Genomic DNA, 57,671 nt, shown 5'->3' on the forward strand with positions numbered 1-57,671 from the left:
TTAAAAAAACCGTTTTCGTTCTCTTATTTCTCCAAATCAAACGCATTTCATTTTTAATAAATGGTGCTAAATCACCTAATCCATCTATAAAAGATAAATCTGAAGTAGTAGCCTCTTTTGCTTTTACCTGTACTACATCATCTAAATACAACTGGCTTTTTAGTTTTTTATAATTCAAAAAGTAAAAAACAAATACTAAAGCTAATGGTATAAGAACAAATAACCAATTATTATAAAAACCGCTAAAAACAGCAATACTAACTCCTGTAAAATCATATAAACCAAATTGCTGCAATGCTATAACACTACCTAAAACAACTACTAAAACCCCAAATGCTGTATTACTCTTATTTGTAATAAAGTTTAAGTAATTCGCTGAAAAAACAAGTAAAATTAATGCTGTTAACCAACTTAATACATTTTCAGCTGGATACCCTTCTTTAATTAAAACTAGCGCAAATGGGATGTAAAAAAACATTCCAAAAAAATTAAAAAAAGAAAAAGCAGATTTTGCTAATGTGTAGTTTACAAGTTTACTTTTTTTAATATTTAAAACAAGCATTGGTTTAATATTCATTACTGGTAATTTTTGCATTAAATACCTGAATATTAAATCTCCAATAATATAGAATAATAGTATACCATTTACAATTTGTAACGGATCTTGATTAGGAAATTGCTTCTTTAAAACATAGAACCCTCCTAATCCAACTCCCAAAAAAATAGCAATAAAATACAACGCAAAAATTCCTAGTAAAATGTTTACAGCAATTCCTTTTTGCCAAAACATAGAACGAAAGAATTGTTTCCATTCAAAGTTTATAAAACGTGCAATCATGTAATTTGAATTAATAGTTACTCGATTAGTATTTGAAGCTTTTATTTTGTTACATAAAAAAAGATCCAAAATTTTTAAAAATTAAAAATTTTCGAAAACGATTGCTATGTTAATTGATAAAAAAACATCTAAAAAGATTAGAATATTTTATTTTAATAAAAAAGGATTTACAAATGAAAATCACAAGAAAATACTATTATTTTTTTACCTAAAATTTTAACTAAAAAACTTTTTTAAATGCATTTTTTTGATACATTTGCCCACTTTACCACAATATTTTGTGATAAAAGCTATGGGAATTTAAATTTTCCACAAAACTCAAATTACTAATTATTAACCCCCGAAACAATGAAACACAATTGTATCAAAAGTGTGTTTTTTGCCTCGTTCCTATGCTTTGGATCCTTGTCCATTTATGCACAACACGGAAAAGGCTTAAAACAAATCAAACTTCAAAAAAAGTCTAAAACTTCCTTACAAAAAGCTCCCGAAATTCTGAAAAAAGAATTACGTCTGTCTCCAAATGAGAGCTTAAAAAAAGTAAAACAAGAAGTAGACGACTTAGGAATTACTCATGAAAAATTCCAACAACGTTTTAAAGGCATAAAAGTAGAATTTGCTACCTATACAGCACATGGTAAATCTGGTGTATTAAGTGGTTTAAATGGTAGATTCTACGATGTTGGAAAAACAAATGTTGAGCCTAAATTATCTAAAGAAGAGGCTTTTCAAATTGCGCTACAGCACACAAATGCAGAAGAATACATGTGGGAATACCCAGATGCTGCAAAAGAAATGAATAATTACCAAAAGCCAGAAGGTGAATTGGTAATTATACCGGAAGAAGTTATCAAAACTAATACTGCTAGACTAGCTTATAAGTTTGATATTTTCGCTAAAAAACCTGTTAGTAGAGGATATCTTTATGTAGATGCTCATAACGGTAAAGTTTTATTATTCAACCCTATTATTAAACATGCTGATAACTTTGGACATGCTGGTCACACAGATCATGCTGGAGAATTAACTCCTCATGTAAATAAGTTAGCAAGTAAAAAAAGCGGAATTGCGTTTTTACAAGGTTTAGCTGAAACACGTTACAGCGGAACTAGAAACATCGACGCTAGAAAAGATGCGGATGATGAGTATACTTTAAATGACGAATCAAGAAAAGTATATACAAGAAATGCGAACAACCAAGGTACTTCTGGATATCCTTATGTTGTAAACTACACTGAGTTTACAGACAATGACAATAACTGGACAACTGCTGAGCACAGTGCAAATAAAGACAATGCTGCTTTAGATGCACACTGGGGAGCAATGATGACTTATGACTATTTCTTAGACAAACACAACAGAAATAGTTTTGATGACAATGGAGCTTCAATTAGAAGTTACGTTCACGTTAGCACAAACTACGACAATGCTTTCTGGAATGGAGCTGTAATGTCTTATGGAGATGGTTCTTCAAATGGAGACGAAGGAAATGGCGGATTTGACGCTTTAACTAGTATTGATGTTGCTGCACACGAAATAGGACATGCCGTTTGTACAAACACTGCTGATTTATTATACCAAAGAGAATCTGGAGCTATGAACGAAGGGTTTTCTGATATTTGGGGAGCTGCTGTAGAGCACTTTGCTAAAGGAAACGGAAACGATATGGCACCAGACGTAACTGTTTGGTTAATCGGTGACGAAATTGATAGAAGAACAGGATCAGCTGCATTACGTTCTATGAACGATCCTAAATCTTTAAGACAACCTGATACGTATGGTGGACAATATTGGATCGATCCAAACTGTGCTTTCCCTAGTTATTTTAACGACTACTGTGGTGTACACACAAATTCAGGAGTATTAAACTACTGGTTTTATTTATTAACTGCTGGTGGTTCTGGAACTAACGATATTGGTAGTAATTATAATGTCGCAGGTATTGGTATGACTAAAGCTGCAAAAATTGCGTATCGTTTAGAAGCTAATTATTTATCTCAAACTTCAACTTTTGAAGATGCTAGAGCTGGGTCTATTGCTGCTGCTACAGATTTATTTGGTGCAGATAGTCCAGAAATTTACTCTGTAATGACTGCATGGTATGCAGTAGGTGTTGGAGACCTTTGTTTCTTAGATGCTCCAAGTAATATTGAAGCAACAAATCTTGCTGACAACGGATTTACATTAACGTGGAATGCAATTCCTGAAGCTGCATCTTATACTATTGAAACTGTTGCTTCTGTAGATGGTATATTTACGCCTGCTGCAGTTACAGTAACTACAAACAGTATAACATTCGATACTTTAGAGCCAGGTAGCGAATATACTTGTACTATTACCGCAAATTGTTCAGAAGGTGGTGATGGAGAATCAGAGTCAATTACAGTAACAACTACTGGAACAGCTCCAATTAGATACTGTCCTTCTAAAGGAAATAATGTATCTGACGAGTACATTGGAAGAGTACAATTAGGCGATATTGACAATAGCTCTGACGGAGGAGATGGATATTCTAACTTTACAGACATCTCTACAGATTTAGCTAAAGAAACTCCAAATACAATTACAATTACTCCAGTATGGACTGGAACTGTATTTAGCGAAGGTTATGGAGTTTGGATTGATTATAACCATGATGGTGATTTTGATGACCCTAACGAAACAGTTTGGACAAAAGCTCCTTCGAGAGACACTCCAGTAGGAACAACTTTTTCAGTACCAGAAGATGCCGTTTTAGGAGCAACAAGAATGCGTGTTATTTTACGTTTCTTTGATACACCAAATCCATGTGACGCTACATTCAGTTACGGTGAAGTAGAAGACTATACTGTAGTTATTAAACCAGCTCCTGACACAGAAGCTCCATCAACTCCATCTAACTTAATAGTTAGCAACATAACTCAAAATGCTGCTAAATTAACTTGGACTGCTGCAACAGATAATGTTGAAGTAACTGGTTATGATGTATTTTTAGATGGTAATTTAGTAGGAAGCACTGCAGATACTTCATATAATTTTGCAGATTTAGATGCAAGAACAACTTACAGATGTTCAGTAAAAGCAAAAGATGCAGCAGGAAATATTTCTGAAGAATCAAAAGAAGCTTCTTTCAAAACTTTACCTGATGCTGGTGATTACTGTGAATCAAAATGTACTAGCACTAAATTAGGATGGATAGATTATGTTGGATTAGGTAATATGTCTAAATCATCTGGAAATGATGGTGGTTATGCTAATTACACAAATCATGTAGCAACAATAGGAAAAGATAGATCAATGTTGTTATCTGTAAGTGCAGGATTCCCTAACGGTGGAAATCAAATGTTCTTTGGAGTTTGGATTGATTTCAACCATAATGGTGTATTCGACAAGCATGAGAAAGTAATGTCTAACGCATCAAGAGAAAGTGGTATCAGATCAACGAGTATCGCAGTACCTGCTAACGCTAAATTAGGTAAAACAATAATGCGTGTTATTATGAGATATAACGCAGAGCCTAAAGTAGGATGTGGAACTTTCAACTATGGTGAAGTAGAAGATTACATGGTAAATATTGTAAACAAAACTACAAACAACACTATAGGCTTAACTGCAACTAACGAAAAACTTTCAGATATCTCAGTATACCCTAACCCAGTATCGAACATTTTAAACCTTAGATTAAAGGCTTCAAACAACAATGCTAAGACATTCAAAGTAATCAATGTTTTAGGTAAGGTTGTTAAATCTGGAACGTTAAAGTCAACTCAATTAAATATAAACAATCTTAACAGTGGTCTTTATATTTTAGAAGTTACTGATGGCTTGAAAGTATTTAAACAAAAGTTTATAAAAAAATAACAAAAAGTAATTGTTATTACATAAAGAAACCCAGCTTAATGCTGGGTTTTTTGTTTTTTAGACCTCTTCTTACACTTTTCTATAACTTAAATAAATCTTGTTTTTTTAATAAGTTTGGTACACAAATGATAAAATTTTAACACCATAAACCACTTTTTTTATCATTCACAAATAAATCATTTTTTTAAAAACCCTCGAAAACTATGAAACACACACGTTTTAAAAATGTGTTGTTAGCTTCATTCTTATGCGCTGGTTTACTATCCGTAACAGCACAAGAAGGCAGAAGCTTAAAACACATTACAGTTGAAAAAACACAACAAACTTCATTACAACAAGCCCCAGAATTACTTCGTAAAAAGCTTAAAATGTCTCAAAACGAAACATTACAGAGAGTGAAACAAGAAGTAGACGATTTAGGGTTCACCCACGAAAAGTTCCAACAACGATTTAAAGGATTAAAAGTTGAGTTTGCTACTTATAGCGCGCATGCCAAAGGTGGAATGCTTAGAACAATGAACGGTCAATTTTATGACGTTAATAATGTAAGCATACAACCAAAAATATCAAATGAGCAAGCTTTTCAAAAAGCATTAAACCACACAAAAGCAGAAAAATATTTATGGGATTATCCAGAGGCAGCAAGAGCAATGGATAATTACAAAAAACCTGAAGGAGAATTAGTCATTTTACCAAAAGAAGTTTTGCGTACCCAAAAAGCCAAACTAGCTTATAAGTTTGATATTTACGCAACTAAACCACTAAGCAGAGGCTATCTATATATTGATGCTCATACTGGTGAAGCCCTATTTTACAATGCTATTATTAAGCATGCAGATAAAATTGGAGAATTAGGAGAAATAAAGAGTCTCTCTAAAATCGACAAGAAAAAAATACTTGAATCTCTTTTTGCTACTGGTAATGCAAGAACACGTTATAGTGGCATTAGAAACATTCAAACAAGAAAAGATGGCAATGTATACACCTTGAATGACGAAACAAGAAAAGTATACACTCGAAATGCTAAAAATCAAGATGTTAACGGTTTTCCATATATAACAAACTATGATGAGTTTGAAGACAATGATAATAATTGGACAAGAGCAGAACATAGCGCTAATAAAGACGATGCTGCATTAGATGCACATTGGGGAACCATGAAAACTTACGATTATTTTTTACACAAACACAATAGAAATAGTTTTGATGACAATGGTGCTCCTATTCGCAGTTATGTACATGTGAGAAGTAATTACGATAATGCCTTTTGGAATGGTACTGTTATGTCTTATGGAGATGGTTCTTCTAACGGACAAGAAGGAAATGGAAGATTTGATGCATTAACCAGTATCGATATTGCTGCTCATGAAATAGGACATGCTGTTTGTACAAATACAGCAGCTCTTGTATACCAAAGAGAATCTGGAGCAATGAACGAAGGCTTTTCTGATATTTGGGGAGCTGCAGTTGAACATTTTGCTAAAGGAAATGGTAACGATAGAAGACCCGCTGCTTCCGTTTGGTTAATAGGTGATGAAGTAGATAGAAGAAGTGGGGTTTCTGCTTTACGTTCTATGAGCAATCCAAATGAACGAAATCAACCAGACACCTATGGAGGTACTTATTGGAAAGATCCAAATTGTGTTCTTCCATTTGCGCTTAATGACTATTGTGGTGTACACACAAACTCTGGTGTATTAAACTACTGGTTTTATTTACTTACCGTTGGAGGAAGTGGTACCAACGATATAGGAAATAATTATAGTGTTAGTGGTATTGGTATGACAAAAGCCGCTAAGATTGCATACAGGTTGGAAGCAAATTATTTATCACCAACATCAAAATTTGAAGATGCAAGAGAAGGAGCAATTATTGCTGCATCAGATTTATATGGAGATGGAAGTCAAGAAGTAAGAGCAGTTATAAATGCTTGGTATGCAGTTGGGGTTGGAGAATTATGCTATTTAAGAGCTCCTCAAGAGTTTAGAGTTTCTAATGTTGGTCCTAGAGAATTCACATTAGATTGGGCTAGAGTATCTGGTGCAAAAAACTACAAACTAGAAGTTACAGCTGTAGTTGACGGAATAAAATCTCCTGGTGAAATTAAAGTTATTGGAAAGTCTAAAATTATTTTAGGTTTACAACCTGGTACTGAATACAGATGTAAGATACAAGGTAATTGTACAAATGGCTCAGGAAGTCCAGCTATTATCAATGTAGTTACTACAGGAACACCTCCAATACGTTATTGCCCATCTAAAGGAAGATTCCCTGATGAATATATAGATAGATTTCAATTGGGTGACATAGATAATACGTCTGGAAGTAGTACTGGGTACACATACTTCTCTAACCTTTCTACTGAATTAACACAAGGAAGTACTAATACGTTAACAATAACTCCAGGGTTTTTAGACAAACAATATGAAGAAGGGAATGGTTATGCTGTTTGGATTGATTACAACCAAGATGGTGATTTCTCTGATGCTAATGAAACAATTTGGACTAAAGCTCCTTCAACTGAATCGCCAGTAAGTACAACTTTTGTAATACCTAGTGATGCCAAACCAGGACCGACAAGAATGAGAGTTTCTATGGAATACAATAGAATCCCAGGAGCTTGTGAAGCAGATTTAGGTTATGGTGAAGCTGAAGATTATAAAGTTATTATTAAATCGGCTAATGGCGATAATCAGAAACCAAGTAGACCTAAAAACTTAAAAGCATCAGACATTACCATGTCTACAGCTACCTTAAGCTGGACAGCCTCTACGGACAATGTTGGAGTAGTTGGTTACGATATATACCAAGGAACTTCATTATTAACAACTACCACAAATACAACAATTAATGTTACAGGTTTATCAGAACAAAGCCCTTATACATATTCTGTAAGAGCCAAAGATGCAAGTAACAATGTTTCTAATGTAGCAAATGTAGTATTCACAACATTAAGTAATGAAAACAGACCTTCTGCTCCTGTAAATTTAAGAGCTTCAAACATTACTCAAAATACCATTACACTCGCTTGGAAAGCATCTACAGATAAAAATGGTGGAGTAATTACTTATGAAGTATTTAAGTCTAGAACAAAAATTGGAACAACAACAAATACATCCTTTGAAGTAACTGGATTACAAGCTAACAAAAACTACTCTTTCTTTGTGAAAGCAATCGACCCTGAAGGAAATGTTTCTAACGAGAGTAATGATCTAAAAGTAAACACTTCAAACTATTGTGAATCTAAATCTAAATCTTCTGACGAAGAATGGATTAGTTATGTTGGTTTAGCGAATTTAAAATTCAGAACTGGGTCTGGTTTCGGCTATGGTTATGGAGGGTATACACATAAATCTGCAACTGTAAGAAAAGGAAGTAATTATACTCTTACTGTGGGAATTAAATATAAGAATATCCGATACAGAAACAGAATAGTTGTTTGGATTGACTATAATAATAATGGTGTTTTTGAAGCAAATGAAAAAGTAATGTCAAAAGTAGTTTCTAACACAGCAAATTATAATCAATCTATAAGAATTCCTTCTAATGCCAAACTAGGTAAGACAAGAATGAGAGTATCTGCAAAACGATATATAAATGAACAAGGACCTTGTGGAACTTTCTTTAGAGGAGAAGTAGAAGATTATTTAGTTAATATTACAGGTAATAATAATTTTACAGGTATCACAGCTGAGGAAGAAACTAGTTCGGATGCAATAACTATTTACCCAAATCCTGTATCGAACTTTTTGAATATTAAACTAAATTCTAATAATACAGCTTCAACATATAGAATTGTAAATATTTTAGGTAAAGTTGTTCAGTCTGGAGAATTAAATACTTCACAATTAAATATAGCTAATTTAAATAGTGGGCTTTACATTTTAGAGATCATGAACGATATGAAAATATTTAAACAAAAGTTTATAAAAAAATAACAAAAACATAAAATAACTATTTAAAAAGAACCCAGTTAAATGCTGGGTTTTTTTGTTTCTCATAAAATTTTCTTATCAAAATCAATTTTTAAATAAGTTTATTTTTTTAATACTTTTATAAGACAAACAATAATATTTTAACAAAAATCCTAGGTGTTTTTATTGTTTGCAAAACAGAAAACCATTAATCAACCCCCCAAAAAAACCATGAAACACATTAATCTTAGAAATGTGTTTTTGACTTCGTTCTTGTGTGCTGGACTATTTTCAGTAACTGCACAGGAGGGCAAAAGTTTGAAACACATTAAACTTGAAAAAACTCAAAAAACCTCTCTACAAAAAGTTCCCAGTATTCTTAGACAGAAACTAAAAATGTCATCAAACGAAAGTCTACAAAAAGTAAAACATGAAGTAGACGATTTAGGCTTTACTCACGAAAAATTCCAACAACAATTTAAAGGCATAAAAGTAGAATTCTCTTCATATATCGCACATGCCAAAGGTGGTGTATTAAGAACAATGAATGGTCAATTTTACGATGTTGGTAGAGTAAATACAACACCACGATTATCCAATCAACAAGCTTTTCAAAAAGCTTTAGATCATACAGGAGCCGAAAGTTATTTATGGGAATATCCAGATGCAGCAAAAGCAATGGATAACTATAAAAAACCTGAAGGTGAACTGGTAATTTTACCAAAAGAATTTTTAAAAACTGATGATGCTAAACTAGCATACAAATTCGACATTTACGCAACAAAACCTGTAAGTAGAGGACACCTCTATATTGATGCTCATACAGGAAAAACATTATTCTTTAATCCGATTATCAAACATGTCGATAATTTTGGTCATGAAGGTGAATTACATGAGCATCATGCACACACATCACACAATACATCAGAAATTGATGCAAGAAAAACATTAGAAACTCTTTTTGTTTCTGGTACAGCTCAAACAAGATACAGTGGTACCAGAACCATAGAAACTAGAAAAGACGGTAATGTATATACATTGAATGACGAATCTAGAAAAGTATATACTAGAGATGCTAAAAACCAACCTGCTTCTGGCTATCCATATATCAACAATTTTGATGAATTTTCAGATAATGATAACAATTGGACTACCGCAGAACATAGTGCAGGAAAAGACGATGCAGCATTAGACGCTCATTGGGGAGCTATGATGACTTATGATTACTTTTTAGACAAACATAGCCGAAACAGCTTTGACAACAATGGAGCTGCTATTCGTAGTTATGTTCATGTAGGAACAAATTACGACAACGCCTTTTGGAACGGTACTGTAATGTCTTATGGAGACGGATCTTCGAATGGAAACGAAGGTAATGGAAGGTTTGATGCTTTAACTAGTATTGATGTTGCTGCTCATGAAATTGGGCATGCTGTATGTACAAATACAGCGGATCTTGCCTACCAAAGAGAATCTGGAGCCATGAATGAAGGTTTCTCAGATATTTGGGGAGCAGCTGTAGAACACTTTGCAAAAGGAAATGGTAGTGATACAGCTCCATCACCAGAAATTTGGTTAATTGGAGATGAAATAGACAGAAGAGCAGGTGTTTCTGCCTTACGCTCTATGAGCAATCCTAACGAAAGAGGGCAACCAGATACCTACGGTGGCTTACATTGGAAAGATCCAAACTGTGCTTTCCCAAGTTCTTTTAACGATTATTGCGGTGTACACACTAATTCTGGAGTTTTAAATTACTGGTTCTACTTATTAACTGTTGGTGGAACTGGAACTAACGACAAAGGTAATAGTTATAACGTACCTAGCATTGGTATGACAAAAGCAGCTAAAATAGCATATCGTTTAGAAGCTAATTACTTATCTGAAAATTCAACTTTTGAAGACGCTAGAGCCGCTTCTATTATTGCTACAACAGATTTATATGGTGATAAAAGCCCTGAAGTATTAGCAGTTATGAATGCTTGGTATGCGGTAGGAGTTGGAGAACTTTGTTTCTTAGATGGTCCTACTAATTTTGCAACATCAAATATTAGCGACAATCAATTTACTTTATCATGGGATGCAGTACCAGGAGCTGCATCGTATACATTAGAAATTACAACAAATGCTACTGGTGCTACTATGCCAGGAAAAATTAATGTTTCTGGAACTTCAAAAACAATTACTGGCTTAGATCCAGGTACTGAATACAATTGTTCAATTATAGCTAAATGTTCAAATGGAGGAAGCGGTACTCCATCGTTAATTACAGCACAAACTACCGGTATTGCCCCATTAAGATATTGTTTTTCTAGAGGTAACAGTGTATCAGGTGAATATATTGGTAGAGTACAATTAGGTACTATTGACAATTCAACTCCAAGAGGAGAAGGATATTCAGATCATACTGATATTTCTACTGATTTAAGGTCAGGATCTGCTAATACAATTACTGTTACACCAGTATGGAGATCTACACAGTATCCAGAAGGATATGGTGCATGGATTGACTTTAATCAGGATGGAGATTTTTCTGATCCAGGAGAGCATATCTGGTCAAAAGCTCCATCTAATGAAAGTCCTGTAAATGGTATATTTGTCGTTCCTTCTGACGCTACATTAGGAGCTACTAGAATGCGTGTTATTTTAAAATACAACGCAACGCCATCTCCTTGTGAAGAAGTCTTTTCTTATGGTGAAGTAGAAGATTATACTGTAGTTATTACCTCTGCAACAAGTGATGACACTGAGGCTCCTACCACACCTAGTAACCTAACAGCTTCTAACGTAAGTTATACTTCAGCTACGTTAAACTGGGATGCTTCTACAGATAATATTGGAGTAGCAAGTTATGATATTTACAATGGAATATATCTTATTGGAACCTCATCTACAACTTCTTTTGATGTATCTGGTTTAGATGTAAGCACAACCTATACACTTACAGTTAAGGCTAGAGACGCTGGAAATAATTTATCTGAAGGTGCAGATGTAACTTTTACTACATTACATGACGCTAACCCAACAGGTCCTTCTAATTTAACTGTTTCAAATATAGATTACACTACTGCAAATCTTACTTGGGGAGCTCCAAACGGAAATATAGTAGTAGGTTTTTATGAAATTTCATTAAATGGTGATTTTATTGATATCGTAGATGATCCTAATTTCACTCTGACAGGATTAACCGAGGAAACAGAATACACAGCAACAATAACTGTTTTTGGACCTACCGAAGAGCAATATGGCTCTGCTAGTATTACCTTTACAACTTTATCAGATTCAGGAGATACCGAAGCTCCTACTACACCAACAAATTTAGTTGCTTCTAATATTTCCTTTACCTCAGCAACGTTAACTTGGGACGCTGCTACCGATAATATTGGTGTTGTAGGTTATGATATATATCAAGGAACAACATTAGTAGACACAACAACTACTACTTCTTTCGATATTACTGGTTTAACATTAAATACATCGTATACATATTCAGTAAAAGCAAAAGATGCGGCAGGAAATATTTCTGATGCTGTAACTACGACTTTTACAACATTAAACGATGCTGAAGCTCCAACTGCACCAACAAATTTAGTTGCTTCAAATATTTCTTTTACTTCGGCAACTTTAACTTGGAACGCAGCTACCGATAATATTGGTGTTGTAGGTTATGACATTTATCAAGGAACAACATTAGTAAACACAACAGCAACTACTTCTTTCGATATTAGTAGTTTAACATTAAACACAGCGTATACATATTCAGTAAAAGCAAAAGATGCTGCTGGTAACATTTCTAATGCTGCAACTGTTACTTTTACAACATTAAACGACACAGAAGCACCAACCACTCCAGCAAATTTAGTAGCCACTAATATTGGATTAACTTCAGCTACTTTAACTTGGAATGCTTCTTCTGATAATTTTGGTATTGCTGGTTATGATGTGTATAAAGGGTCAACATTAGTAGGTACAACAGCAACAACTTCTTTTAATATTACCGGCTTAACTCTAGGCACATCGTATGGTTATTCTGTTATAGCAAAAGATGCGGCAGGAAACACTTCTAATGCAGCAGAAGTAACTTTTATGACATTAAACGACACTACAGCTCCAAATAGACCAACAAATGTAAGAGCTACAAATATTACTAAAGTTTCAGCAACTTTACGTTGGAATGCAGCTACTGACAATGTTGGCGTTGTAGGTTACGATATTTTTAGAGGAAGTTCTTTTATAGGTTCTACAACCAGTACTTCTAAGTCATTATCTGGATTAAGTGCTGGAACTAGTTATACATATTCAGTAAAAGCTAAAGATGCGGCAGGAAATATTTCTAGCGCTGCAAGTATAACATTCAAAACTGCTTCTAACGGCCCTACATATTGTCAAGCAAAAGGAAACAGTACAAGTATTGCTTGGATAGATTATGTTGCATTAGGTGGAATGTCTAAAGCCTCTGGTTCTAACGGTGGTTATGCTAACTTTACTAATAAAACTGCTACTGTTAGAAAAGGAAGAAGCTATCTTTTAACTGTTAGTGCAGGATATGCAAGTGGTGGAAATAGACCTAATATGTTTTTTGCAGTATGGATAGACTTTAACCAAAACGGAAGGTTCGATAATAACGAAAGAGTTATGACAACAGCTTCTAATCAAGACGGAAATAGATCTACTAGTATTTCAATTCCTGGTAATGCAAAATCAGGAAAAACTAGAATGCGTGTAGCAATGAGAAATAACCGAGAACCTTCACCATGCGGAACATTCTCAAGTGGAGAAGTAGAAGATTATACAGTGAATATTTCGAATAGTGGATTCTTTAATGGAGTTACAGGTATAGACTCTCAAGAAAACACTTCTGAGTTATTCATATATCCTAACCCAGCAAAGAACACATTGAAAGTTCAATTAACTACTACAGTAAAAGATAACGTATATAGAATTATCAATATAAACGGACAAGTTGTTCAGTCTGGAAAATTAGACACTTCTGATTTAGATATTTCTAATTTAAATAGTGGAATATATATTTTAGAGGTAAATAATGGCGTTAAAACATTTAAGCAAAAGCTTATAAAAAAGTAACAAAATCTAAAATCGTTATTTAAAAAGAACCCAGTTAAACACTGGGTTCTTTGCGTTTTTACAAGTGTTTTTCCTGAGCAAACCTAATTAATGTAAGTTCATTTTTTTAATATATTTATAATACAAATAATAAAATTTTAACAAAACCCGGGTTGTTTTATTACTTGTGAATTTAAAAACTTTAACTCCCCCCGAAAATCATGAAAAACACAAGTCTCAGAAATGTGTTTTTAACTTCGTTTTTATGTGTAGGATTACTTTCAATAACTGCCCAAGAAACCAGAAGTTCAAAACAGATTACTACTCAAAAAACCCAGAAAACAACCAAAGTAAAACAAGCTAATCAACAAGCTTTTACTAAAACGATTGATTCAAAATCAATAAAAAACGCTTATTCACAAGAACGTTGTTCTTTAAATGCTCCTAGTAATTTTGCAGCATCTAACATAAACGAAAATGACTTCTCTCTATCTTGGGATCCCGTCCCTGGAGCTGTATTTTATACATTAGAAATTACTGCTACTACAGACGGTGTTTATGCTCCTGGAAAAATTAATGTTGGTGGCTCACCACATATTATCTTCGGATTAGCCCCTGGAAACGAATACGAATGTAGTGTTGTAGCAAATTGTGCTAATGGACAAAGTGGGTCTTCTACTATTATTACGGTAACAACTGGAGGTTCTACTGCTTCACCTTATTGCAAATCTGAAGGTAAAAGTGTTAGAGACGAATATATTGGTAGAGTACAATTAGGGGCTATAGATAATGCAACTCAAAAAGACAAAGGGTATTCAGATCATACAAATCTTTCCACTGAATTAAGCATTAATTCTTCTAATTCCATTACAATTACGCCTACTTGGAGCGGATCACCTTATCAAGAAGGCTATGGAATTTGGATTGATTACAATAATGATGGAGATTTTTCTGATAATGGCGAAACTGTTTGGACAACTCCTCCAACAAGAGACGCTTCAGTAAGTACTACATTTACTGTTCCTTCTCATGCCACATTAGGAGCTACTCGAATGAGAATTGTATTAAGATATTCTGATTCTAATGAAATTCCGACTGCCTGTGAAACATCTTTTGAATACGGTGAAGTAGAAGATTATACCGTTGTAATTACTCCAGACACTACAGATTATGAAGCACCAAGTGTACCGGGTAATTTAACTGCAACTGATATTTCATTTACCTCAGCTTCCTTAACATGGGATCCATCTACAGATAATGTTGGAGTTGTTGGCTATGATATATATAAAGGAAATTCTCTTGTACAATCAACTACAAATACATCTTTCAACCTTACAGGTTTAGCTATAAATACTTCACATACTTATTCTGTGAAAGCAAAAGATGAACAAGGCAATACTTCAGACCCAGCAACTGTTACTTTTAGAACATTAAAAGATAATGAAGCTCCTAGTACTCCTTTAAATTTAGCTATTTCTAACCTTACTTGTACTTCAGCAAAATTGAGCTGGGGTTCATGTAACGATAATGTAGGTGTAGCTGGTTATGATGTATATTTAAATGGAACGTTGGTAGGTACAACATCTAATACATCTTTTAACTTTACTGGCTTAAGTGTTAACGCTTCATATACTTGTGCTGTACGATGTAAAGATTCCTCTGGAAATACTTCTACTTCTGCCAGTACCTCTTTTAAAACACCAAAAGATGTAGATGCACCTACGAAACCATTTAACCTAAGAGTATCTAATTTAACTTGTTTATCTGCTAAGTTAAGCTGGGGAGCCTGTAATGACAATGTGGGCGTAGCTGGTTATGATGTATATAAAAATGGAGCTTTGATAGCTTCTACATCAAGTACTTCATTAAATCTTACAGGATTATCTGTAAACACTCAATATAACTGCTCTGTAAGATGTAAAGATGCAGCTGGAAATGTTTCTGCAGCAGCTTCTGTTACTTTTAGAACACCTAAAGATGTAGATGCACCTACAAAGCCATTTAATTTAAGAGTATCTAATGTTACAAAAACTTCTGCAAAATTAACTTGGGGAGCTTGTAACGATAATGTAGGTGTTGCAGGATACGATTTGTATAAAAATGGAGCTTTAATAGCCACTACTTCTAACACAAATTATACATTAACTGGGTTAACTCCAGGTACAACCTATACTTGTAAAGTTAGATGTAAAGATGCGGCAGGAAATGTTTCTGCAGCAGCTTCTGTAACCTTTACAACTATTCCTAATTCTAATTTTTGTGTAGCTACTTGTAACAGTACAGCAGCAGGTTGGGTAGATTATGTAAACTTTGGAGGAATGACTTGTAGAAGTGGAGCTAGTAGTGGTTACGCAAATTATACGAATAAAGTTGCACGAGTTTCAAGAGGTGGTTCTCAACTTTTAACTGTAAGCGCTGGAACTGTGAACAGTCAAAATGTTTTATTCTTCGGAGTTTGGATTGACTACGATAAAGATGGTCAGTTTGAAGATGATGAAAAAGTGATGTCGAATGCTTCTACAGATGGTGGTTATAGATCTACAAGCGTTTCTGTTCCTGCTTTTGCTAAATTAGGTTTAACAAGAATGCGTGTTATTATTAAACTTGGAACTGAACCAGATCCATGCGGAGTATGTGATTATGGTGAAGTAGAAGATTATACTGTTAATATTACGAATACCGCTAATAAAGCTAAAGGTCTTTCTGAATTATCAACATATCCTAATCCAGTTACAAATAGTATTCAAGTAAAATCGCTATCTAATTCTAAAAATAAAGTTTATAGAATTCTTACTACTACTGGACAAGTTCTGGCTTCTGATAAGTTAAAAACTTCTACACTTAATATTACCCATTTGCAAAGTGGTGTATATATTTTAGAAGTAAACGATGGTCAGAAATCATATACAACTAAATTTATCAAGAAATAAAGGGGAAAGATTTAGTTGAATGTTGAAACCCGAGCATTTGCTCGGGTTTTATTATTTTAATATGTTATGAATACTTTCTACTCTTTAATGAATTTTTTATGTTTTGTTTTGCCGTGTTTATCTTTATAAATAAAGAAATAAACTCCTGGTTTGTATTTAGAAATGTCTATTTGAAAAGAGTTACTTCGTTCTAATGTTTGCTGTTCTAAATGAGTTCCTGCTGTATTGGTAATTACAAACTCCTGAATTATTTCATCACTAAATATTGAAATTTTATCTGTAGACGGGTTCGGTAGTAATAATACGTTTTGCGAATCTTCATTTTTATTTGTACAACTTGGAGCATTGCTAGAACTACTAAACAAAATTGCAAAATCTCCATCTACTTGCACCAAAACAAAAGCACTTCCATACCAGTTTGCATAATATGTATTATCTAAGCCTGCAAATCCTGAGTTTGAAATTGTAATTTCTGGTTCGTTTTGCTGTAATGAATGCTGAATTTTACCTAAAAGATTTACATACCAACTAGGAACCCCATTATTTGTGTGTAATGCAAATTGATACAAACCATTATTGACTTCATCCCAATTAAAAGACAATTTTGTAACGTTATCTAATGTAAAATCTCCATCTAACACATGAATATTATTAAATTCTGTTGTTTGACTAGTGGATGGTAGCGAAGAGTTTCTTGGTACATTAAACAAATCCAACCAACACGATTGTCCACCATCATCTGCTGTTGCTTTAATCGTTATACCTATAGTATCTGTTAAACCTTCATCATCTGAAACTTCAAGCGTAACTGTGTATTCACCAACTTCAGTAAACACTGTAGTAAATTCATTTGAAGTGCTTGTACTTCCATCTGGTAATGTCCATGTATAACTTAAATTATCACCATCAGGGTCAAATGATTCATTTGCCGACAATTCAACTTCTAATGGAATTTTACCTGACTTTTTAGATGTTTTTATTTTTGCAACAGGTTTGTTATTCGCTCCTTTAGGTGGTTCATTTCCAAAAAATAACGTCCCGTTGACATATACAGGAATATTTGCTGTTTTCTGCTGATCTGCAGGTGTGATACCTTGCCTGCTAAAGTCATTTGCTCCATTCCAATGACTTGTCCAATTAGCATCTTGAGCTGCAATTAATGCAAACTGAATTTCCCTTGAACCATAAAAATAGTTTTCAGCCCAATCAAATTCTACGTAGTAAATACCATTTGCAATATCCCAAGGCAAAATAGCACTTACTTTAGTTGGTTTACCTTCAAAATCACTTTGATCGTAATAAACTTCTATAGAAACATCATTTATTGTTTGTCCAGCAGCTAATAATTCTGAAATATTAAAGAAATAACGCGCTTTTACATCTTCATTCATTCGTGGCGGATGAATAGATACATTTTGCGTTGCTATGGTAACTTGCGTACGTTCATTATTTTCTTGTTCAATCTGTGCCTTCACATAATATTCGTCCGTTTCTGGCTCTTTTGGAGGAAAATTATCTAATGGAGTATCTCCATCACCATAATACGTGTAATGTCCTGCTATAGCCCCTACAAATCCCGCATTATAATCAATTGCAACTTCATTATAAATATAATCGGTTGTATCATCTACATGATTATCGGTAACGTCTGGTCCTCCAACCAAAGCTCCCCATAAAGTATGTTTGTGCTCTACTGGATCTACCATGCTATTTGTTGAAGATCCATGCGCTGCTCGATGATGTGGATACATAGCATGATTATTTGAGTATCCTACTAAATAGGATCTGTTTAAAGGGTTGCTTCCTAAAATATAATCCATTTGTGTTTTAGCCCAATCTGCAAAATCAGTTCTATCTGTATATTTTCTATACACAAGTGCTTGAAATTGAGCTGCGGCATTATAACGAGCACTTCCCCATCCGTTCAGAAAAGAAAAACCAGCTGGGCTTTTTTCTAAATATGCATTATCACTAGTATCTACATGTGGAATTCCAGACCAATATTCTAAATTCCAACGAAAAATATACCAATCTCTATCTGTATTTGTAATAGGTGCCAATTTTGCAAACATTCCTCCCCATTTAGTATCCCAAGAATGTACCCATATATTTTGCCAATCGTCTTGTACAGAACCAATAATTTTACTTAACCAACCTGTATATTTTCCAGTAGCGTCTACTCGTGTAATATCGTCTATATAACTTTGATTTGAAGTAGCAGTATGCAACCAAACAGCAGCCCAAGCAAGTTCATCTTCGTCAAAAGACGAGTTATAAAAACCACCATCGTACCCTAAACCTCTATGTTCAACTGCGAAATCGTACAAAGCAATTGCGGTTTCTAAACATTTTTGCGCATACGGCAAATCGGTATCTTTAAAATTCAGATAGGTAATTGCTAAAGAAGCTGCAGCTCCTGCTGCTTGATCGCTAGCAGGCGTATCTGCTGTAGCAAAATATGCAGGACGAGGATAGGTTTCTACCGATTGTAATTCTGGTGGTCCCCAATAGTTATGATCTATACTTCCTTCTCCAACTTGGTAGCAAAATGCAAGTATTTTACCATCTGGAGTTTTAAATGTACTACGTAAATAATAATCGGAAAACCAACGCAAAATATCTTCTATGTGATCTTGTGCTCCAATAGCGTGAAACGCACTTCTAAATTCGTAATATGCCCATTCTAAGGTTGATGAAGAATAACTTTGTGGCAAGCCAAATTTTACATGGTCACCTGCATCGTGAAAACCTCCGCTTACATCTACTGTTCCATTACCATCTGGATCTAAAATATTACTGTATTGTGCAATAAAACTAGCAGAGAGGTTTGTTGATGTTTCATTTAAGGGAATTTTTGCATCTTCAACTTCAGAATCGCCTCGCCATTCTAAACGACCGCCCGTAATTCCTATTCCGGATTTTTCTGCATCATAGAAATACAAGGATTTTTGAAGAGCTTCTGCATAATTGTGATCTTGTGAGGATACTTTCCATCCTAATAGCATTAGGACAGTTAAAAAAACATGTTTGAGATTTTTCATAATTTATCTGGGTTTTTAAGTTTCAATGTTAAAATGAGTTTAGAATAGAGCTAACAAACGAGCGTTTTATACACTCCCTTCTCTTAAGAAATTTTTCTATCACCCATCATTGAACCCTAAAAAAGCAACTAGTTGTTATTCTTTAAAACCTCTAGATTTTTTATGAATTTAGGATTTATATGTATTGTTCCTACTGTAAAATTAGGCACAAATAGATCGTATTCAGAAATGCTTTTTTATCATTTTTTTGACTATTTCATTTAAATATACATTTACTAATCATTCTTAAAATAATCACATAAAAAAAGCATCAAATATTTGATGCTTTTGTGTTTTTATAATATAATTCAATTTTTACTTTCTCAGTAAAATGTTTTAAAACCATTGGCAAATAATTCCTCCCATAATGGCAAGTGTTACAATCCAATATCCTGCATTTATGGCTATGTATTTAAAACTTTTTCTTTCAAACATTGCTTGTATTGCTAAAATTGGCATTGCTATAAAAAAGCCTACAAGTCCACCATGTAAAGCTCCGTGTTTAAACGTTCTGAAACGATCTCCGTAATTTTCCATAAAAGAAGAAAACATTTCATAGGCTTCTCCTGTTTGTTCATTAAAACCTGGCTCAGCTACCAAAACAGAATATGTTCCCATTTGATGAATTACGGCTGGCATTAATCCTAAAGAAATAATAAAACCTAATACATAGCTCAAACCAAATATTAGTGCCATGTTAGCTCCTTTCATGCTTTCTTCTGTAAAATTCATCTCCTTCATCCAAGCATTTTTAAACAATGGTCCGTACCAAATAAAACCAGTTATCAGAGGAATTAATGCTGAAACCATCAATATTAAATAATTGAATTCCATAATGTTATATTGTTTTAAAGTTGATTAAATCAAATATAAAAAAAAGCAGCAAATATTTTTGCTGCTTTCATTTTTAGATATATAAACAAACGTTATTTAATCTTCATAGACTTTCCAATAGCTTCTAGTTCAAATAAAAAGTCTCTTTTGTTTACCGAAGGCGCATAAGTAAACCCTTCAAAAACAATTAACCTATTATGCTTTTTATCCACTATCGTATAATTTAAAAATGGCCCAGCCATAAAATCATTTTTCACTTCCCATTTCCCTCTGGTTTCAAAAGCTTCTTTATGATCTATTGTTGTTTTATACGTAAATGGTGTGTATGCTTGTTCTGTAATCATATACATTCCTTCTCTAGCTCCAGGAATATATCGTTCTCCAATACTATCTCTTACTCTTGTTATATTGTCTGCTATGGTAGTTTCATCATTTAATGGCACTGAGTAAATCAAAATATTATTTGTTCCATCACCTCTAGCTATACCGCTTTGTAAATGCTGACGTAACCATAAAAACTCTCCTGTATCGTCAACTGTTCTATACCTCTCTGGAATATCAATTGTAATTCCTAAATTTTGTAATGTTTTAAACTTTGCAGGATCTAATCGTTCTTTTTTAAAAATTTCTTGAACAAACTTAATATCTTCTTTTTGGAAAATTTTAATTATTTCTTTTCCTCTATTTCTAATAAGATCGATCATATCTTCCTCATCTGCTGCAGTTGCTACAACAATTACTTGAGGTGTTGCGTATTTATTATGTGTAATTGAAATTCCAGTAGTATCTGACTTCTGAAACATTAAAACAGCTTTATTTTTTCTTATAAACCCACCGAAACCTGAAGGATCTATTTGGGTTACTGATAATAATGTTTCTGGTTGCGGTAAACCTACTTGATGTTCTCCAAAAATTTTTCGCAACTCATCCCCCGGTCTGTTTAACCAATCGTAACCTTTCATTACTACTAATACTCTATTGGTATTTCCTGTAGAAGTAGGCAGTATAAAGTCGTTATTCTTTTTCCCATCTTCTTTACAGCTTACAAAGCTTATAATTGCGATTAGAAGTATTACTAATTTTTTCATGTTAGTTTGTTTGATATGATCTTTATGTTGTCAAAAATTGTTCCATTTACATTCTTCGTGGATAAATATACAGTCTTTGACCTATTCTTAAGTTCGTAGAGCGCATATTATTCCATCTTTTAATGTCTTTTACTTTTACTCCAAATCTTCTTGCAATTTTACCTAAAAAGTCTCCAGACCTAACTCTGTATCGGATTCTTTTATCCATTTCAAAGTATTTAGGTAATGGTTTTTCTCGTTTTGCATCTTCTTCCGCTGCAAGTGCATAAATCTCAACTTCTTTGTCTAGAAAATCTATTACTTTGTCTCTAGGCAATCTAACTTCAAATTTTTTCTTCTTTACGAAAGGTATAACATCTATTTTATATTTCGGATTTAAAAACGATAATACTTCTGTTTCTATCCCTGTTTTTTCTGAAATTTGATCGAATGATACCGTTCTTTTAACCTGAACAGTATCTGTTTGGAAATTAAATATTTTAGGTGATTCTGGATAAATTCCAAGTTCTGAAGCATATTTAAAAATATACATCGTAGCATAAAAAGCAGGAACATATCCTGCTGTTTCCATTGGTAAAAAAGGACGTATATTCCAATAGTTTTTATAACCACCCGAACGTTTAATTGCTTTTAATACATTTCCTGGTCCTGAATTATATGCCGCTAGTGCTAAATCCCAATCATTAAAAATACCGAATAAATAGCTCAAGTATTCACAAGCGGCTATGGTTGCTTTTACGGGATCTTGTCTTTCGTCTACATAAGAATTTACGGCTAGTTTATACTGCTTTCCTGTTCCATACATAAATTGCCATAATCCTGTAGCACCTACTCTAGACTTTGCTTTTGGACGTAATGCAGATTCTACAATCGCCAAATATTTCATTTCTAATGGAATATCATATTGATCTAAATACTGCTCAAACATAGGGAAGTAGTATTTAGCTCTTGCCATTAATGCAGGATAATACTTTTTCCTGTATTTTAAATAACTATTTACAACTCTTTCTAAAGCTGGATTAAATTCTAAGTGAAAAGGAGTTGTTGCGTTGATTTCTGAAAGTCGTGCTTTTAATAATTCTGGTGTAACAATTTGCGGAATTGTTCCAACAATATCTTTATCATTAAGCACATAAGCAGTACTATCAAATAATGGTGAGTTGAATTTTGCTTCAACTAACAAACTATCTATTCTTTTAAGGTCGTCGGTATTATAACGTGCCCGAAGTCCTTTTCTCACAGAAATTGAATCTACAACTGATTTTAGCGTTGTATTAGTTTTTATAATAGTGTCTTGTGGTTGTTGTGCAAAAATTGAGACAACACAAAACAATGCGATAAAAGTATACTTTTTCATATATAGATAACTATCTAATGCTTTTAGAGCTTGAAAAGTTCAAAATTAACAAGTTTAGAGGTTGATTTTTATTACGCCATAGAAATCCTATCCTCAAAAACACTAAAGTTACTGAGGTTTATCATTTTAACCTTCATAATTTATAGGTTATAACATTTTTCTAACAGCTTTTAACAGTTTTAAGAATGAAAACAATTAAAATTCAAACTCAACTGCTACTGGACAATGATCTGAGTGTTTGGCTTCTGGTAAAATATAAGCTCTTGAAATCTTATCTTTAAGTAGTTCTGATACCATACAATAATCTAAACGCCATCCTTTGTTATTTGCTCTTGCATTGGCTCTATAACTCCACCAAGAATATTCTTGACGTTCTGGATTTAGATATCTAAAACTATCTGTAAAACCACTATCTATAAACTTACTTAACCATTCTCTCTCTTCTGGTAAAAAACCAGAAACACCTTTCATTTTAGGGTTGTGAATATCTATAGCTTCATGACATATATTATAGTCTCCACAGATTACTAAGTTAGGAATGGTTTTTCTTAATTCTGTAGCATATTCTAGGATTTCATCCATGTATTTGAATTTATAATCCAATCGAGCATCGTTTGTTCCAGATGGCAAATACATACTCATTATTGAAACTTCATCAAAATCTACACGAAGGTTTCTCCCTTCAAAATCCATAGATTCGATTCCTGTTCCGTATTCAACATGTTTTGGTTCTTTTTTACAGAAAATTGCTACTGAAGAATAACCTTTTTTTTCTGCTGAAAACCAATAATGATATGGATATCCTGCTTTTTCAAATTCGCTTACGTCTAATTGTTCTTTATGTGCTTTGGTTTCTTGAATACAAATTACATCTGGACTTGCCGCTTGTAACCATTCTATAAAACCTTTTTTTAAGGCTGCACGTATACCGTTTACGTTATATGAGATTACTTTCATAAAATACTTATCTCTAATAAAATTAAATATTTCTATTTTTTAATATTTTCAATCCTAACTTTTTTGAAATAGGCCAAAGATGAATTTCATATGAATCTTCCCCTTCCAACCCATCATCACTTATTTTATCTAAGTCTTTGTAATATATTCTAGCCCTAAATAATCCTTTACCAATCTTTACACGATGTGCATCAGGAAAATAATCAGTACATCCAGCGACAACCATATTCTCAGATTCCATAATAAAATCACACTCATTTATTTGATGTATAGAAATACTTTCAGCTAATATATCTGGTTCTTCATCGTATATTCTAAAAGTTGTCAAAACATCCATATTTCTAACCGTTCCAACTCCAATCACACCATGATTTAATGCTAATAATCGTTCTACAGCAATATCAGTCCATGCTTCAGTTAAATCTCCTGAAACACTTTCATCTTGAATATAAAATTGAAAATAATCTGCAAATAACTCGAGTGATATTTCTTTAATTAGCATTATTTCGCCTTTTGCTAAATAGTCTTATATACTCATCTCAGGAATTTCTCCATTTACAATTAACGTTCCTTCTGTAGCTTGTTGAATTTCTTCTACGCTAACTCCAGGCGCTCTTTCTACTAAATGAAATTGATTGTCTTTTACTTCTAGTACTGCAAGATTGGTTACAATCTTAGTTACACAACCTACCCCAGTTAATGGTAAAGAACATTTTTTAAGTAGTTTTGATTCTCCTCTTTTATTGGTATGCATCATTGCAACAATAATGTTTTCTGCAGAAGCTACTAAATCCATCGCTCCTCCCATACCTTTTACCATTTTCCCTGGAATCTTCCAGTTCGCAATATCTCCATTTTCTGCTACTTCCATAGCTCCTAATATTGTCAAGTCTACATGTTGTCCTCTAATCATAGAAAAACTCGTTGCAGAGTCGAAAAAACTAGCTCCTGGCAATGTTGTTATAGTTTGTTTTCCTGCGTTAATGATATCTGCATCTTCTTCTCCTTCGAAAGGAAAAGGTCCCATTCCTAACACTCCATTTTCGCTTTGAAACTCTACTTCTATATCCTGACGAACAAAATTGGCTACTAGTGTTGGAATTCCAATTCCTAGGTTTACATAAAATCCGTCTTTTACTTCTTGTGCGATTCTTTTCGCTATTCCGTTTTTATCTAAAGCCATAACTAGTTCTTTTGTCTTACAGTTCGTTGTTCTATTCTCTTTTCATACTTTTCTCCTTGAAAAATACGTTGTACAAATATTCCTGGAATGTGAATTTGATTTGGGTCTAATTCTCCAACTGGAACTAACTCTTCCACTTCTACTACTGTAATTTTAGCCGCTCCACACATATTCGGATTAAAGTTACGTGCTGTTCCTTTAAAAATTAAGTTACCTGCTTCATCTCCTTTCCATGCTTTTACGAAACCAAAATCGGCTTTAAATGCTTCTTCTAACACATACATTTTACCGTTAAATTCTCTTGTTTCTTTACCTTCTGCTACTTCTGTACCGTAACCAGCCGGTGTATAGAAAGCAGGAAAACCAGCTTGTGCCGCTCTACATTTTTCTGCTAAAGTTCCTTGAGGTGTTAATTCTACTTCTAATTCTCCAGAAAGCATTTGACGTTCAAATTCGTCATTTTCTCCTACATACGAAGAAATCATCTTTTTTATTTGGCGGTTTTGTAGTAATAATCCTAAACCAAAATCGTCTACTCCTGCATTATTAGAAATACATGTTAATTCATTTACACCTAATTTTACTAGCTCTGCAATTGAGTTTTCGGGTATACCACATAACCCAAATCCGCCAAGCATCAATGTCATTCCACTAGAAACTCCAGCTAATGCTTCTTGAACGTTTGTAACTTTTTTGTTTATCATTATTTAGTTGTTTGTTGTAGTTTAAGGAAGATGTTTTATAAACACATATTAAAAATCATCCTCGTCTTTTTGCTCATCTTTTTGCTCCCCTTCTTTACTTTCATCTTTCTTATCGTCGTGCTTTTCACAATCTATATTGATAGAAAGTTCTGAAGGTTTTTCAAAAGCCTCTTTGCTTATATGTAACGTTTCATCTTCATAACACTTGCGCATAAAAATAGCCCAAGTTGGTAATGACATTGCCGCACCTTGTCCTTTTCCAATTCCTGCAAAGTGTATAGAACGATCTTCTCCACCTGTCCAAACTCCAGTTGCTAAATTTGGTACAATTCCCATAAACCAACCATCTGTATGGTTTTGTGTAGTTCCTGTTTTTCCTGCAATTGGATTTGTAAATCCGTATGGATATCCTGTAACATATTTAGGTCTGTTATACGTTGTTCTTAATCGAAGTCCAGAACCGTTTTGTGTTACTCCTTCTAATAAATTTAAAACTACATAAGCAGATTCTTCACTTAATACCTCCTTAGTTTCTGGTACAAATGTTTCTAATACAGTTCCGTTTTTGTCTTCTATTTGCGTAATAAACATTGGTGCTACTCGCATTCCTTTATTCGCAAATGTTGAATAAGCACTTACCATTTCTAACAAGGTTAAATCTATAGCTCCTAAAGCAATAGATGGGTTTGCTTGAAACTCTGTTTCTATACCAGCAGATTTAGCTAATCTAGCAACATTTATAGGTGAAACCTCATCTATTAATCGTGCCGTAATTACATTAATTGAATTCGCTAATGCTTCTTTTAATGTTAATTCTCCTCCGTATTTTTCTCCTTCGTTTTTAGGAGTCCAATCGTCTTGCATTCCATACTTTTCTTTTGGAATCGTATATGGTGTGTTTGGTAACTTGTCGCAAGGAGACATTTTTAACTGATTAATTGCTGTTGCGTATACAAATGGTTTAAATGTAGATCCTACTTGACGCTTTTGCTGTCTTACAGCATCGTATTTAAAGTGTTTATTGTTAATTCCTCCAGCCCAAACTTTAATATGTCCTGTTTGTGGTTCAATAGAAACTAACCCAGAACGTAAATAATGTTTATAATGACGAATAGAATCGTATGGTGTCATAATCGTATCTCTATCTCCTTTCCAGGTAAAGACACGCATATCTACTTTTGTATTGAAGGCTTTTTCTATTTCTTTATCAGACTTTCCAGCAGCTTTCATTCTCTTATATCTATCAGAGTTTTTCTTAGCTCTGTTCATAATCTTTCTGATATTTTCTCTATCAATATCATAGAAAGGCGCTGTTTTGTTTCTCTTTTGTTCCTCTGAAAAATACTTTTGAAGGTTTGACATATGCTCTGTCATTGCTTCTTCTGCATATTTCTGCATTCTAGAATCTATTGTTACATAGATTTTAAGACCATCTTTATAAATATCGTATAACTCACCATCTGGTTTCGGATTATTTTTTGCCCATCGCTTCATGAATTGTTTTAAATATTCTCTAAAGTATGTAGCTAAACCATCGCTATGACTCTCTGGTGTAAAATTGATTTTTAATGGTAATTTTTGAAGTGAGTCTTTTTGTTGTTCAGTAATAAATCCACTCTTTTCCATTTGAGAGAAAACCACATTTCGTCTAGACAATGATTTCTTTCTAGAAACTTTTCTGTGCGGATTGTATTGACGTGGGTTTTTAAGCATTGCTACTATAATAGCAGACTCTTGTAAGTCTAAATCTTTCGGTTCTTTTCCAAAATAAATTCTAGCTGCAGAACGAATACCTGTTGCATTGAATAAAAAACCTTGCGTATTTAAATACATGGTAATAATTTCCTGCTTAGTATATTGACGTTCTAATTTGACTGCTACTACCCACTCTTTAATCTTCTGAATAATTCTTTTAATCTTATTCTGAGATGCTCTTTTGGTAAATAAGTTTTTAGCTAATTGCTGCGTAATAGTACTAGCTCCACCTCCAGCTCCAAGTTTAGCAACTGCTCTAGCTAAACCTCTAAAATCGATACCAGAATGCTCATAAAAACGCTCGTCTTCTGTTGCTACTAATGCTTTTACTAGATTATCTGGTAAATCTTTATAATGAATTGGAGTTCTATTCGCTTTTAAATAGTATTTTCCTAGTGTTTTACCATCAGCAGAAATAATCTCTGTAGCTAAATCATTTTTAGGATTTTCTAATTCTTCAAACGTTGGAAGCGTTCCAAAAGCTCCCCAAGACGCTAGTAAAAAAATAAAGCAGATTAGAAAAAGTCCTCCTAAGACAATTCCCCAAAACCACTTAATGTATTTTGTAAAGTTTGTTGTTGCTTTCTTTGTCATTTTATTTTGTTTTTTCTATTCTAAACCCTACATCTGTTACTCCATCTAGTACTGTAACACCATCTATTTCTCCGTTTTTTCGCATTGCTTGAGAAATTTCTAATTGATAGGTTCCAGTAACTGGAAATAGGATTTGTTCTTTATAAAACAGTTTATTTTCTTTTAATTCTGAATAGCCTTTACCTAGAAACTTTCCAGTTTCATCGGCCATATCATATTCTAATGTGTCTATTACACTTTGCCCATCTGGGAATTTCATTTTCGTTATAAGAAACAAGTTACTGTATGGATATTCGTTATTGTTTCTAATATTGATAAACAGATTTCTTTTTGCTAAAGTATCTGTTACCTCGAATTGATACGTTATAGGATTGTTAATTCCCCATTTTCCTCCTTTGATAGATGTGTACTCATCATAAACTCTTTTAGAGTCGCAAGAGCTTACCACGACAAGCATTATTAGGATTCCTAAGAAACTATTTTTTTGGATTGTTTTTAGCATTCTTATTTCCCGAGTTATTGTTTCGACGTTTATTTCTTCTCTGCTGATTATTCTTATTTGTTGGCTTATTGTTATTAGACGGAGAAGTATTTGACTTATCGTTTTGCTTATTTTGTTGTTTATTGTTCTGCTTATTATTCGTTTTTCTCCTCTTATTTTGATTCCCTGTTTTTGTGTTTTTAGGTTGGGATTCTTTCTTTTTAGGAGTAGTATTTTTTTGCCCTTCTGTTTTTTGCTTATTTGCAGGCGTATTATTTCCTCCTCCTTTTTGGTTTGAGTTTCTTCGTCTTTTATTACGGTTTCTTCTCGGTTTCTTTGGAGTATCGAAACGTGTTAAGCTATCTTGGCCTACTACATTTTCAAAATCAACAGCTGTTTCTTCTGTAATTTCTGCTTCGTAGTCTTCTAAAGGCGATCCTAATTCGTCTCCTTCATTCAATTCTATAATTTCTGTAACTTGCTCTAATGATAATTTATACCATTTGAACTTTTCTTCTTTGTATGTATACCAAAGGAGTTTTTTAAAGATGTCCATTTTCACAAAAATGGCTTCTCCTTTTTCTGTTTTTAAAACAACATCTTGCTTTGGAAACGATTCTAACGCATCTAAGTAAGAATCTAATTCAAAGTTTAGACAACATTTTAGTTTCCCACATTGTCCGGCAAGTTTTAACGGATTTAAAGATAGTTGTTGGTAACGCGCTGCTGCGGTATTTACCTTTCTAAAGTCTGTAAGCCAAGTAGAACAACACAATTCTCTTCCGCAAGAACCAACTCCTCCTAATCTAGCTGCTTCTTGTCGCATTCCTACTTGTTTCATTTCTACTCTAATAGAAAAAGCACTTGCTAAATCTCGGATTAATTGACGGAAATCTACACGATCGTCTGCAGTATAGTAAAACGTCGCTTTGTTTCCATCTCCCTGAAATTCAACATCAGAAAGCTTCATTTTCAATCCTAATTTGTTGATAATTTCTCTACCTCTTCGTTGTGTTTCTAACTCTCTATCTCTAGCAGTGTTCCAAACATCAATATCTTTTTGTGTTGCTTTTCGGTAGATTTTCTTAACATCGTCACTATCTAAAGCGACTTTTCTTTTTTTCATTTGCACTTTTACCAGCTCTCCAGCCAATGAAACTACTCCAATATCGTGACCAGGATTCCCTTCAACAGCCACAACATCTCCCATAGAAATTGGGAGTTTCTTGTCTGTTTTTTTATAAAAATGCTTTCTTCCGTTTTTAAAACGTACTTCGTATATATTAAATGGAGCTTCACCTGTTGGTAAAGTCATATTCGATAACCAATCAAAAACAGCTAATTTATTTCCGCTTCCGCAGGTTCCAGTAGCACAATTCCCATTACTTTTACACCCTCTTGGAACACCGTTTTTGTTAGTTGAGCAACTGCTACAACTCATAAATAAAATATATTTTTAAACAGTTTTTTAAACCTGAGTGATTTTCAGCATCAAAAAACCATTTTATTTGTTTGATTTTTAATTAGATAGAAACACATCCCCTGTTTCTAATTAGTAAGTAAAGATACCAATTCTATTGGAATCTAAAAATGCAATTTAAGATTCGTCTTTTTCCGTTTCTTAAAACGTAATCAACAACTGCTTTACTTATTGACTTTCAATCACAAAATAGCTTCTATCTCTAAGCCTATTTAACTTCAAAAACAATACCTAACTATGGTCTCTAGTTTATGTACTAATTTATTGTCAGTTTTATTAAAGAATTTATGACGAATTGTCTGAATACAAAACAATTATTCACTAAATATTCTTTTGAAAGGCTTTCTAAAAAACTCATACAAACTATAGTAAGATTTTGTATTAAATATGAAATAACGAATGGCATAAAATGAAACGTAGTAGCATACTTTTAATAAGCAATATATTATTCTGACTTTAATAGAGAACTATCGAAAAACTGATTGCTTCGCTTTCCTTGAGCATACTCAGGAAACGCTCGCAATGACGTAAAGAGTTTATAAAAATATTTTTAAACAGTCTAGATTTTTGCTTTCACTTCGATGTACTCAGAAAACACTTACTATTATCTAAAAAATAGAGAACTACTGTTATTTATTCTGATAGAAAATCAACACAATAAGTAACAACCTCCTCTAAAGCCAAAGGCATTGTTTTTTCTTCCCAAGGATGTTTTGCCTCGAATACGTGATTTGCATTTTTAATGATTTTTAATTCACTGTTTTTATTCCACGAATGCAAGTCATATGCTTCTTGTATTAAAACCGAAGTATCTGCATCTCCATGGATAATACTAAAAGGTTTTTGTAAATTTTCTACGGCTCTTTTAATTGTTAATCTTTCTTCATGTGCTATAAAATCTTCATAGAACTGGTAAAAATGTGGCATTTGTTGCTTGGTTCTTCCGTTCAGCACATATTTTACTCCAGTTTTTTTCCAGTTTTCTAAATCTCCTGTAGTTGCAGTCCTTCTCTTAAAATCTGAAACTCCTGCTAATGAAATTACTTTTGTTACTCTGTTATCTTCTTCGGCTTTAATGCATACAATTCCACCTCCACGACTATGTCCTATTAAAGAAATATCTTCAAGATTAACCTCTTCTTTATAATCTTCTTGTATTGCACACCAATCAATAACCGTAGCTAAATCATCTAGTTCTTTCGTATAATTATTATTTCCAAAAGCCTCTAAATCTGGAAAATCTATAGGTTGTGCTACTGTTCCTCCGTTATGTGAAAAATTGAATTTTATAAAAAAGAATCCTTGTTTAGCAAAAGCTTTAGCCATTAAATCCCATGCTCCCCAATCTTTAAAACCTTTATAACCGTGACAAAAAATTACGATTGGTTTGGGGTGGCCATTTTTATTATAAAACACGTCCAACAAAATAGGTTTTCCGTGTTTTCCTTCTAAAACTGTATTTTTTATAATCTCCATAGTGTATAATACCATTTACAAATTGTAAATTACTGGTATAAAAATAAAAAAGCTCATCAGTTACTGATGAGCTTTTTGTGTAATTTATTGCAATTCTTAAATAATTCCTTGCGCTAACATTGCATCTGCAACTTTTACAAATCCTGCTATGTTTGCTCCTTTTACGTAGTCTACATAACCAGACTCATCTGTTCCATACTCAACACAAGCTTCGTGAATATTTTTCATGATTGATTTTAATCTTTCATCTACTTCTTCACGTGTCCAGCTTAAACGTAATGAGTTTTGACTCATTTCTAAACCTGAAGTTGCAACTCCTCCTGCATTTGATGCTTTTCCTGGAGCGAATAAGATTTTGTGCTCGTGGAATGCAGCAATTGCTTCTGGAGTAGAAGGCATATTTGCTCCTTCACTTACACAAACACATCCGTTATTGATTAATGTTTTTGCTTCTTCTCCGTTTAATTCGTTTTGGGTTGCACATGGTAAAGCGATTTCACACTTTACAGACCAAGGACGCTCTCCTTTAAAGAATTTTGCTGATGGATATTTTTCAACATACTCGTGAATACGTCCACGTTTTACGTTCTTTAATTCCATTACAAATGCTAATTTCTCAGCATCAATACCAGCTTCATCGTAAATATATCCAGAAGAATCTGAAAGCGTTACTACTTTAGCTCCTAATTCTGTTGCTTTTTCACAAGCGTATTGTGCTACATTACCAGAACCTGAAATTGCTATTGTTTTTCCTTCGAAAGTATCACCTTTAGTTTCTAACATGTTTTGAGCAAAATATACAGCTCCATAACCTGTTGCTTCTGGTCTAATTAAAGATCCACCCCAAGTTGCTCCTTTTCCTGTTAAAACTCCTGTAAACTCATTTCTAAGTTTTTTATACATTCCAAACATGAATCCAATTTCACGTCCTCCAACACCGATATCTCCAGCAGGTACATCTGTATTTGGGCCAATGTGTCTAAATAATTCACTCATGAAGGCATGGCAGAAACGCATGATTTCGTTATCTGATTTTCCTTTAGGATCGAAATCAGAACCTCCTTTTCCTCCACCCATTGGTAAAGTAGTTAATGAGTTTTTGAATACTTGTTCGAAAGCTAAGAATTTTAAGATACTTGCGTTTACTGTTGGGTGAAAACGAAGTCCTCCTTTGTATGGTCCGATAGCAGAATTCATTTGAACTCTATATCCTCTGTTTACTTGAATTTCTCCTTTATCATCTACCCAAGACACTCTGAACGAGATTAAACGCTCAGGCTCTACCATTCTTAATAATATATTTTTTCCGTTGTAAATCTCTTTACTAGCAATATAAGGGATTACTGTTTCAGCAACTTCTTGCACAGCTTGCAAAAACTCTGGTTCGTGGCCATTACGTTCCTTAACCAGGTCCATAAAAGCATTTATTTTAGATTCCATAATTTAGTTATTCGAAAAATGTTTATTTAATAAAAATAATGTACAAATATAGTTAAATAACTAATCTGGTGCTTCAAAAGGACGGTTTTTTTGCGAAAACGAAAACGATGTAGTTAAGACTGGAAATAAAACGTTTTTTTTCGCAAAAAAGCGTAAATTTGCGATTCAATTTTTTTGAAGGATTATGTTAGATAAAGTAAAAGAGCTAATTGGTGATGTTCAAACATTTAAAGCGACTACTAAAGATGAAGTGGAAGCTTTCAGAATTAAATATTTAGGTAGTAAAGGTTTGCTTAAAGGTTTATTTGCTGAGTTTAAAAATGTTGATGCAGAATTACGCAAGGATTTTGGACAGGCTTTAAATAATTTAAAAAAGTCGGCAGAGTCTAAGGTTGCTGAATTAAATGAAGCTCTAGAAAACGCAGTTGAGGAAAAAGGAAGGTATGGTGATTTAACAAGACCTTCTGAGCCTATTGAATTAGGTTCTCGTCATCCTATTTCTATTGTTAAAAATCAGATTATTGAGGTTTTTAATCGAATTGGTTTTACAGTTTCTGAAGGACCAGAAATTGAAGACGATTGGCATAATTTTACTGCTTTAAATTTACCAGAATACCATCCAGCTAGAGATATGCAGGACACTTTCTTTATTGAAAAAAATCCTGATACTTTATTAAGAACGCATACTTCATCTGTACAGGTGCGTTATATGGAGCAAAATGAGCCTCCAATTAGAACTATTTCTCCTGGACGTGTTTTTAGAAATGAGGATATTTCTGCTAGAGCGCATTGTATCTTCCATCAAGTAGAAGGTTTGTATATAGATACTGATGTTTCTTTTGCTGATTTAAAACAAACGCTTTTATATTTTACAAAGGAGATGTTTGGAAAGTCTAAAATTCGTTTACGTCCTTCGTATTTCCCTTTTACAGAGCCTAGTGCTGAAGTTGATATTTATTGGGGATTAGAAACTGAAACAGATTACAGAATTACCAAGGGTACTGGTTGGTTAGAGATTATGGGATGTGGAATGGTAGATCCGAATGTATTAAAGAACTGTAATATAGATCCTACGAAATATTCTGGATATGCTTTTGGTATGGGAATAGAACGTATTGCGATGTTATTATATCAAATTCCAGATATTAGAATGTTTTATGAGAATGATGTACGTTTCTTAGAACAATTTAAATCTGTTATCTAAAAAATAAACTAAGATTATATAAATAGAAGTTGTAAAGTTTGATTTAAATTTTACAACTTTTTTAATGATCATAATTAAAAATAATCATGAAGAAAGATATTATTATTCCTGAGGTTACTGGATTACAAATGGCTGCTGTGTTAGAGTATAATGAAGTAGATGATACGAATGATTGGTATGTATATTTGATAAACAATAAAGAAATTGATCTAGAAATGGTTATGATTGTTTCTCAAGGTTTTTCGGAAACTAAAACTACAACTGTATTCCGAAAGAAGATAACTAAATTGCCTGCTCATTCATACGCTAAGGTAGAAATGATTCATCCAAATGTTTTTGCGTTAAAAAATAGATTTCAGGTTTCTTTTTTTGAAGGAAATCAGATTTTTGAAAAGACATTTACTTTTAATGAAAATACGATTACAGAAGAAGCGCTTACGATGATTCCTTTGCTAAATAAAAAAGGAGTATCTAGTTCCTAATTTTCGCTTTTTCTTACTTTTAAAACATAAAAAATCCTTTTACTCGCCTCCCAAACTGTAAAAGGATTTTTATATTAACCAAATAAATCTAAACCTTGTCTTAAATAATGAAAATTTTACTAGAGGATTATTATTTCTAAACCTGTTTTTCTATTACTTACACTTCAAAGATACTAGCTATTCCTCCTTCTAAGTCTTATTTTTCGTTAGTTGATTTCTATTTGTAGATTAATGGTTTATAGCTTTCGATAAATTGTTTTCAGCGATTATTATTCGTTGGTGAACCTCTTAATTCCTTGTGTTTTTCTAATTCTTATATTTCATTTTTTCAAACTTCACAATGAGGCATAAAAAAACCCTTCTACATTTTGAGTTTGCAAAAGGGCTTATTATTAATCAACCAAATAAATCTAAATCTTGTCTTAAAAAATAAAGTGAAAACTTTAATTAGGGATTTTATTTTTTTAAAACTACTTTACTACTATTTACACTTCAAAAGTACAATGCTATTGCTTTTTAAATTTCCGTTTTTCGATCTGTGATTCTCTTCTATAGACTAATGGTTTATTTCTAACGATAATATGATTTCACCATTTATAAATACAATTTATTATAAATACTATAGCACTGTTTTTTAGTGTACAACTAAAAAAAACCCTTTTACATATAAACATGTAAAAGGGTCAAATTACCAACTAAGAGGCTTGTGTTTTAAAAAGTAATATGTGGGATTCAATTTTAAAACTACTTAATTATTACCTATTTTAAAATACTTACTATTTACACTTTCTTCTTTCGTTTTTCGATATAGTTTCTATTTCTTTAGATTAATCGCTTCCTTAAAACGATTGTTCTATACATTTTACACCTACAACACCTGTTATTACCATGAAATAAGCACCGATTTAAACATAAAAAAACCCTTTTGCATTTAGGTCTACAAAAGGGTTAAACTATTAACCAAATAATCTAAATCTTATCTTAAAAACGAAAACTTTAATTCAGGATTTATATCTTTTTAAAAACTACTTTTCTTATTACTTACACTCCAAAAGTACCATCTATTTACCTTCGTATTTCCTATTTTTCGATCTATGTTTTTCTTCTGTAGATTAACGGGTTCAATAAAACGTCTATTAGACATTATTTATTCTTTTTAAAAACACTTCCGCTACATAAGTTAGATGAGTTCAATAATTACACATAAAAAAACCCTTCTACATTTGGGGCTTGTAAAAGGGTTAGAATATTAATCAACCAAATAAATTTAAGTCTTAAAAATAAAAAGCGAATACTTTTCTAGGGGATTATGAGATTTTTAAAACTATGTTTTTGTACTTATTTGCGGCGCGAAATTACGATAGGTTTCCTTTTTCTTATTTCATTTTTCGTTCTGTCTTTTTACATGTATAGCCTAACTACAAAAAAGTATCGATAAACTGAACTAAAACACAAATAAAACAATGATTTACAGAACAAAACAACATTAAACCTCAAACTTTAGAGCATAAAAAAACCCTTTTACATTTGGGGCTTGTAAAAGGGTAAGATTATTAACTAAATAAATTTCGTTTTAAAAAAAGGAAAGTATAAACTTTACTTAGGGATTAAGTTTTCTTTAAAACTATTCATTACTTATAAGCGGCGCAAAATTACAAACGTTTCGTAAACAATTATTTACAAATTCGATGTTTGTAGTTTATCTGTAGATCAATTGACTTTTTGAATCGACCAATTGCACCAAAAACATAACACACTGACTATCAAACTAAATAGACTCATACGTATCTACCGTAATATCAGCAATTACATCTCCTGTATGTTTGGTTGAAAGTGGTTCGAATAATAAAAGATGAACTTCTTCTTTTGCTATTGGTTTATGTAATACTCCCTTAGGAACTATATAGAATTCTCCTTCATTTATAATTACTGAAGAATCTTCTAAATCCATTTGTAGCTGCCCTTTCATCACCATAAATAATTCATCTTCATTATCATGTTTATGAAAAACAAACTCTCCCTGAATCTTTGCTAATAAGATTTGTTGTCCATTTAATTCTGCTATTTTCTTTGGTGACCATTGGTCTGTAAACAGATTAAATTTTTCTTTAATGTTAATTACTGATGACATAAGCTTGTTTTTATGGAGTTGCTAAGTTTATAATATTTTCTGTTTTGATTTTTGACACTTCTTTTAATGCTCCTTTCTCAAATAACGCAGGTAAATCTGCTAATGGAGTCCCAACTTCTGCCTTATGATTTATATAATCCTGAAAGATAATTCCATCAACTACCCTTCTATTATACGCACTTCTAAATCGAACTCCTCCATTATTTACACTATAGTTATAGGCTAAATAATCTATTGCATGTGTTTTTGTGTTGATCCAATAGTAATATTCATCATCAAAGTCTTTTCCTCCTCCGTCTTTATTGAACGTTATTTCTACCACATCATATTCTTCTCCTTTTATGGTTGTTTTGCCCTTATATTCCTTATTTACGGCCTTATCTTTTAATTTATGAGGTAACGTAGCAAAATAAATTACAGAATTTAAAGATTCTTTATATCTTCCTTTATCTCTATCTGAGAGTTCAGTTGTTTCACCATTTACTGTTCTAGATATTGCTCCATTATCTAATACATCTACAATTTCTTGATTGTCTTTATTTCTCTTTACAGTGTATTTGTATTTGTCTTCGTTATTTGTAAAAGTATATTCCTTATCTCTAAACGTGAATTTATATGATGCTGAATCATATTTATTTCCTCCGTGTGCAGTAATCGCTAAATTAATTATGGAATCTCCTTTACTTATTGGTTTTTCTTCAACTACCTCTACTGTTTCTTGTTCTTTTACTACTGGTTTCTTTTCTGTTTTACAAGAAACAACAGCAATGAATGATACAACGAGTATTGCAGCTCTAAATATAATTTTCATTTGTATTTGGTTTTGGTCTTAAAAGTTATGTCTAGTTTTTAGATATAACTTACAGATCTAGTTGTTTGAATGACTAATTTAACACAGATCGCTGTAATACATTTAAATTTTAAGGATTCTAACATAATTTTAAGACTCCTTTTTACTCTTATAAACAGTCTAAATCTCACTTCAAAAGATTACAAAAAAAGCCCGAGCAGTTTGCTCGGGCTTACCTGTAGTTATTATGTTTTTTGAGATTACCTCTTAATAAACTTCTTAGTTACAGTACTGTCTCCATCATTTATTTCAAGTAAATAAATACCAGCTTTTAAAGTAGCAACATTAACTTCCTCCTTTAAATCGCCATTTTGAACAGTTTGTCCTAAAGTATTTAGTACTCTAAATGTTGCTTTATTAATTCCTAAAGCTTTTACAAATAACGTATTTCCTTCAACTGGGTTTGGATATACAGCTACTTCTAATAAACCATTCGTTCCTGAAAGATCTTCTCTTGTACTCGATGATGATGTATAGCTAGCAGCCCATCCTGCTCTTGTTACCGAAGTATCTGATGTAAATCTTACTAACATTACTCCACCTGTAGAAGTTACAGCACTTGGTCTAGATGTTCCAGAAAAACGTCCAATTTGTCTTGCACTTGTAGTTGCACCGTCGTAAACAGTTACGAAGTCATAACCACTTTCTGTATTGAAACTGCTAAAGTTTAATGTTACTCTTCCTCCATTTGAAGGTCTGATTAACCATGTACAATCTCTATTATTTTCATAGTTGCTGTTTCCACTACCGTCTACAAATGAACCACTATTTGCTGTTAATGTAGCTCCTCCATTGCAAGGGTCAGAAGATGATGCTACATTAGATGTATAACTAGCAGACCACCCTGCTGCATTTACAGAACCATCTGAAGTAAATCTTACAAATAATGCATTACCTGTAGAAGTCACTGCGCTTGGTCTAGATGTTCCTGAAAAACGTCCTAATTGAGTTGCATTTGCATTAGCTCCATCATATACTGTTACGAAATCATAACCACTTTCTGTATTAAAACTATCGAAATTTAATGTTACAGTTCCTCCGTTAGAAGGTCTGATTAACCATGAACAATTTCTATTATCTGCATAGTTACTACTTCCACTACCATCTGCAAACGAACCTGTATTTGCTGTTAAAGTTGCACCTCCATTACAAGCATCTGATACTGGTGGAGTAGTTGTTGCAGTTCTAAATGTAACTGACCCTGCTGCTGATTCGTTTCCTGCTGCATCTTTCGCTCTAATAGAGAATGTATAACTTGTATTAGCTGTTAATCCTGTAAGGTTAACTGAAGTACTTGTTCTAGATCCTAAGTTATTACTACCTTGGTAAATATCATACTCTGTAACTCCAACATTATCTGTAGAAGCTGTCCAGCTAAGTGTTGCTGTTGTTTGTGTAACATTTGAAGCACTAACATTTGTTGGTCTAGATGGTGCTTGTGTATCTGCAGTATTTGTTGCTGATGTATAACTAGCTGCCCATCCTGCTGCATTTACAGAACCATCTGAAGTAAATTTAACATACATTGCACTTCCTGTAGAAGTTACAGCAGCTGGTCTAGAAGTCCCAGAAAAACGTCCTAATTGAGTTGCGCTATCATTTGCTCCGTCGTAAACAGTTACAAAATCGTAATTGTTTTCTGTATTAAAGCTAGTAAAGTTTAATGTTACTCTTCCTCCGTTTTCTGGTCTAATTAACCAAGTACAGTTTCTATTATCTGCATAGTTACTATTTCCACTACCATCTGCGAAAGAACCTGTATTTGCAGTTAATGTTACACCTCCATTACAAGGATCTGCTGCAGGTGGGTTTCCACCGCCACCATTTCCAGTTTTGTCAGATAATGCTAATGCACGTCTAGAACCTCCAGCTTGTAAATAGGTACGCATTTTATTACGTTGTCCTGTTGTAAATAAGTTTAAACAATTATCATTTGAATAATCCATATAATTCTCCGTCATATCTGGTGAACCACATGTTTCTTTTCCAACTCCACAACCACTAGTTGCTTGATTAGATCTAGGAGTATCGTCGATACCATCATCGTCAGCACAATTACTGCTATCACCCCAAATATGACGTAATCCTAAGTAGTGTCCTACTTCGTGTGTAGTTGTTCTACCTCCATCAAATGGTGCTTGTGCAGTACCTGTGTTTCCAAAGTATTGATCTGCCATTACAACTCCATCATGCACTCTATCGTTATCCCAAGGGAATTGTGCATATCCTAAAATTGTACGACCTCCAAAACTCATATTGTCTACAACCCACATATTTAAATATTCCGTTGTATCCCAAGCATCGACTCCTCCTGTAGCAGAACGCTTCATGATTTCTCTTTGTGTCCAAGTAGATGTGTTTACTCGAGTTCTTGTTATCCCTGTAGTTGGATTACCATTAGGATCTACTTGTGCTAAATAAAATTCTATTTCTGAGTCTGCCGCTTGTGGCCATCTATTTGTTCTATCTGCATTTGTTCTACGGAAATCTGCATTTAAAACATCTAATTGACTTTGAATTTGAGCGTCACTAATATTATTCGTACTGTTTGTATATAATATATGTACTACTACTGGAATTTGGTAAACGTTACCTTCGATTCTACGATGTGTGTTTGCCATTTCCAGCATTTTTTTCTTGGTCTCTTCCTCCATTTTATGCATGCGCTCTTTTAAAGCTGGGTTGCTTGCCATTTTTTGTTCTAAAATGTCATGCGCTGCACAATCTCGTTTTACGGTTTCGACCTTATGTTGTGCATAACCAACGGTTCCTGCAAACAAAAGCCCCAGAAGGGATAGGGTAATTTTTTTCATTTTGTTAAGGGTTTGACTTTTTTAATTTGTTTGATTTTTTCAACTTCACGATTTTACGAAAAAATCATAATAACTACTTTAGGTTTATTAAAATGGTCGCCAAAAATATATTTATTACACATTAAATGCAAACAAAATGTTAATTTTATGTTATTTTTACTTTAAATATCACTTCAGAAATAATTGTTGTTCTAAACAATTAACCTCTCAATTTTATCATTAACCATAACTAAATAAAGTGCTGTAAAAGCAATGAGTATTTTGTAAATTGAAGTAGTGTTTTTAGTAATTTTAAAATATAAAAATTATAAAAAAGCCCGAGCAAAATGCCCGAGCTTATTAGTAGTTATTGTGTAATTGGGATTACTTCTTAATAAACTTTTTTGTTAAAGTTTTCTCTCCGTTATTTACTTCAAGTACATAAATACCAGATTCTAAAATAGAAACATTTATTTCTTCTTTTAAATCTCCTTTTTGAACTGCTTGTCCTAAAGTATTTAGTACTCTATAAGTTGCTTTATCAATTCCTAAAGCTCTTACAAATAACGTATTTCCTTCAACTGGGTTTGGATATACTGTTACGTTTTCAAATAATTCGTTACTAGCAGATGTATTAAACTCAGAATTTGATGCTGCTGTTGTATAACTTGCTGCCCATCCTGTACTTGTTACAGATCTATCTGATGTAAATCTTACGAACATCGCTCCACCTGTAGAAGTTATCGCTGCTGGTACTGAAGCTCCTGAAAAACTTCCTAATTCTCTTGCATTGGCATCTGTTCCATCGAAAACTGTTACAACATCGTAACGATTTTCTGTATTGAAACGACTAAAGTTTAAAGTTACTCTGTTTCCGCTTGTTGGTCTAATTAACCAAGTACAGTTTCTGTTATTAGTATAGTTACTGCTAGTTGCACTACCATCTGTAAAAGAACCATTATTTGCCGTTAATGTTACTCCTCCATCACAAGGATCACCTGCTGCTACTTCATTTGACACATAACTTGCTGACCATCCTGCTGCATTAACAGAACCATCTGATGTAAACTTAACAAATAATGTATTTCCTGTAGAAGTTACTGCAGCTGGTATTGAAGTTCCTGAAAAACTTCCTAATTCTCTTGCATTAGCATTTGCTCCATCATATACTGTTACTTCATCATAATTTCTTTCTGTATTAAAGCTATCAAAACTTAAAGTAACTGTTCCTCCGTTTGAAGGTCTAATTAACCATGAACAATTTCTATTATCTGCATAGTTGCTATTTCCACTACCATCTGTAAATGAACCACTATCTGCTGTTAAAGTTGCTCCTCCATCACAAGGATCTGATGCTGGTGGTGTAACTGCTAGAGTCCTAAATGTTACAGAACCTCCTGCTGATTCATTTCCAGCTGCATCTTTTGCTCTAATTGAGAATGTATAACTTCTATCTGCAACCAATCCTGTAAGATCAACTGTAGTACCTTCTCTAGAGCCTAGATTACTTGTTCCTCGGTAAATATCATAACCAGTAACTCCAACATTATCTGTAGAAGCTGTCCAACTAAGTGTTGCTGTGGTTTGCGTTATTTCAGTAGCCGTAACATTAGTAGGTACTGAAGGCGCTTGCGTATCTACATTTGCTACTGTAGATGTATAACTTGCAGACCATCCTGCTGCGTTTATAGAACCGTCAGATGTAAACTTAACATACATTGCATTACCCGTAGATGTTACAGCTGCTGGTCTAGATGTACCAGAAAACTCTCCTAATTCAGTTGCGCTATCATTCGCTCCGTCGTAAACTCTTACAAAATCGTAACCACTTTCAGTATTAAAACTGTCAAAGTTTAACGTTACTGTACCTCCATTTTCTGGTCTAATTAACCAAGTACAGTTTCTATTATCTGCGTAGTTACTATTTCCACTTCCATCTGCAAAAGAACCATTATTTGCAGTTAAAGTTGCTCCTCCATCGCAAGGATTAGCAGCAACCGGTGCTCCTCCTGCTAAACCAGTAACTATTAATGAGAAATTTTGACTTCCGCCAGTTAAATTTCCTTTGTGTGTTACTGTAATTGTATATCTTCCTGATGCATTTGAAATATCAACTCTTTCATATGGATCTACATTATTATCTCGTCTTGCACTAGTTGTAGGGCTAGTTAATTCATAAGGCATGTATGTATTTCCATCTTTTGTAATTCTTATATCTAAATCATTTACTAATACAGCATTTGCAGCATTTGCAGCTGTAGCTTCTGTAATAGCTGTACCAGGTCTATCTGTCCATGAAATTGAAGCTAAAAGTGGACTAGTTCCATCTGAATCAACTTCAATTGAGTAAGAATCTCCTCCATTTAATGTTAACTCTTCAATTCTAGATTGAGTTCCTCTATTAGTAATAGTTTGAGCTGCTTTTTTAGCATTTAACAGTCCCCAACCAAAAACAGCATCCGGACCAGCAGCACCTGCATCATCTGCAGTATGTAACGCTAAACCTTTTAGTGTAGCTGCTCTCATAAAAGCATTATGAGTATTATTATTATGTTGTTGTAATAATAATAACGAACCAGCTACATTAGGTGAAGCCATAGAAGTACCTGTAATAGTTGCATAAGCAGTATTACTATTTTGGTAAGTAGAATATACATTAGTTCCGTTACCCGTAATATCTGGTTTGATACGCATATCATCTGTTGGCCCCTCACTACTACTTGAGTTAATTACTACGGCAATTAAATTACCATTAGCATCAACATTAGCATCTTGAGCATTTGCTACCACTAAGTTATTTTTAGAAGTTGAATGTCCTGTTAATTTGTCCCATCCTCTTCCTCCTGTAGGATTAGCATTTGCAGCATCGTCTCTACCATCGTTACCCGCTGCAACTACCATTAAGTAATTAGGAGCATTAAACATTATTTCATCCCAAGCACGAGATTCTTCTATGTATCCTCCAAAAAAGTATTGAGGTAACCATACTTGACCTGTGTCTGGATTTCTAAAAGAGAATCCATAAGAGTGATTTGAAACTAACATTCCATTTCCTGTTGCTGCTGTAGCCTCTGCTTTATCGCTAGTCCAATCATAACCTACAGCTCTTGCATAAGGAGCCATTCCTTTTGCTCTTGCTTCTACACCTGATGAAATGATAGTACCTGTAACGTGCGCAGCATGCGAATCTAAAGAATTACTATTATCTCCTACAGAAAAACGATTTCTTCCTCCCGCTCCATCGTATTCTTGATGAGAGGCTCTAGCAATTCCTCCATCCCATACGTGTGCAGTCATACCTTGTCCGTTTAGATCTAATCCTAATGATCCACCAGAATTTAAATGATTTGTTCTTGTAGACCTAGCAGCATCTGCATTAAAAGTTGTATAATAAATAGGCTTTCCATTTACTACTTTTTGCAACTCTAATAAACGACCGTCTTTAGTGGTAATTTTTGTCTTCCATCCTTTTCTATTTGCTAATGCAAATGCTTCTTTTTTATCGGAGGTTGATTTTGTTAATAATTCTTTTTCTAATGTTTGAAGCTTTGACAAATTGTATTTATTACGAATTTGTTCTACTTGTTTCTTTGTTTGTGCTGTTGCATTTAGGGAAAAAAGCACAAACGCTACTGGAAGAAAGAGTCTTCCATAGTAACTGTTTTTCATTTTTTAAAGGGTTTAAATTTGGTTGATTTCTTCGACTTCATATTTTTTCGAAAAAACCACAATAACTACTATACTTTTATTAAATAGGGCGCCAAAAGTATATTTTCAATGAAGTATATGCAAACATTCTGTTAATTTAGCATTACTTTAACACTGGTAAATTTTTAACAGACTACCGCTTAGTTTATAACCATTATTCATAGCAATAAACATTAAAAAAGTTAAATAAAATTATTAAATCACTAGTTTCAAGACTACTATCTACACATCAACTTTAACACTAGTAAAAAAACACAGTATTTTATCGATTAAAACACTACAATTTAACGTAATTCTATGACAGTTCGTCGAACAAAAAACACATTTGAACGACAGCTATCTACTCAAATCAGACTTTACAATTATCTTGCTGATATAATCCCTAATTTCTAAAGGCGTCTTAATTTCATTATCCCTGTGTAATTTTAGTTAAGATGTTTTTTTATGCTCTTTTTTAAATATCAGAATACTATCTATGCTATTTAAATTACTTTACTTGTAAAAAACAAACTTCATTTAACTTGTTCTAGCTTCTGTATTTCATATTTTTGAGTATGATATTTTTAAACCTACATGATGCGGTGGCACAATTTTCCTCTTGGATTTGGGGAATTCCTTTATTAATCTTATTAATTGGTGGCGGCTTTTTTCTTTTTGTTTATTCTGGACTTGTTCCTTTTCGATATTTAGGGCATGCTGTAAATATTTTAAGAGGAAAATACGACAAACACAATTCTCCAGGAGATTTATCGCATTATGAAGCTTTATCATCTGCAATTGCTGCAACCGTAGGAATGGGAAATATTAGTGGTGTTGCTATTGCAATTGCTACTGGAGGTCCAGGCGCTATTTTTTGGATGTGGATGAGTGCTTTTGTAGGTATGGCAACAAAGTTTTTTACTTGTAGTTTGGCTATTATGTATAGAGGTAAAGATGAAGAAGGTAATATTAAAGGAGGTCCTATGTATGTAATTACTGAAGGTTTAGGAAAACAATGGAAACCTTTGGCTATTTTCTTTGCAGCTGCAGGATTGATTGGTACGTTACCTGCTTTTCAAGCAAATCAACTTACCCAAACATTAATTGATGTTTTTCAAGTAAAAGAAAGTAATGTTTTAACTTCTAAATTTCTTTTAGGAATTACAATTGCAATTATTACTTCACTCGTTATTTTTGGTGGTATTAAAAGAATTGGAAAAGTAGCTGCTAAGATGGTTCCAATGATGGTTGTTATTTACCTTGTTACTGTATTAACCATCTTATTTTTAAAGTTTGATCAAATCCCTACTATTTTTTCTTTAATTTTTGATGATGCTTCTTCGGGACGTGCTGTTTTAGGTGGCGCACTAGGAACGGTAATTATTACAGGAATCAAAAGAGCTGCTTTTTCTAATGAAGCTGGTATTGGTACCGCTCCAATGATGCATGGAACTGCAAAAACAAACGAGCCTATTCGTGAAGGTTTGGTGGCCATGTTAGGACCTGCTATTGATACGTTATTAGTTTGCACATTAACGGCATTAGCTATACTTGCATCTGGAGTGTGGCAAAATTTCGAAGGTAATGGAATTTCACTAACTCTTTCTTCTTTTGACAATGTTTTACCTTATGGATTAGGAAGCGTTATTTTAACTATTTGTGTGTTGATTTTTGCATTTTCTACATTGTTTACATATTCTTTTTATGGATATTCTTGCTTAAGTTTTTTAACCAATACTAAAACTGGAAAATATTACAACTACATATACATTATAACCATTGTAATTGCTTCAGTAATTAAACTTGATTTTGTCATTAATTTAATAGATAGCGGCTATGCTTTAATGGCTATTCCTACAGTTATATCTACCTTAATTTTAGCTCCTAAAGTTAAGAAAGCTGCAAATGATTATTTTTTAAAATTAAAAAACAACAAGCTATAGCTACTTTCATCTTTTAAAATAAAAACGAATACTTTTCCATAGCATAAAAGCACTAATTAATAAAATAAAAGTTCCCCACATCCAATAGGTTCCAAAACTGTTTTCTGCGATTGCCTGTGTATCTGAAATATGAATGGTTCCATTTCTTTCAAATTGTTTCGTAAACAAGTAATCTATTTGTAAATAAGTACTCAAAATAGACTGAAGTCCGAGGAATAAAACTGTAATTACCTCTACTTTTTTATTTTTTAGAAACGTAACTCCTATAAAGAAAATAGCAAATGCTCCTAAAACAATTATTCCCCAAAAAGAGCGAATCCAAAGTAATAAGGATATTATAATAACTGCCGTGAGTATTCTTAATAATATTGCAGCATATTTTGTAGATTTTGCTGAAATAATTAGTGTTGCACCTGCTATTGCTGGACCTAATAATCCTCCTGCAGCAGCTAATGCTTTACCTGATGGAATAGATATAAATTTGTTTGTAAGTGTAAAATAAGCCACACCACCTCCATTTTCATAAATTTCTAAATACTTAAAATCTCCACCAATAAACAAAGCCGTTAATCCATGACCCATTTCATGAAACCAAGTTCCCAATAATCGAAAAGGATATTGTATTTGTCCAAAATGGGGTAATTGTAATAACAGAAAAATGAGTACTGCTATTATTAATACGGTATAATCAAGTTTTTTAGAAATCAATTATTTAATTCTTTTTTTCATTTCAAATGCCAACTTTGTATTTCCTCGCTGCTCTAATTGAGTAATTACATTTGCATAACTTTCTTTATCTAGTCCTTGACTTAATTTGAAAACGGTATCTAATTTATCTGCTTTAATTTCTATTCCCACAATATGCGGCATCCATTTTTCTGTATAGTCGTTAGATAAATTATCGTAAATCGTAGGTGAGTTTGTATTTCCTTCTTCATGAATTAATGTAAAACGTTTCATAAAAGTAACTAATTTTTCCCCTTCAAAGAAATGTACTTTTCCTTTAATATGTACACTCATATAATTCCAAGTAGATCCTTTGTGCGGATTTGCGCACCAAGAAGCACTTACATACCCTTGTGGACCAGAAAACACTATTAAAACATCTGGATTTTCTTTAAATGCTTTACAATGATCTGTATTTTTCATCACATGTCCAACTACATATAAACCATCGTCTCTATCTTCTACCAAAAATGGAATTTGAGTAGCCACTGGTCTTCCATCTGAACCTACTCCAGTAATGAAAGCAAAAGGATACTCTTTTAAAAAGTCGAATATAACTTGTTGATCAGTTTCTTTGTATATCGGAACGTTGTACATATTTCGTATATCAATTACTTTTTAATAAGCGCTTCTTTTTCAAAAGACAATCCTTCAAATCCTGTTTTTATAAAATTACGAATATTTTGATGATCATTTCCTTCTGGGTTTTCTAATACATCTTTAAAATAATATTGCCCAAAACAAGCCAAGGTTTCCTCTTTTGTCAAACCTTCTTTTATAGCAAATGAAAACACTTTACAAGAACCTTGATTTTGACCTACTTCGTTCTTTATATCTCCATTTACAAACGCAGAAGGTGTGAATTCATATAATACTTCTATTACTTTCATTGTTTCTGAAAAATCAATATTTGTAGGATTGTTTTGTAATTTATCTTTGAATTTTTGTAATATCATTTTGTATCTGTTTATCTATACAAAGTAATTGATTTACCCCCTTAAAAACTAACTTACAGTAATTTTTCACAAACTAACAATTATAGTTAAATTTGCCATCTAAAAATTATCAAAAAATGTACAGATCGCATTCTTGCGGTGAGTTAAGAGCATCGCATATAAATACTGAGGTTACCCTAGCTGGTTGGGTTCAAAAATCAAGAGATAAAGGTTTTATGATTTGGGTTGATTTACGAGACCGTTATGGAATTACTCAGTTAATTTTTGATGAGGAGCGTACACCAAAAGAGATTATTGAAAAAGCAAAAACGTTAGGTAGAGAGTTTGTAGTTCAGATAAAAGGAACTGTGATCGAACGTCAATCTAAAAACCCAAATATTCCTACAGGAGATATTGAAGTTTTGGTTTCTGAATTAACCATTTTAAACGAAGCTAAATTACCACCGTTTACTATTGAAAATGAAACTGATGGAGGAGAGGATATTCGAATGAAATATCGTTATTTAGATATTCGTCGTAATCCTGTAAAAGACAGTTTATTATTCCGTCACAAAGTATCGATGGAAGTTCGTAAATATTTATCAGACAAAGGGTTTATTGATGTAGAAACTCCATATTTAATTAAATCTACTCCAGAAGGTGCACGTGATTTCTTAGTACCTTCTCGTATGAATGCTGGACAGTTTTATGCATTACCACAATCGCCTCAAACTTTTAAACAGTTATTAATGGTAGGAGGAATTGATAAATACTTCCAAATTGTAAAATGTTTTAGAGACGAAGATTTACGTGCCGATCGTCAGCCTGAGTTTACACAAATAGACTGCGAAATGTCTTTTGTAGAGCAAGAAGATATTTTAGAAGTATTTGAAGGAATGACCCGTCATTTATTAAAAGAAATTAATGGTGTTGACGTAGCTAAATTCCCAAGAATGCAATACGACGATGCTATGCGTTTATATGGAAACGACAAACCTGATATTCGTTTTGGAATGGAGTTTGGTGAGTTAAACGAAGTAGCACAACACAAAGATTTTAAAGTATTTAACAGTGCTGAGTTAGTAGTTGGAATTGCGGTTCCAGGTGCAGCTTCTTACACTAGAAAAGAAATAGATAAGTTAATAGACTGGGTAAAGCGTCCGCAAGTAGGAGCTTTAGGAATGGTATATGTAAAGTGTAATGAAGACGGAAGTTTTAAATCATCTGTAGATAAATTCTACGATCAAGAAGATTTAGCTAAATGGGCTGAAGTTACTGGCGCAAAACCAGGAGATTTAATTTGTGTATTATCTGGAAACACCAATAAAGTACGTGCACAATTAAGTGCCTTACGTATGGAAATGGCAGAGCGTTTAGGTTTACGTAAACCAGATGAATTTGCTCCATTATGGGTTGTAGATTTCCCATTATTAGAGCTTGATGAGGAAACAGGACATTACCATGCAATGCACCATCCATTTACATCACCAAAGCCTGGTCAAATTGAATTATTAGATACAGATCCAGGAGCTGTAAAAGCAAATGCATACGATTTGGTTTTAAACGGAAACGAAATTGGAGGTGGATCTATTCGTATTCACGATAAGGAAACACAAGCTATTATGTTTAAGCATTTAGGGTTTACTGAAGAAGAAGCAAGAGCTCAGTTTGGTTTCTTAATGGATGCTTTTGAATATGGAGCACCACCACATGGAGGTTTAGCTTTTGGTTTAGATAGATTAGTAGCAATTTTAGGTGGACAAGAAACGATTCGTGATTTTATTGCTTTCCCTAAAAATAATTCTGGTAGAGATGTAATGATTGATGCACCTGCTACGATTGATAATGCACAATTACAAGAATTGAGTATTCAATTAGATATTCAAGAACAAGAAGCATAGTCTTCTTCAACATATAATATTCAAAATCCCATTTTTATTTAGAAATGGGATTTTTTTATACTTCATTTTAAAATGAAGTATTCCTCAAAACGCATCTCTAGTTTTGCTAAAAACCTAGATAATGAAAGCGACAGAAATAGTTTTATTAAATTTTAAAGAAACTAGACGAAGAAGTGTTAACTTATGGAAAGGAATTCCTTCTGAATTTTTACATTGGAAGCCCGATCTAGATGCTATGAGTTGTATTGAAATGGTGAGACATGTACTAGAAGCAGAACATTTATTTCATACAATTATTAAAAATAGAGGTAATTTAGGTTCGTATGTTTCTCCATGGAATGATTTACCTTTTACCAATATTAATGATGAGATTTTATTTTCAAAACCATATCAATTAGCCTTTTACAATATGATTGCATCTTTAAAAAATATAGATTTACAGAATATTATTATCCGAAGAAGTGAAGTAAACCAGGTAAAGACTTTAGGCGACTATTTGAATAGAATGGTATATCATGAAGCCGTTCATACTGGACAACTTTTAGCTTATCTGAGAACTCTACAACATCAACGACCTCTAATCTGGGACTAGCGTATGGAAAATTTAGAACACGATTTTAGTGAAATTGCTGCTTTGATAGGAGATAAAGCAAGAGCCATTATGTTATGGAATTTATTAGATGGGAGAGCTTATACTGCCACAGAATTAGCTAATTGTGCTGAAATTTCTTTACAATCAGCTAGTAATCATTTAGCGAAACTATTACAAAAAAACATACTTTCAGTTGCCAAACAAGGAAGACATCGGTATTATAAATTTAGTTCTCCAGAAGTTGCACAAGTAATAGAGTCTATGGCAAGTTTACTGTCTTTACAAAAAGATTATAAACAAATAAAACAACCTAAAGCATCTTCTTTTACATATGCCAGAACTTGCTATCATCATTTAGCGGGCGAAGTTGGTGTAAAAATTACCAATGCATTATGCGCTAAAGGAATTATTTCTTTAGAAAATGAAAATTTTGTATTAAGTGATTTTGGAATACAGTGGTTTACTAAATTAGGAATTCAAGTAGAAATACTTCAGCAACAAAAACGCTCTTTTGCTCATCCTTGCTTAGACTGGAGTGAACGAAAATATCATTTAGCTGGTGCACTAGGTGATGCTTTTTTTTACTTTATGCTTCAAGAAGATTGGTTTAGAAAGCACAAAAACTCTAGATCACTTACCCTTACTGCTAAAGGTAAGCAACAATTAAAAGTACTTTTGGATATAGAATTATAACAAAGAATCCTTATTAACAACTCCCTTTTTATCTGTAAAGAGTTTTATTCCTCTGTATAATAAAAATAGAATAACTGTATACGACAAAAAGTTTATCGTTATAAAAGCCATTGTTTCCATTTCAAATACAGCGGTATCTCTACCTAATCCTATTATTTCAAACATTTCACTTTTAATGCCTGGCGAGAAAAGTAAAATCCCTCCCCCAATAATATATATCGCTCCCAAAATCCTCCTAAACATATGTATAAGTTAGTAATAGATTCCTTCTTTTTAATCAAAAAATAGACGAAATGAAAACTTGTATCGATTAGTAGTACATACATTCTTTCTTCCTGTTTGTACATTAAACTTATACTTTCAGAAATACACATGTAGTAAAACATTGCGTTTTCATTACATTTAATCAATGAAAAACAGAAAAATTCTAAAAATAGTTCTCTACTCCATAGGAATTCTTCTCTTATTTTTTGCGAGGTTTTTTTATTTATCTAACCCAAAATATGTTCCTTCAAAAAATAAATTTACAGAAAGAGTTGCTTATATTGATTCAGAAAAAGCATTGCTTTCTGAAGGTTTTGAAACCTGTAGCACGATAATGTTTGATTATTATAATCCTGAACGGGCTACATACAGCGAAGGAAAAAATGGGTTGCGTAAATTCATTTTATCAAATTATAAAAATAAATCTTATAACGAGTCAGGATACTTACACATCCGTTTTATAATTAATTGCAAAGGTGAAGCAGGTTGCTATATAATACATGAAAACAATCTTAATTTAGAACCTAAAGAATTCAACAAAGATTTAGTAGACCAACTTTTCAAGCTAACTACTCAATTAAAAAAATGGAATCCAAATGTTGTTAGTGGGAAAAAAAGAGATAGTTACATGTACATATCATATAAAATAGAAAATGGAAACATTACAGAGATTATACCTTAGCTTACTGCTTATTCTTTTTTTAGTGAGTTGTGAAACAAAAAAGGAAAAAATAGAAAAAGCAGCTAATTTTGGTTTTAGCTTTTACCAAGGAAAACCAGAACACATGAATGCTTTTGCATACGCTCTTGAATTAGATTCTACAAATGCTGAATATTGGCGAGAGCTTTCTGTAACTTACCTCAAAAGGGGAATACCACATATTTGGAAAAAGTATATAGACAAAGCCGTAGCATTAAACCCCGAAGTTTGGCAAGGCTACAGAGGTTACAACTACCTATGGTTTTACAGAGATTATAGAAAAGCAATTGAAGATTTTGATGCTGTAAATGCATTGACTCCTAATTTTACAGATGCTCCGCAAGGACATAGTGTTGATTATTGGAAAGGAATTGCTTATTTAGGATTGAAAGAATACAACAATGCTATACAGTCGTTCGATAAATATATTGCAGAAGAAACGGAAAATTTTGGTGTTGACCTTATAGAAGTAACTACATACTTATACAAAGGAATTGTGTATTATGAGCTACAAGATTTTGACAAAGCAATAGAAAACTTTAACTTGCTCTTGCAGTATTCTTACAATACTTATGGAGATGGGAAATATTATTTAGCTCTAATTTATAAACAACAAGGAAAACTAAAAGAAGCTAAACAATTAGCAAATGATGCATTAAAAGACTACAAAGATGGTTATGTAAATCAGCGTCCATATGTAGAAAGTATGAGAGAATTGTATTTAGAAGACTACGAGCAACTTATTAATCAATTAAATAATTCTACACTACAAGAACGTAGAAGCTCTAATAATTAAGTTTGTTTTAATTTCAATAGACTTACTTGAAAACGACTCTTCATTTGAGTCTATTTCTTTAATCATGTGCTGCATTGCCAACTTTCCAATTCTATTTCCTGGCTGATTTACTGTGGTTAAATTGGGTTCTATAATTGTTGAATGTGCAGAATTACTAAATCCAACCACAGCGACCTCATCTGGAACTGTTATTTTAAACTTCTTCAATGTTTTTATCACACCAATAGCAAAAGCATCCGTAATACAAAAAATAGCATCTGGACGTTCTTTTAAACAAAGTAACTCTCTTGCCAATCTTTTTCCTTCGTTTATAGAAGAGTCATCTGTACTTAATATCAAATCTTCATCAATAGGAATATTGTGCTTTTGTAATGCCTGTAAATAACCTTCATACCGCTTTTCAGAATTATACGAATCTTCTCGTTCTTTAATAATTGCAATTCGTTTTTTTCCTATGTTTATTAAATGCTCTACAGCATTTGCTGCTGCTGCAACTTCGTTTATTACAATTTGAGTACATGGTATTTTACTAGAAACTTTATCGAACAAAATTAACGGTCTCTTTTTTAGAGCATGTAACATAGGGCTAATATCCCTAGTGTGTTTTGATAGTGCCATTAAAATCCCCTCCACACCAAATTGTAACATGGTATGTAATACTTCCTTTTCTTTTGCGGGATTATTATTTGTTTCTGTAATAATGGTAGTATAGTTTGTTTTTTCTGCTTCTAACAAAATTCCTTTTAAAATAGTTGCCGTAAAAGAATGCGCTACACTAGGAACTATAATTCCAATAATATTTGTTTTATGTTTCCGAAAACCTTTTGCGAGAATATTAGGTACATAATGTAATCTTTCTGCTTCTCTTTTTACCTTACGTTTGGTCTCGTCACTTATATCTACATGATTATTTAATGCCCTTGAAACTGTTGATATAGATAAATTTAGACTCGTAGCTATCTGTTTTAACGTAGTTGTTTCTTTCTTCATTCAGTAAATACAATTACAAATTTCCATTAAATTTACATTGCAAACGTTCCCGCAAACGTTTGCATTAACTTTTCGTAAAAATACCGTAAAAAAAATAAACATCTATCAATAATTTTACAGTATAACAAACTAATTCATAATTTCATGAAAAAAGCATTTCTAATCTTACTGTCTTTTTATGGTTTTATTTCCATAGCGCAAACAACTATAAAAGGAACAGTAAAAGACAAACAAGGAGAGCCAATTCCTGGAGTGAATGTTATTCTTGAAGGTACTACTGCAGGAGCTTCTACAGATTTTGACGGAAACTTTACCTTGGTAACTTCCTTAACAGGAACTCAAACATTAAGAGCCTCATTTCTTGGATACAATCCCTATAGTGAAGTAATCACTCTAAATGGTGACACTCTTCAAAAAGATATTATTTTAGAAGAAGGAGGAGACGTTTTAGACGAAGTAGTACTTACAGCATCTAGTACATTTAGATCTCAAAAAAACGCTCCTTTATCTATAAGTTCGTTAAAACAAAAAGAAATCACTAAACTTTCTGCAAATAGCCAAGCAGATATTATTAGAAGCGTACCTGGGGTTACTGCAGAAGGTGGTGGTGGTGAAACAGCAACCAATGTATTTGTTAGAGGTTTACCTTCTGGCGGACAATATGTATTCAATCCTTTACAATACGATGGAATGCCTTTAATGAGTACGTTTGGTCTCAATTCATCTGCGCATGATGTATATGCAAGACCAGATATTGGATTTAAAGGTTTTGAATTTGTACGCGGTGGTGCCGCTGTATTATACGGCGCAGGTTCTGTTGCTGGAATTCTAAATTATACAAGTAAAACGGGCGATACAGATGCAAACAATATTATTAACGTTGAATGGGCTAATAAAGGGCGTGTAAAAACAGACTTCTACACAGGTGGTCGTTTAGGTGGTGAAGATTCTAACACCTTCTATGCATTTACTGGTTTTGTAAGATATGACGAAGGACCAATTGTAACAGGTTTACCTACCAAAGGAGCTCAATTTAGAGGAAATATTAAAAAGAAGTTTGAAAAAGGTGCTATAACCATTCATGGACAATATATTAATGATAATGCACAGTTTTTCTTACCATTACCGTTAGATGGAGCTACACGTTCTAGATTAAATGGAAACGATGGAGAAGAAGTATTTCAATTACTTTCTGGAGAATTAGCCAATGTTTCCTTTAGAACTCCAGGAGGAGTTTACGAAAGTCCTATTGAAGATGGTGTATCTACTAAAGGTGGTTATGTACTTACTGATTTTAATTATGATTTTAATGATGACTTAAAGTTGAAATCTAAAATTCGCTTTGCTGAATATGAACATAATTTTGCGTTATATATTGGTGGAAATGGAGCTAACAACAATCCAATTACGTTAAACGAATATGTAAATAACGTAGCACCAGGAAACACAAGTTTTGTAGCAACTTATCAAGGAAGTACAGAAACTGTTAATGGTAACGATTTAGTACTTGATAATTTACACATAGATCGTTTAAGACCCATGACAGATTATGCTGGAGAATTAGCTTTAGTTAAAAAAATTACTACAGATAATGGAAGCCACTCTATTACTTTAGGTACTTTTTTAGCTAGAACAGAAGCAGAAGATGTAAACTTTCAATATCGTGTACTTTCTGAATTTAACAACAATCCTAAGTTGATTAACTTAAGTTATACAGATGCAGGAGGTAATAATGTAATTTATTCTCAAGGTGGTTTATACAATAGAATTGGTATGACTGCTAATAGATTCTTATCACAAAATAGAAGTGCCGTTTACCTAACAGATGAAATGGTATTTGATAAGTGGCGTTTTGATATTGGTTTCCGTATAGAATCTACAGATGGTGTATTTAATAATGGAAGCATTACAGAAGAACAAGTGTACGACAACCCTGAGTTAACTCCTGAGTTGGCCAATGTAAGATATGCAGACGGTACTTTTACAAGAGCAGCGGTTTCTGCAACAGATTGGGCTGTTTCTTTAGCAGGTTTATATGAAGTAAGTGAAAAAGTAAACTTATATGCTAACTTTTCTAAAGGATACTTCTTTCCGCAATTAAGAGGTTTTGCACCCATCTCAACAGGAGTAACAAATAGCAAATACGATTCTGAACAAATTATACAGTTTGAAGCAGGAGCAAAATACGGAAGCGAAAAACTTTCAGGATCTCTTGCAGCATACTATGTAGGTTTAAGCGATCGTATTAGAATTACACAAGGTTTTAGTGGAGGACAATTGGTAGACTTAACAAGGTCTGATCAAAATACAGCAACAGTAGGTATAGAGGCTAACTGGGATTATAAGTTTGTAGAAAACTTGAGTTTTAGAGGGACACTAACGTACCAAGAACACGAGATTACGAAAAATGTAGATCAAGATTTGGTAACTGGTGCTAGCACTACTATAAACGAAGGGAATAAACTAGCAAGACAACCTAATTTTATAACTTCATTAGGCTTGCATTTTGATAATAAGAAAGTAGACGGTGTTTTATCTTTAAACTACACTGGAAGCAAATTTGCAGCAGATAACAACCTTGTTGAATTAGATCCTATTTCAATTGTAAGAATTGGTGCAGGGTATACTATGGATTTAAATGAGGAAAAAGACAACCTTCGTTTAGGGTTCTCTGTATTTAATTTATTGGATACAGATGGGGTAACTGAAGGTGACCCGAGAAATGTAAATCAGGCTGGAGATGCAGAATTCTTCTTTGGTAGACCTATTTTACCTAGAAGATTATTCTTAACTGCAACCTTTAACTTTTAATGTATAATTTGTTAATAATCCCCTTCTAATTAAAAGCATTGACTTACTCCCCAATCAACTTCATATGATAAGTCAATGCTCTCTTTTATTAATTTTTTTATGAAAAATAACGAACTAATTTCTAAAGCTCAAGAAGTTTTAAATAACAACTATCAAGAAAAAGGATTTACCATTCCTTGTAAAGGTTTGTATCCTTTCCAATGGAACTGGGATTCTGGATTTATTGCAATTGGTTTTGCTCATTTTGATATGGAAAAAGCCCAAAAGGAAATTAAAACACTTATCGACTCTCAGTGGTCTAATGGATTTATACCACATATCATTTTTCATAATGAAACCGATACGTATTTTCCAGGTGCAGATTTTCATAAATCAAACTTGAGCCCGTTAGCCAATAATAATGTACCTACTACAGGTATGACGCAACCACATGTACTCGGATTTACCTTAGAACGCATGTATGAAATTGCCGAAAACAAAGAAGAAATTCTTGATTTTATAAAGACTACTATAGATGCTGTGTATACATACAGCTTGTATTTCTACAAATACAGAGATCCTTTAAATGAAGGCTTGGCATATATTTATCATAATTGGGAATCTGGTACAGACAATTCTCCTATTTGGGACGATATTTGGAGTACTATGGAATCGCCTCAATATACATTTGAGCGTAGAGATACCACACATGTAGATGCTTCTCAAAGACCAAGTAATGAAGAGTACAATCATTACTTACATATTATTGAAGTAGCAAAGAAATATAATTATGACGATGCTAAAATTGCAGAGTTTTCTCCATTTTTAATTCAAGATCCACTTTTTAACTCAATGTTAATTGGCTCTAATCAATCCTTAATTCGTTTGTACGAAAAAATAGGAGGGAATGAAGATAAAATTGCCACTTTACAAGCATATACAGAAAAATCTATTCAAAGTTTTAATAGCAAATTATACGACGAAGAGTTAGGGGCATACTGTCATTATGATTTGAAGAAAAATAAATTGATTCGTTTTGTAACTTCTTCTTCTTTTGCGCCATTGTTTGCACAAGTTCCAGATAAAAAACGTGCTGATATTTTGGTAACTACCTTACTAGAAAAATTTGGAAACGAAGATCAATATTTATGTGCTTCTTTTGATCCTACAAGTGAAAGAT

At 33.1% G+C, this 57,671-nt stretch carries 37 protein-coding genes (2 of these 37 cut by a window edge); 14 read left to right on the forward strand and 23 right to left on the reverse strand.

Features of this window, described 5'->3' with window-relative positions:
- Positions 1-838, reverse strand: the 5' portion of a protein-coding gene (locus tag ACKTTC_RS19260; protein ID WP_408041499.1) for a DUF5687 family protein. It extends 632 nt beyond the left edge of the window; 838 of the gene's 1,470 nt are visible here — the first part of the coding sequence; its start codon is at positions 836-838; the stop codon falls past the left edge of the window.
- Between the two features lie 405 nt (positions 839-1,243).
- On the opposite strand from ACKTTC_RS19260, the gene ACKTTC_RS19265 reads away from it, so the two are divergent.
- The 4 genes from ACKTTC_RS19265 (at position 1,244) to ACKTTC_RS19280 (ending at position 16,586) form a co-directional block, all read left to right on the forward strand.
- Positions 1,244-4,678 (forward strand): M4 family metallopeptidase, encoded by a 3,435-nt coding sequence (locus ACKTTC_RS19265; protein ID WP_408041500.1) that lies wholly within the window; start codon positions 1,244-1,246, stop codon positions 4,676-4,678.
- A 203-nt stretch (positions 4,679-4,881) separates the two neighbouring features.
- On the forward strand, positions 4,882-8,616 hold the full coding sequence (locus tag ACKTTC_RS19270; protein ID WP_408041501.1) for a M4 family metallopeptidase: 3,735 nt from the start codon (positions 4,882-4,884) through the stop codon (positions 8,614-8,616).
- Positions 8,617-8,988: 372 nt separating this feature from the next.
- Positions 8,989-13,677, forward strand: coding sequence for a fibronectin type III domain-containing protein (locus tag ACKTTC_RS19275; protein WP_408041502.1), 4,689 nt, complete (start codon positions 8,989-8,991; stop codon positions 13,675-13,677).
- Between the two features lie 200 nt (positions 13,678-13,877).
- Positions 13,878-16,586 (forward strand): fibronectin type III domain-containing protein, encoded by a 2,709-nt coding sequence (locus ACKTTC_RS19280; RefSeq protein ID WP_408041503.1) that lies wholly within the window; start codon positions 13,878-13,880, stop codon positions 16,584-16,586.
- A 77-nt stretch (positions 16,587-16,663) separates the two neighbouring features.
- Here the strand turns inward: ACKTTC_RS19280 and ACKTTC_RS19285 are convergent, their stop codons facing one another.
- The 13 genes from ACKTTC_RS19285 to gdhA all read right to left on the reverse strand — a co-directional run bounded on the left by ACKTTC_RS19285 (position 16,664) and on the right by gdhA (position 33,015).
- Positions 16,664-19,627 carry a glycoside hydrolase family 9 protein gene (locus ACKTTC_RS19285; RefSeq protein ID WP_408041504.1) on the reverse strand — a complete coding sequence of 988 codons (2,964 nt, stop codon included), beginning with the start codon at positions 19,625-19,627 and terminating at the stop codon, positions 16,664-16,666.
- A gap of 375 nt (positions 19,628-20,002) precedes the next feature.
- Entirely contained in the window at positions 20,003-20,500 is a 498-nt protein-coding gene (locus ACKTTC_RS19290; protein WP_408041505.1) for a DUF1761 domain-containing protein, read from the reverse strand.
- A gap of 92 nt (positions 20,501-20,592) precedes the next feature.
- Complete coding sequence (locus ACKTTC_RS19295) at positions 20,593-21,588, reverse strand: DUF4837 family protein (protein ID WP_408041506.1); 996 nt, start codon at positions 21,586-21,588, stop codon at positions 20,593-20,595.
- A gap of 46 nt (positions 21,589-21,634) precedes the next feature.
- Positions 21,635-22,945 carry a lytic transglycosylase domain-containing protein gene (locus ACKTTC_RS19300; RefSeq protein WP_408041507.1) on the reverse strand — a complete coding sequence of 437 codons (1,311 nt, stop codon included), beginning with the start codon at positions 22,943-22,945 and terminating at the stop codon, positions 21,635-21,637.
- A gap of 195 nt (positions 22,946-23,140) precedes the next feature.
- Positions 23,141-23,902 carry an exodeoxyribonuclease III gene (locus ACKTTC_RS19305; protein WP_408041508.1) on the reverse strand — a complete coding sequence of 254 codons (762 nt, stop codon included), beginning with the start codon at positions 23,900-23,902 and terminating at the stop codon, positions 23,141-23,143.
- 22 nt (positions 23,903-23,924) lie between these two features.
- Complete coding sequence (locus ACKTTC_RS19310) at positions 23,925-24,404, reverse strand: hypothetical protein (protein WP_408041509.1); 480 nt, start codon at positions 24,402-24,404, stop codon at positions 23,925-23,927.
- 24 nt (positions 24,405-24,428) lie between these two features.
- Positions 24,429-25,085, reverse strand: a complete 657-nt coding sequence (locus ACKTTC_RS19315) for a CoA transferase subunit B (protein ID WP_408041510.1) — start codon at positions 25,083-25,085, stop codon at positions 24,429-24,431.
- A 2-nt stretch (positions 25,086-25,087) separates the two neighbouring features.
- The gene (locus tag ACKTTC_RS19320; RefSeq protein ID WP_408041511.1) at positions 25,088-25,789 is read right to left on the reverse strand and encodes a CoA transferase subunit A; all 702 of its coding nucleotides are present in this window, start codon (positions 25,787-25,789) and stop codon (positions 25,088-25,090) included.
- Between the two features lie 48 nt (positions 25,790-25,837).
- Positions 25,838-28,138 carry a transglycosylase domain-containing protein gene (locus tag ACKTTC_RS19325; RefSeq protein WP_408041512.1) on the reverse strand — a complete coding sequence of 767 codons (2,301 nt, stop codon included), beginning with the start codon at positions 28,136-28,138 and terminating at the stop codon, positions 25,838-25,840.
- A gap of 1 nt (position 28,139) precedes the next feature.
- Positions 28,140-28,640, reverse strand: coding sequence for a gliding motility lipoprotein GldH (locus tag ACKTTC_RS19330; RefSeq protein WP_408041513.1), 501 nt, complete (start codon positions 28,638-28,640; stop codon positions 28,140-28,142).
- A complete protein-coding gene (locus ACKTTC_RS19335) occupies positions 28,615-30,060 on the reverse strand; it encodes a PSP1 domain-containing protein (RefSeq protein ID WP_408041514.1) in 1,446 nt (481 codons plus the stop codon). Before ACKTTC_RS19335 ends, ACKTTC_RS19330 begins: the two co-directional genes overlap by 26 nt.
- A gap of 672 nt (positions 30,061-30,732) precedes the next feature.
- Positions 30,733-31,575 (reverse strand): alpha/beta hydrolase family protein, encoded by an 843-nt coding sequence (locus ACKTTC_RS19340; RefSeq protein ID WP_408041515.1) that lies wholly within the window; start codon positions 31,573-31,575, stop codon positions 30,733-30,735.
- A 96-nt stretch (positions 31,576-31,671) separates the two neighbouring features.
- Complete coding sequence (gene gdhA, locus ACKTTC_RS19345) at positions 31,672-33,015, reverse strand: NADP-specific glutamate dehydrogenase (RefSeq protein ID WP_408041516.1); 1,344 nt, start codon at positions 33,013-33,015, stop codon at positions 31,672-31,674.
- Between the two features lie 184 nt (positions 33,016-33,199).
- On the opposite strand from gdhA, the gene pheS reads away from it, so the two are divergent.
- Together pheS and ACKTTC_RS19355 are read left to right on the forward strand one after the other, a co-directional pair.
- Positions 33,200-34,219, forward strand: a complete 1,020-nt coding sequence (pheS, locus tag ACKTTC_RS19350; protein WP_408041517.1) for a phenylalanine--tRNA ligase subunit alpha — start codon at positions 33,200-33,202, stop codon at positions 34,217-34,219.
- A gap of 86 nt (positions 34,220-34,305) precedes the next feature.
- Positions 34,306-34,701, forward strand: a complete 396-nt coding sequence (locus ACKTTC_RS19355; RefSeq protein ID WP_408041518.1) for a hypothetical protein — start codon at positions 34,306-34,308, stop codon at positions 34,699-34,701.
- Between the two features lie 1,768 nt (positions 34,702-36,469).
- Here the strand turns inward: ACKTTC_RS19355 and ACKTTC_RS19360 are convergent.
- From ACKTTC_RS19360 to ACKTTC_RS19375, 4 genes are all read right to left on the reverse strand, one after another.
- Positions 36,470-36,832, reverse strand: coding sequence for a cupin domain-containing protein (locus ACKTTC_RS19360; RefSeq protein WP_408041519.1), 363 nt, complete (start codon positions 36,830-36,832; stop codon positions 36,470-36,472).
- A gap of 10 nt (positions 36,833-36,842) precedes the next feature.
- Positions 36,843-37,643: a DUF6503 family protein gene (locus ACKTTC_RS19365; protein WP_408041520.1), complete on the reverse strand. Its 801-nt coding sequence runs from the start codon at positions 37,641-37,643 to the stop codon at positions 36,843-36,845.
- A gap of 239 nt (positions 37,644-37,882) precedes the next feature.
- Positions 37,883-40,495: a CUB domain-containing protein gene (locus tag ACKTTC_RS19370; RefSeq protein WP_408041521.1), complete on the reverse strand. Its 2,613-nt coding sequence runs from the start codon at positions 40,493-40,495 to the stop codon at positions 37,883-37,885.
- A gap of 363 nt (positions 40,496-40,858) precedes the next feature.
- Positions 40,859-44,143, reverse strand: coding sequence for a CUB domain-containing protein (locus tag ACKTTC_RS19375; RefSeq protein ID WP_408041522.1), 3,285 nt, complete (start codon positions 44,141-44,143; stop codon positions 40,859-40,861).
- Positions 44,144-44,763: 620 nt separating this feature from the next.
- On the opposite strand from ACKTTC_RS19375, the gene ACKTTC_RS19380 reads away from it, so the two are divergent.
- Entirely contained in the window at positions 44,764-46,104 is a 1,341-nt protein-coding gene (locus tag ACKTTC_RS19380) for an alanine/glycine:cation symporter family protein (RefSeq protein WP_408041523.1), read from the forward strand.
- A 6-nt stretch (positions 46,105-46,110) separates the two neighbouring features.
- Here ACKTTC_RS19380 and ACKTTC_RS19385 read toward each other — a convergent pair whose 3' ends face one another.
- From ACKTTC_RS19385 to ACKTTC_RS19395, 3 genes are read right to left on the reverse strand one after another with little or no spacing between them, the layout of a single operon-like run.
- Entirely contained in the window at positions 46,111-46,812 is a 702-nt protein-coding gene (locus ACKTTC_RS19385; protein WP_408041524.1) for a M50 family metallopeptidase, read from the reverse strand.
- The gene (locus ACKTTC_RS19390; RefSeq protein WP_408041525.1) at positions 46,813-47,427 is read right to left on the reverse strand and encodes an FMN-binding negative transcriptional regulator; all 615 of its coding nucleotides are present in this window, start codon (positions 47,425-47,427) and stop codon (positions 46,813-46,815) included. It lies immediately after the preceding gene.
- A gap of 14 nt (positions 47,428-47,441) precedes the next feature.
- A complete protein-coding gene (locus ACKTTC_RS19395) occupies positions 47,442-47,786 on the reverse strand; it encodes a HopJ type III effector protein (RefSeq protein ID WP_408041526.1) in 345 nt (114 codons plus the stop codon).
- Positions 47,787-47,902: 116 nt separating this feature from the next.
- On the opposite strand from ACKTTC_RS19395, the gene aspS reads away from it, so the two are divergent.
- The 3 genes from aspS to ACKTTC_RS19410 all read left to right on the forward strand — a co-directional run bounded on the left by aspS (position 47,903) and on the right by ACKTTC_RS19410 (position 50,951).
- A complete protein-coding gene (gene aspS, locus ACKTTC_RS19400) occupies positions 47,903-49,666 on the forward strand; it encodes an aspartate--tRNA ligase (protein ID WP_408041527.1) in 1,764 nt (587 codons plus the stop codon).
- 121 nt (positions 49,667-49,787) lie between these two features.
- Positions 49,788-50,258 carry a DinB family protein gene (locus tag ACKTTC_RS19405; protein WP_408041528.1) on the forward strand — a complete coding sequence of 157 codons (471 nt, stop codon included), beginning with the start codon at positions 49,788-49,790 and terminating at the stop codon, positions 50,256-50,258.
- A 3-nt stretch (positions 50,259-50,261) separates the two neighbouring features.
- Positions 50,262-50,951 carry an ArsR/SmtB family transcription factor gene (locus tag ACKTTC_RS19410; RefSeq protein WP_408041529.1) on the forward strand — a complete coding sequence of 230 codons (690 nt, stop codon included), beginning with the start codon at positions 50,262-50,264 and terminating at the stop codon, positions 50,949-50,951.
- On the opposite strand, the gene ACKTTC_RS19415 is transcribed toward ACKTTC_RS19410, so the two are convergent.
- Complete coding sequence (locus ACKTTC_RS19415; RefSeq protein WP_408041530.1) at positions 50,946-51,116, reverse strand: hypothetical protein; 171 nt, start codon at positions 51,114-51,116, stop codon at positions 50,946-50,948. The genes ACKTTC_RS19410 and ACKTTC_RS19415 overlap by 6 nt on opposite strands.
- 244 nt (positions 51,117-51,360) lie before the next feature.
- Here ACKTTC_RS19415 and ACKTTC_RS19420 point away from each other — a divergent pair, with 244 nt between their 5' ends.
- Both ACKTTC_RS19420 and ACKTTC_RS19425 read left to right on the forward strand, forming a co-directional pair.
- Entirely contained in the window at positions 51,361-51,897 is a 537-nt protein-coding gene (locus ACKTTC_RS19420) for a hypothetical protein (RefSeq protein WP_408041531.1), read from the forward strand.
- The gene (locus ACKTTC_RS19425) at positions 51,869-52,711 is read left to right on the forward strand and encodes a tetratricopeptide repeat protein (RefSeq protein WP_408041532.1); all 843 of its coding nucleotides are present in this window, start codon (positions 51,869-51,871) and stop codon (positions 52,709-52,711) included. Before ACKTTC_RS19420 ends, ACKTTC_RS19425 begins: the two co-directional genes overlap by 29 nt.
- Here the strand turns inward: ACKTTC_RS19425 and ACKTTC_RS19430 are convergent.
- Positions 52,682-53,701, reverse strand: coding sequence for a LacI family DNA-binding transcriptional regulator (locus ACKTTC_RS19430; RefSeq protein ID WP_408041533.1), 1,020 nt, complete (start codon positions 53,699-53,701; stop codon positions 52,682-52,684). The genes ACKTTC_RS19425 and ACKTTC_RS19430 overlap by 30 nt on opposite strands.
- A 144-nt stretch (positions 53,702-53,845) precedes the next feature.
- Between ACKTTC_RS19430 and ACKTTC_RS19435 the strand changes: the two genes are divergently transcribed.
- Both ACKTTC_RS19435 and ACKTTC_RS19440 read left to right on the forward strand, forming a co-directional pair.
- Positions 53,846-56,512: a TonB-dependent receptor gene (locus tag ACKTTC_RS19435; protein ID WP_408041534.1), complete on the forward strand. Its 2,667-nt coding sequence runs from the start codon at positions 53,846-53,848 to the stop codon at positions 56,510-56,512.
- A 99-nt stretch (positions 56,513-56,611) separates the two neighbouring features.
- Positions 56,612-57,671: the 5' portion of an MGH1-like glycoside hydrolase domain-containing protein gene (locus ACKTTC_RS19440; RefSeq protein WP_408041535.1), read on the forward strand. Its footprint extends 254 nt past the window's final position; the window shows 1,060 of its 1,314 coding nt (coding positions 1-1,060); its start codon is at positions 56,612-56,614; the stop codon falls past the right edge of the window.

Origin of the sequence: Tenacibaculum amylolyticum (assembly GCF_964511145.1) — a bacterium.
Taxonomy (GTDB): domain Bacteria; phylum Bacteroidota; class Bacteroidia; order Flavobacteriales; family Flavobacteriaceae; genus Polaribacter; species Polaribacter amylolyticum.

Bases quoted from the DNA above. Each gene is read 5' to 3' on its own strand.
- ACKTTC_RS19340 (WP_408041515.1), bottom strand. From the start codon at position 31,575: ATGGAGATTATAAAAAATACAGTTTTAGAAGGAAAACACGGAAAACCT.
- ACKTTC_RS19370 (WP_408041521.1), bottom strand. From the start codon at position 40,495: ATGAAAAAAATTACCCTATCCCTTCTGGGGCTTTTGTTTGCAGGAACC.
- ACKTTC_RS19320 (WP_408041511.1), bottom strand. From the start codon at position 25,789: ATGATAAACAAAAAAGTTACAAACGTTCAAGAAGCATTAGCTGGAGTT.
- ACKTTC_RS19305 (WP_408041508.1), bottom strand. From the start codon at position 23,902: ATGAAAGTAATCTCATATAACGTAAACGGTATACGTGCAGCCTTAAAA.
- ACKTTC_RS19275 (WP_408041502.1), top strand. From the start codon at position 8,989: ATGTCATCAAACGAAAGTCTACAAAAAGTAAAACATGAAGTAGACGAT.
- ACKTTC_RS19415 (WP_408041530.1), bottom strand. From the start codon at position 51,116: ATGTTTGAAATAATAGGATTAGGTAGAGATACCGCTGTATTTGAAATG.
- ACKTTC_RS19335 (WP_408041514.1), bottom strand. From the start codon at position 30,060: ATGAGTTGTAGCAGTTGCTCAACTAACAAAAACGGTGTTCCAAGAGGG.
- aspS (WP_408041527.1), top strand. From the start codon at position 47,903: ATGTACAGATCGCATTCTTGCGGTGAGTTAAGAGCATCGCATATAAAT.
- ACKTTC_RS19405 (WP_408041528.1), top strand. From the start codon at position 49,788: ATGAAAGCGACAGAAATAGTTTTATTAAATTTTAAAGAAACTAGACGA.
- ACKTTC_RS19325 (WP_408041512.1), bottom strand. From the start codon at position 28,138: ATGACAAAGAAAGCAACAACAAACTTTACAAAATACATTAAGTGGTTT.
- ACKTTC_RS19295 (WP_408041506.1), bottom strand. From the start codon at position 21,588: ATGAAAAAATTAGTAATACTTCTAATCGCAATTATAAGCTTTGTAAGC.
- ACKTTC_RS19290 (WP_408041505.1), bottom strand. From the start codon at position 20,500: ATGGAATTCAATTATTTAATATTGATGGTTTCAGCATTAATTCCTCTG.
- pheS (WP_408041517.1), top strand. From the start codon at position 33,200: ATGTTAGATAAAGTAAAAGAGCTAATTGGTGATGTTCAAACATTTAAA.
- ACKTTC_RS19315 (WP_408041510.1), bottom strand. From the start codon at position 25,085: ATGGCTTTAGATAAAAACGGAATAGCGAAAAGAATCGCACAAGAAGTA.
- ACKTTC_RS19360 (WP_408041519.1), bottom strand. From the start codon at position 36,832: ATGTCATCAGTAATTAACATTAAAGAAAAATTTAATCTGTTTACAGAC.
- ACKTTC_RS19330 (WP_408041513.1), bottom strand. From the start codon at position 28,640: ATGCTAAAAACAATCCAAAAAAATAGTTTCTTAGGAATCCTAATAATG.
- ACKTTC_RS19390 (WP_408041525.1), bottom strand. From the start codon at position 47,427: ATGTACAACGTTCCGATATACAAAGAAACTGATCAACAAGTTATATTC.
- ACKTTC_RS19270 (WP_408041501.1), top strand. From the start codon at position 4,882: ATGAAACACACACGTTTTAAAAATGTGTTGTTAGCTTCATTCTTATGC.
- ACKTTC_RS19285 (WP_408041504.1), bottom strand. From the start codon at position 19,627: ATGAAAAATCTCAAACATGTTTTTTTAACTGTCCTAATGCTATTAGGA.
- ACKTTC_RS19365 (WP_408041520.1), bottom strand. From the start codon at position 37,643: ATGAAAATTATATTTAGAGCTGCAATACTCGTTGTATCATTCATTGCT.
- ACKTTC_RS19410 (WP_408041529.1), top strand. From the start codon at position 50,262: ATGGAAAATTTAGAACACGATTTTAGTGAAATTGCTGCTTTGATAGGA.
- ACKTTC_RS19310 (WP_408041509.1), bottom strand. From the start codon at position 24,404: ATGCTAATTAAAGAAATATCACTCGAGTTATTTGCAGATTATTTTCAA.
- ACKTTC_RS19355 (WP_408041518.1), top strand. From the start codon at position 34,306: ATGAAGAAAGATATTATTATTCCTGAGGTTACTGGATTACAAATGGCT.
- ACKTTC_RS19280 (WP_408041503.1), top strand. From the start codon at position 13,878: ATGAAAAACACAAGTCTCAGAAATGTGTTTTTAACTTCGTTTTTATGT.
- gdhA (WP_408041516.1), bottom strand. From the start codon at position 33,015: ATGGAATCTAAAATAAATGCTTTTATGGACCTGGTTAAGGAACGTAAT.
- ACKTTC_RS19300 (WP_408041507.1), bottom strand. From the start codon at position 22,945: ATGAAAAAGTATACTTTTATCGCATTGTTTTGTGTTGTCTCAATTTTT.
- ACKTTC_RS19395 (WP_408041526.1), bottom strand. From the start codon at position 47,786: ATGATATTACAAAAATTCAAAGATAAATTACAAAACAATCCTACAAAT.
- ACKTTC_RS19425 (WP_408041532.1), top strand. From the start codon at position 51,869: ATGGAAACATTACAGAGATTATACCTTAGCTTACTGCTTATTCTTTTT.
- ACKTTC_RS19430 (WP_408041533.1), bottom strand. From the start codon at position 53,701: ATGAAGAAAGAAACAACTACGTTAAAACAGATAGCTACGAGTCTAAAT.
- ACKTTC_RS19375 (WP_408041522.1), bottom strand. From the start codon at position 44,143: ATGAAAAACAGTTACTATGGAAGACTCTTTCTTCCAGTAGCGTTTGTG.
- ACKTTC_RS19420 (WP_408041531.1), top strand. From the start codon at position 51,361: ATGAAAAACAGAAAAATTCTAAAAATAGTTCTCTACTCCATAGGAATT.
- ACKTTC_RS19435 (WP_408041534.1), top strand. From the start codon at position 53,846: ATGAAAAAAGCATTTCTAATCTTACTGTCTTTTTATGGTTTTATTTCC.